This window comes from Micromonospora sp. MGP-C2, assembly GCF_057766525.1.
Map to the genome: position 1 here is coordinate 4203225 of NZ_JBYMEN010000002.1, position 57671 is coordinate 4260895.

At 70.5% G+C, this 57671-nt stretch carries 47 protein-coding genes and 1 pseudogene (2 of these 48 cut by a window edge); 27 read left to right on the top strand and 21 right to left on the bottom strand.

Annotated elements, in window-relative coordinates:
• Both AC3CF1_RS19245 and AC3CF1_RS19250 read left to right on the top strand, forming a co-directional pair.
• Nucleotides 1-142, top strand: the final stretch of a protein-coding gene (locus AC3CF1_RS19245; RefSeq protein ID WP_488450973.1) for a metallophosphoesterase. It extends 1106 nt beyond the left edge of the window; 142 of the gene's 1248 nt are visible here — the last part of the coding sequence; its start codon lies beyond the left edge, outside the window; it ends in the stop codon at nucleotides 140-142.
• 61 nt (nucleotides 143-203) lie between these two features.
• Nucleotides 204-3392 carry a UvrD-helicase domain-containing protein gene (locus tag AC3CF1_RS19250; RefSeq protein ID WP_488450974.1) on the top strand — a complete coding sequence of 1063 codons (3189 nt, stop codon included), beginning with the start codon at nucleotides 204-206 and terminating at the stop codon, nucleotides 3390-3392.
• 78 nt (nucleotides 3393-3470) lie between these two features.
• Here the strand turns inward: AC3CF1_RS19250 and AC3CF1_RS19255 are convergent, their stop codons facing one another.
• Entirely contained in the window at nucleotides 3471-4112 is a 642-nt protein-coding gene (locus AC3CF1_RS19255; protein WP_488450975.1) for a prepilin peptidase, read from the bottom strand.
• Nucleotides 4113-4122: 10 nt separating this feature from the next.
• Nucleotides 4123-5127 carry an EamA family transporter gene (locus AC3CF1_RS19260; protein WP_354983256.1) on the bottom strand — a complete coding sequence of 335 codons (1005 nt, stop codon included), beginning with the start codon at nucleotides 5125-5127 and terminating at the stop codon, nucleotides 4123-4125.
• A 393-nt stretch (nucleotides 5128-5520) separates the two neighbouring features.
• Here AC3CF1_RS19260 and AC3CF1_RS19265 point away from each other — a divergent pair, with 393 nt between their 5' ends.
• The 3 genes from AC3CF1_RS19265 to AC3CF1_RS19275 all read left to right on the top strand — a co-directional run bounded on the left by AC3CF1_RS19265 (nucleotide 5521) and on the right by AC3CF1_RS19275 (nucleotide 8266).
• A complete protein-coding gene (locus AC3CF1_RS19265; RefSeq protein ID WP_354983340.1) occupies nucleotides 5521-6066 on the top strand; it encodes an LppU/SCO3897 family protein in 546 nt (181 codons plus the stop codon).
• A gap of 374 nt (nucleotides 6067-6440) precedes the next feature.
• Nucleotides 6441-6887, top strand: a complete 447-nt coding sequence (locus AC3CF1_RS19270) for an LppU/SCO3897 family protein (protein WP_354983339.1) — start codon at nucleotides 6441-6443, stop codon at nucleotides 6885-6887.
• Nucleotides 6888-7024: 137 nt separating this feature from the next.
• Nucleotides 7025-8266: an ATP-binding protein gene (locus tag AC3CF1_RS19275; protein WP_099849437.1), complete on the top strand. Its 1242-nt coding sequence runs from the start codon at nucleotides 7025-7027 to the stop codon at nucleotides 8264-8266.
• A 21-nt stretch (nucleotides 8267-8287) separates the two neighbouring features.
• Here AC3CF1_RS19275 and AC3CF1_RS19280 read toward each other — a convergent pair whose 3' ends face one another.
• Nucleotides 8288-8836 carry a GNAT family N-acetyltransferase gene (locus AC3CF1_RS19280; RefSeq protein WP_099849439.1) on the bottom strand — a complete coding sequence of 183 codons (549 nt, stop codon included), beginning with the start codon at nucleotides 8834-8836 and terminating at the stop codon, nucleotides 8288-8290.
• 133 nt (nucleotides 8837-8969) lie between these two features.
• Here AC3CF1_RS19280 and AC3CF1_RS19285 point away from each other — a divergent pair, with 133 nt between their 5' ends.
• Together AC3CF1_RS19285 and AC3CF1_RS19290 are read left to right on the top strand one after the other, a co-directional pair.
• Nucleotides 8970-9515, top strand: a complete 546-nt coding sequence (locus tag AC3CF1_RS19285) for a DoxX family protein (protein ID WP_355160620.1) — start codon at nucleotides 8970-8972, stop codon at nucleotides 9513-9515.
• Between the two features lie 215 nt (nucleotides 9516-9730).
• A complete protein-coding gene (locus AC3CF1_RS19290; RefSeq protein ID WP_354983254.1) occupies nucleotides 9731-11176 on the top strand; it encodes a glycosyltransferase 87 family protein in 1446 nt (481 codons plus the stop codon).
• Nucleotides 11177-11180: 4 nt separating this feature from the next.
• On the opposite strand, the gene AC3CF1_RS19295 is transcribed toward AC3CF1_RS19290, so the two are convergent.
• The 6 genes from AC3CF1_RS19295 to AC3CF1_RS19320 form a co-directional block, all read right to left on the bottom strand.
• Entirely contained in the window at nucleotides 11181-11609 is a 429-nt protein-coding gene (locus tag AC3CF1_RS19295) for a molybdenum cofactor biosynthesis protein MoaE (protein ID WP_088950761.1), read from the bottom strand.
• Nucleotides 11606-12862, bottom strand: coding sequence for a molybdopterin molybdotransferase MoeA (locus AC3CF1_RS19300; RefSeq protein ID WP_088950762.1), 1257 nt, complete (start codon nucleotides 12860-12862; stop codon nucleotides 11606-11608). Before AC3CF1_RS19300 ends, AC3CF1_RS19295 begins: the two co-directional genes overlap by 4 nt.
• 75 nt (nucleotides 12863-12937) lie before the next feature.
• Complete coding sequence (locus AC3CF1_RS19305) at nucleotides 12938-13408, bottom strand: MogA/MoaB family molybdenum cofactor biosynthesis protein (protein ID WP_488450976.1); 471 nt, start codon at nucleotides 13406-13408, stop codon at nucleotides 12938-12940.
• On the bottom strand, nucleotides 13405-13896 hold the full coding sequence (gene moaC / locus AC3CF1_RS19310) for a cyclic pyranopterin monophosphate synthase MoaC (protein ID WP_141911911.1): 492 nt from the start codon (nucleotides 13894-13896) through the stop codon (nucleotides 13405-13407). The genes AC3CF1_RS19305 and moaC overlap by 4 nt, the downstream gene beginning before the upstream one ends.
• Before the next feature lie 261 nt (nucleotides 13897-14157).
• Entirely contained in the window at nucleotides 14158-17241 is a 3084-nt protein-coding gene (locus tag AC3CF1_RS19315; protein WP_488450977.1) for an AfsR/SARP family transcriptional regulator, read from the bottom strand.
• 47 nt (nucleotides 17242-17288) lie between these two features.
• Nucleotides 17289-17804 (bottom strand): AfsR/SARP family transcriptional regulator, encoded by a 516-nt coding sequence (locus tag AC3CF1_RS19320; RefSeq protein WP_488450978.1) that lies wholly within the window; start codon nucleotides 17802-17804, stop codon nucleotides 17289-17291.
• A 552-nt stretch (nucleotides 17805-18356) separates the two neighbouring features.
• On the opposite strand from AC3CF1_RS19320, the gene AC3CF1_RS19325 reads away from it, so the two are divergent.
• The 5 genes from AC3CF1_RS19325 (at nucleotide 18357) to AC3CF1_RS19345 (ending at nucleotide 24134) form a co-directional block, all read left to right on the top strand.
• Nucleotides 18357-20888, top strand: coding sequence for a putative bifunctional diguanylate cyclase/phosphodiesterase (locus AC3CF1_RS19325; RefSeq protein ID WP_488450979.1), 2532 nt, complete (start codon nucleotides 18357-18359; stop codon nucleotides 20886-20888).
• A 49-nt stretch (nucleotides 20889-20937) separates the two neighbouring features.
• Complete coding sequence (locus AC3CF1_RS19330; protein WP_354983249.1) at nucleotides 20938-22281, top strand: glycosyltransferase family 87 protein; 1344 nt, start codon at nucleotides 20938-20940, stop codon at nucleotides 22279-22281.
• Between the two features lie 41 nt (nucleotides 22282-22322).
• Entirely contained in the window at nucleotides 22323-22955 is a 633-nt protein-coding gene (locus AC3CF1_RS19335; RefSeq protein ID WP_141911918.1) for a phosphoribosyltransferase, read from the top strand.
• Between the two features lie 22 nt (nucleotides 22956-22977).
• Nucleotides 22978-23349 (top strand): TFIIB-type zinc ribbon-containing protein, encoded by a 372-nt coding sequence (locus tag AC3CF1_RS19340; protein ID WP_088950768.1) that lies wholly within the window; start codon nucleotides 22978-22980, stop codon nucleotides 23347-23349.
• A 107-nt stretch (nucleotides 23350-23456) separates the two neighbouring features.
• On the top strand, nucleotides 23457-24134 hold the full coding sequence (locus AC3CF1_RS19345) for a maleylpyruvate isomerase N-terminal domain-containing protein (RefSeq protein WP_355160325.1): 678 nt from the start codon (nucleotides 23457-23459) through the stop codon (nucleotides 24132-24134).
• 23 nt (nucleotides 24135-24157) lie between these two features.
• On the opposite strand, the gene dnaB is transcribed toward AC3CF1_RS19345, so the two are convergent.
• The gene (gene dnaB, locus AC3CF1_RS19350; protein WP_488450980.1) at nucleotides 24158-26980 is read right to left on the bottom strand and encodes a replicative DNA helicase; all 2823 of its coding nucleotides are present in this window, start codon (nucleotides 26978-26980) and stop codon (nucleotides 24158-24160) included.
• 397 nt (nucleotides 26981-27377) lie between these two features.
• On the opposite strand from dnaB, the gene AC3CF1_RS19355 reads away from it, so the two are divergent.
• Nucleotides 27378-28910 (top strand): hypothetical protein, encoded by a 1533-nt coding sequence (locus AC3CF1_RS19355; RefSeq protein ID WP_488450981.1) that lies wholly within the window; start codon nucleotides 27378-27380, stop codon nucleotides 28908-28910.
• 157 nt (nucleotides 28911-29067) lie between these two features.
• On the opposite strand, the gene rplI is transcribed toward AC3CF1_RS19355, so the two are convergent.
• The 4 genes from rplI to rpsF all read right to left on the bottom strand — a co-directional run bounded on the left by rplI (nucleotide 29068) and on the right by rpsF (nucleotide 30724).
• Nucleotides 29068-29514 carry a 50S ribosomal protein L9 gene (gene rplI, locus AC3CF1_RS19360; protein WP_088950772.1) on the bottom strand — a complete coding sequence of 149 codons (447 nt, stop codon included), beginning with the start codon at nucleotides 29512-29514 and terminating at the stop codon, nucleotides 29068-29070.
• Nucleotides 29515-29528: 14 nt separating this feature from the next.
• Nucleotides 29529-29750, bottom strand: coding sequence for a 30S ribosomal protein S18 (rpsR, locus tag AC3CF1_RS19365; protein ID WP_030487688.1), 222 nt, complete (start codon nucleotides 29748-29750; stop codon nucleotides 29529-29531).
• A 60-nt stretch (nucleotides 29751-29810) separates the two neighbouring features.
• A complete protein-coding gene (locus AC3CF1_RS19370) occupies nucleotides 29811-30353 on the bottom strand; it encodes a single-stranded DNA-binding protein (protein ID WP_172862133.1) in 543 nt (180 codons plus the stop codon).
• An 80-nt stretch (nucleotides 30354-30433) separates the two neighbouring features.
• Entirely contained in the window at nucleotides 30434-30724 is a 291-nt protein-coding gene (rpsF, locus tag AC3CF1_RS19375; protein WP_036391391.1) for a 30S ribosomal protein S6, read from the bottom strand.
• Nucleotides 30725-31359: 635 nt separating this feature from the next.
• Between rpsF and AC3CF1_RS19380 the strand changes: the two genes are divergently transcribed.
• Both AC3CF1_RS19380 and AC3CF1_RS19385 read left to right on the top strand, forming a co-directional pair.
• On the top strand, nucleotides 31360-32151 hold the full coding sequence (locus tag AC3CF1_RS19380; protein ID WP_099849454.1) for a deoxyribonuclease IV: 792 nt from the start codon (nucleotides 31360-31362) through the stop codon (nucleotides 32149-32151).
• The gene (locus AC3CF1_RS19385) at nucleotides 32148-34592 is read left to right on the top strand and encodes a hypothetical protein (protein WP_488450982.1); all 2445 of its coding nucleotides are present in this window, start codon (nucleotides 32148-32150) and stop codon (nucleotides 34590-34592) included. The genes AC3CF1_RS19380 and AC3CF1_RS19385 overlap by 4 nt, the downstream gene beginning before the upstream one ends.
• On the opposite strand, the gene AC3CF1_RS19390 is transcribed toward AC3CF1_RS19385, so the two are convergent.
• The 3 genes from AC3CF1_RS19390 to AC3CF1_RS19400 all read right to left on the bottom strand — a co-directional run bounded on the left by AC3CF1_RS19390 (nucleotide 34549) and on the right by AC3CF1_RS19400 (nucleotide 39716).
• Nucleotides 34549-36099: a glycosyltransferase family 87 protein gene (locus AC3CF1_RS19390; protein ID WP_354983243.1), complete on the bottom strand. Its 1551-nt coding sequence runs from the start codon at nucleotides 36097-36099 to the stop codon at nucleotides 34549-34551. The two genes, AC3CF1_RS19385 and AC3CF1_RS19390, sit on opposite strands and share 44 nt — an antisense overlap.
• Nucleotides 36100-36225: 126 nt before the next feature.
• Nucleotides 36226-39069 carry a transglycosylase domain-containing protein gene (locus tag AC3CF1_RS19395; RefSeq protein ID WP_488450983.1) on the bottom strand — a complete coding sequence of 948 codons (2844 nt, stop codon included), beginning with the start codon at nucleotides 39067-39069 and terminating at the stop codon, nucleotides 36226-36228.
• Between the two features lie 197 nt (nucleotides 39070-39266).
• Nucleotides 39267-39716, bottom strand: coding sequence for a DUF5318 domain-containing protein (locus AC3CF1_RS19400; RefSeq protein ID WP_354982219.1), 450 nt, complete (start codon nucleotides 39714-39716; stop codon nucleotides 39267-39269).
• Between the two features lie 175 nt (nucleotides 39717-39891).
• On the opposite strand from AC3CF1_RS19400, the gene AC3CF1_RS19405 reads away from it, so the two are divergent.
• Together AC3CF1_RS19405 and AC3CF1_RS19410 are read left to right on the top strand one after the other, a co-directional pair.
• Nucleotides 39892-40530 carry a PadR family transcriptional regulator gene (locus AC3CF1_RS19405; RefSeq protein WP_088950778.1) on the top strand — a complete coding sequence of 213 codons (639 nt, stop codon included), beginning with the start codon at nucleotides 39892-39894 and terminating at the stop codon, nucleotides 40528-40530.
• Between the two features lie 23 nt (nucleotides 40531-40553).
• Nucleotides 40554-41633 carry an inositol-3-phosphate synthase gene (locus AC3CF1_RS19410; RefSeq protein ID WP_088950779.1) on the top strand — a complete coding sequence of 360 codons (1080 nt, stop codon included), beginning with the start codon at nucleotides 40554-40556 and terminating at the stop codon, nucleotides 41631-41633.
• Nucleotides 41634-41725: 92 nt separating this feature from the next.
• On the opposite strand, the gene AC3CF1_RS19415 is transcribed toward AC3CF1_RS19410, so the two are convergent.
• Together AC3CF1_RS19415 and AC3CF1_RS19420 are read right to left on the bottom strand one after the other, a co-directional pair.
• Nucleotides 41726-42688: a hypothetical protein gene (locus tag AC3CF1_RS19415; protein ID WP_488450984.1), complete on the bottom strand. Its 963-nt coding sequence runs from the start codon at nucleotides 42686-42688 to the stop codon at nucleotides 41726-41728.
• Nucleotides 42689-42800: 112 nt separating this feature from the next.
• Nucleotides 42801-43280 (bottom strand): methylated-DNA--[protein]-cysteine S-methyltransferase, encoded by a 480-nt coding sequence (locus tag AC3CF1_RS19420; RefSeq protein ID WP_354982217.1) that lies wholly within the window; start codon nucleotides 43278-43280, stop codon nucleotides 42801-42803.
• 183 nt (nucleotides 43281-43463) lie between these two features.
• Between AC3CF1_RS19420 and AC3CF1_RS19425 the strand changes: the two genes are divergently transcribed.
• Complete coding sequence (locus tag AC3CF1_RS19425) at nucleotides 43464-43970, top strand: NfeD family protein (RefSeq protein WP_141913045.1); 507 nt, start codon at nucleotides 43464-43466, stop codon at nucleotides 43968-43970.
• Between the two features lie 27 nt (nucleotides 43971-43997).
• On the top strand, nucleotides 43998-45530 hold the full coding sequence (locus AC3CF1_RS19430; RefSeq protein WP_210791759.1) for a flotillin family protein: 1533 nt from the start codon (nucleotides 43998-44000) through the stop codon (nucleotides 45528-45530).
• 74 nt (nucleotides 45531-45604) lie between these two features.
• Here the strand turns inward: AC3CF1_RS19430 and AC3CF1_RS19435 are convergent, their stop codons facing one another.
• Nucleotides 45605-47065: a CCA tRNA nucleotidyltransferase gene (locus tag AC3CF1_RS19435; RefSeq protein WP_488450985.1), complete on the bottom strand. Its 1461-nt coding sequence runs from the start codon at nucleotides 47063-47065 to the stop codon at nucleotides 45605-45607.
• A 126-nt stretch (nucleotides 47066-47191) separates the two neighbouring features.
• Between AC3CF1_RS19435 and murJ the strand changes: the two genes are divergently transcribed.
• From murJ to AC3CF1_RS19470, 7 genes and pseudogenes are all read left to right on the top strand, one after another.
• Nucleotides 47192-48949 carry a murein biosynthesis integral membrane protein MurJ gene (gene murJ / locus AC3CF1_RS19440; RefSeq protein ID WP_354982216.1) on the top strand — a complete coding sequence of 586 codons (1758 nt, stop codon included), beginning with the start codon at nucleotides 47192-47194 and terminating at the stop codon, nucleotides 48947-48949.
• A 446-nt stretch (nucleotides 48950-49395) separates the two neighbouring features.
• Nucleotides 49396-51010: pseudogene (locus tag AC3CF1_RS19445) on the top strand (protein kinase family protein).
• A gap of 43 nt (nucleotides 51011-51053) precedes the next feature.
• A complete protein-coding gene (sigM, locus tag AC3CF1_RS19450; protein ID WP_210927755.1) occupies nucleotides 51054-51770 on the top strand; it encodes an RNA polymerase sigma factor SigM in 717 nt (238 codons plus the stop codon).
• The gene (locus AC3CF1_RS19455) at nucleotides 51767-52780 is read left to right on the top strand and encodes a hypothetical protein (RefSeq protein ID WP_488450986.1); all 1014 of its coding nucleotides are present in this window, start codon (nucleotides 51767-51769) and stop codon (nucleotides 52778-52780) included. Before sigM ends, AC3CF1_RS19455 begins: the two co-directional genes overlap by 4 nt.
• Nucleotides 52781-52963: 183 nt before the next feature.
• Nucleotides 52964-53914, top strand: a complete 951-nt coding sequence (trxB, locus tag AC3CF1_RS19460; protein WP_179781506.1) for a thioredoxin-disulfide reductase — start codon at nucleotides 52964-52966, stop codon at nucleotides 53912-53914.
• Between the two features lie 31 nt (nucleotides 53915-53945).
• The gene (trxA, locus tag AC3CF1_RS19465; RefSeq protein WP_088950790.1) at nucleotides 53946-54269 is read left to right on the top strand and encodes a thioredoxin; all 324 of its coding nucleotides are present in this window, start codon (nucleotides 53946-53948) and stop codon (nucleotides 54267-54269) included.
• A gap of 172 nt (nucleotides 54270-54441) precedes the next feature.
• Nucleotides 54442-55605 carry an N-acetylmuramoyl-L-alanine amidase gene (locus tag AC3CF1_RS19470; protein WP_088950791.1) on the top strand — a complete coding sequence of 388 codons (1164 nt, stop codon included), beginning with the start codon at nucleotides 54442-54444 and terminating at the stop codon, nucleotides 55603-55605.
• A 40-nt stretch (nucleotides 55606-55645) separates the two neighbouring features.
• Here AC3CF1_RS19470 and AC3CF1_RS19475 read toward each other — a convergent pair whose 3' ends face one another.
• Nucleotides 55646-56311 (bottom strand): GNAT family N-acetyltransferase, encoded by a 666-nt coding sequence (locus tag AC3CF1_RS19475; protein WP_355159431.1) that lies wholly within the window; start codon nucleotides 56309-56311, stop codon nucleotides 55646-55648.
• A 293-nt stretch (nucleotides 56312-56604) separates the two neighbouring features.
• On the opposite strand from AC3CF1_RS19475, the gene AC3CF1_RS19480 reads away from it, so the two are divergent.
• Nucleotides 56605-57671, top strand: the 5' portion of a protein-coding gene (locus AC3CF1_RS19480; protein ID WP_488450987.1) for an aminotransferase-like domain-containing protein. 247 nt of this gene lie beyond the right edge of the window; only the first 1067 of its 1314 coding nucleotides appear in the window; its start codon is at nucleotides 56605-56607; the stop codon falls past the right edge of the window.

Here is a 57671-nt window from a genome sequence, read left to right on the forward strand (position 1 = left end):
GCTGGAGCAGCCGGTGGTCAGCGGGCTCGGCGAGGTCGACGGGACCAAGGTCTACGTGACCAACGGCGCCGGTTTCTGGGGGCCACCCGTCCGGGTCGGTGCCGAGCCGCAGATCAGTCTGGTCGAGTTGCGCTCGGCATAGCGGACGTCACGTCCGCGCGTGGCGGCGGGCGGCCGGCGCGGCGGGCGTGACAGGATGCGGCGTGCCTCCGTTCAGCGCCGTACCCCCCGGTGGCCTCCCGCCATTCGTCGCGGACCTGCACATCCACTCGAAATACTCGCGCGCGTGCAGCCGCGACCTCACGCTGCCGAATCTCGCGTGGTGGGCCCGGCGTAAGGGCATCGGTCTGCTCGGCACCGGCGACTTCACCCACCCCGCCTGGTACGACCACCTGCGGGAGACCCTGCGCCCGGCGGAGCCGGGTTTGTACCGGCTGGACGCCGAGGCGGAACGGGACATCGCCCGCCGGCTGCCGCCGCGGCTCGCCGGGACGGCGGAGGCGGACCCGGTCCGGTTCATGCTGAGCGTGGAGATCTCCACCATCTACAAGCGGGACGACCGGACCCGCAAGGTGCACCACCTGATCTACCTGCCGGACCTGGACGCGGTGGCGCGGTTCAACACCGCGCTCGGCCGGATCGGCAACCTCGGCTCGGACGGCCGGCCGATCCTCGGCCTGGACTCCCGCGACCTGCTGGAGATCACCCTGGAGGCCAGCCCGGACGGCTACCTGGTGCCGGCGCACATCTGGACGCCGTGGTTCTCCGCGCTGGGCTCGAAGTCTGGCTTCGACGCGATCGCGGACTGCTACGCCGACCTGGCCGAGCACATCTTCGCCGTGGAGACCGGTCTCTCCTCCGACCCGGCGATGAACTGGCGGGTCGGCAGCCTGGACGGCTACCAACTGGTGTCCAACTCGGACGCGCACTCCCCGCCGGCCCTGGGCCGGGAGGCGACGGTGCTGACCGCCGAGCGGGACTACTTCGCCGTCCGGGAGGCGCTGCGGACCGGCGACGGCCTGGCCGGCACGATCGAGTTCTTCCCGGAGGAGGGCAAGTACCACGCGGACGGGCACCGGCTGTGTGGGGTCAACTGGTCCCCGGAGCGCACTCGCGCGGCTGGCGGGCGCTGCCCCGAGTGCGGCAAGCCGCTCACCGTGGGCGTCCTCAGCCGCATCGAGGAGCTGGCCGACCGACCGCAGGGGCACCGGCCGGCGCACGCCCGGGACGTCACCCACCTGGTGCCGCTGGCCGAGATCCTCGGCGAGATCAACAAGGTGGGTGCCCGGTCGAAGAAGGTCGAGGGGCGGTTCAACGAGCTTCTCGCCGCGCTCGGCCCTGAGCTGGAGATCCTGACCACCACGCCACTGAGCGACATCGCGCAGGCGGGTGGCGAGCTGCTCGCGGAGGGCATCGGACGGTTGCGGCGCGGCGACGTCCGCCGGGTGCCGGGTTACGACGGCGAGTACGGGGTGATCACCCTCTTCGACCCGGCCGAGCTGGGCGCCCACGCGGGCACGGCACAGGAGACGCTGTTCGACGTACCCGTGCCGGCGCAGCGGCGACCCGCGGAGCCGGCGGCCAACGCCACGGCCAGGCGCCCGGCGGCGGCCAGGGCGGAGCCGAAGCGCAAGCCGGCCCCGGCGCCGCCGATCGCGTCGCCGCCGTCTCCCCACGAACCGTTCGAGCCGATGCTCTCCGGCATGGAGGAGGTCGGCACCGGCCTGCTGGACCGGCTGGACGCGATGCAGCGGGTGGCCGCCTCCGCACCCGGTGGTCCGCTGCTCATCGTGGCTGGTCCGGGCACCGGCAAGACCCGGACGCTCACCCACCGGATCGCGTATCTCTGCGCGGAGCTGAACGTCTTCCCCGAGCACTGCCTGGCGATCACGTTCACCCGCCGGGCAGCCGAGGAGCTGCGGCACCGCCTCGACGCCCTGCTCGGCCCGGTCGCCGAGGACGTCACCGTCGGTACGTTCCACGCGCTGGGGTTGACCATCCTGCGGGAGAACGCGGACGCGGCCGGCCTGCCGGTCGACTTCCGCATCGCCGACGACGCCGAGCGCGCGGCCGCCCGCGCGGAGGCGGGCGACGACAACGCCAGCTACGCGGCGCTGCTGCGCAAGCAGGACCTGGTCGACCTGGACGAGCTGGTGAGCCTGCCGGTGGAGTTGCTGCGGGCCGATCGGAAGCTGGTCGCGCGCTACCGGGACCGCTGGCAGTGGATCTTCGTCGACGAGTACCAGGACGTGGACGCGACGCAGTACGAGCTGCTGCGGCTGCTCAGCCCGGCGGACGGCAACCTGTGCGCGATTGGCGACCCAGATCAGGCGATCTACTCGTTCCGGGGCGCCGACGTCGGCTACTTCCTGCGCTTCTCCGCGGACTTCACGGACGCGCGGTTGGTGCGGCTCAACCGCAACTACCGCTCGTCGGCGCCGATCCTGGCCGCCGCCGTGCAGGCCATCGCACCGTCCTCGCTGGTTCGTGGCCGGCGTCTGGACCCGGCCCGGCTCGACCCGGAGGCCCCGCTGGTCGGGCGCTACCCGGCGGCGTCGGTGGCCGAGGAGGCCGACTTCGTGGTCCGTACCGTCGACGAACTGGTCGGCGGGCTGTCCCACCGCTCGCTGGACTCGGGCCGGATCGACGGCCGGTCCACCTCGTTGTCCTTCTCCGACATCGCCGTGCTGTACCGCACCGACGCGCAGGCCGCGCCGGTCGTCGACGCCCTGACCCGGGCCAACATCCCGGTGCAGAAGCGGTCACACGACCGGCTGCGGGACCGGCCCGGGGTGGCGGCCATCGCCCGCGAGCTGCGGCACGCCGACGGGCTGGCGGGCTCGCTGGCCGCCCGGGTGCGGCTGGCCGGCCAGGTGGTCGCGGAGCGGTTCGCCGTGCCCACCCTGGACGGCGCCGCCAGCACGGTCCGTCCGGATGACGTCCGCTCGGCCGTGGACCTGCTGACCCCGCTGGCCCGGCGCTGCGGCGACGACCTGGAGACGTTCCTGTCGCAACTGGCCACCGGAGCGGAGGTGGACGCGCTCGATCCGCGCGCGGAGGCGGTCACGCTGCTCACCCTGCACGCCGCGAAGGGCCTGGAATTCCCGGTGGTCTTCCTGGTCGGCGTCGAGGACGGGTTGCTGCCGCTGCGCTGGCCGGGCTCCACGCCCGACGAGGACGCGGTCGCAGAGGAGCGGCGGCTCTTCTTCGTCGGCCTGACCCGCGCCCAGGACCGGCTGTACGTCACGCACGCGGCCCGGCGGACCCGGCACGGTGTGGAGCGGGACTGCGCCCCGTCGCCGTTCCTCGGCGTCATCGACCCCGGCCTGTTCGAGCGGTTCGGTGAGGCAGAGCCGCGCCGTCCGAAGGACCGCCAGCTCCGGTTGATCTGACGATCGCCACGCCGTCCCGGCCACGGTGCCGGCGATCTGTCCGGTGGGGCGCCGGGGCATCACCCTGAGGAACGCCGGTCAGCCGACGAGCACGCCGAGCCACGCGCCAGCGAGCAGAGCCGGCCCGAGTGGCAGCAGCGTGTCCCGGCGTACCCGTTGCGCCGCGAGCAGACCGAGCACCAGAGCACCGTGCAGCACATGCGCCAGGATCAGCCCGGTGAGCAGGGCGTCCCGGCCCAGGCAGCCAAGCGGCAGGCCGAGGACGGCAGCGAGTTTCACGTCTCCGAAGCCCAGCCGGGAGCCGGGGAGCAGGGCCAGCAGCACGTGCGCCGCCCCGGCGACGACCGAGCCGGCCAGCGCGCCGAGCAGCCGGTCCGGGTCGTCGGCCAGCACCGCCACGCCGGTCAGGCCGGCGAGGGCCAGCAGCCCGGCGGCGAGGACGAGCGGGTTGGGCAGCCGCAGGCAGGCCAGGTCGACCGCGGCCAGCACCAGCCCCACCGCCGCCAACGCGAGGAACACCGGCAGCGCCGGGTCGTCACCCCGAGCGACGGCGAGGCTGCCGTACACGACGGCCGCCACCGTCGGGCCGAGCAGGACCCAGGCACCGCGCACAGGTCGCGGCCGGGCCGGCGGGGTCGCGAAACGCCGGGCCAGCGGGGGTACGACGAGACCGACCAGCCCGCCGAGCAACGCCACCCCCACCAGTGCAGCGGTCGGCATGAGCCGGACGTTAGCTGTGGTCGCCCGTCGGCGCGGTCCCCGATCGCGCTTCCGCGCTCACCCGACGGGGGCGTTCGGTGCTCACCACCAGGGCCACCCCGGCGACGATGACCGCACCACCGAGCAGCACCTGCGGGGTGATCGGCTCGGCGACCAGCAGCGCGCCGAGGGCCACCGCGACCGCCGGGTTGACGTAGGCGTAGGTGGACACCAGCGAGATGGGCGCGTTGTGCAGCAGCCAGACGTAGGCGGTGAACGCCACCAGCGAGCCGGCCACCATGAGGTAGCCCAACGCCAGCCAGGATCGGGTGCTGACCGCGGCCGGGTGGAAGTCCCCCAACTCGCCCCGACCGGCGGCGACGACGGCCAACACCAGCGCGCCGGCCACCATCTCGTACACCGTGGCCACGAAGGGGTCGGCCGGCATCCGGATCCGTCCGGACAGGAACGACCCGACCGACCATGAGGTGGCCGCTGCCACCACGGTCAACGCCCCCACCAGCGGTACGGCGTCCGAGCTGCCGGCGGGCAGCACCAGCAGGACCAGACCGGCGAAACCCACTGTGACCCCGGCGAACGTCCAGAGCGGCGGCCGGTCGGAGTTGGCGGAGCGCAACAGCACCACGAGCAGCGGGACGGTCGCGACCAGCAGCGCGGCGATGCCGGAGGGCACCGCCACCCCGGGCGGTCCGGATTCGGCGAGCACCACCAGTCCGTTGCCGCCGGCGAGCAGGAGCACCCCGACCAGCGCGGCGGAGCCGAGTTGCCGGCGGTCCACCCGCAGTGCGCCGGGTCCTCGGCGGAGCCGCAGCACCGCCGCCAGGATCAGCCCGGCCACGGCGAACCGCAGTGCGGCCGACAGCAGCGGCGGCAGCGTCTCCACTGTGATGCGGATGGCCAGATACGTGGAACCCCAGAGCAGGTAGACCACGATCAACGCGGTCCAGATCAGGGTCGGCGTGGCGCCGGCGCGGCGGCCGGCGAGGGCTGCGGCGCTCGGTGGAGGTGAGCTCATCAGTGGACCACGCTACGGTGACCTCGGAGTCGGCGTCCCGCATTGGTGGCCGGCCTCTCACCACTCGTGCAGGAGGGCGGCATGACGAACTACGGACCACCGGGTGGCGGCAACCCGGGACCGTGGCGTGGACAACGACCCGACGAGACGCCCGGACGGCCGGTGCAGCAGCCATACCCGCCAGCAGCCGAGCCCTACCCGCCGGCGGTCCCGTCCTACCCGCACGCACCCCAGGGGCATCCCGGGCCGTACAACGGCCCACCCGCCGCGCCCTACGGTGGCGGAGCGCAGCCGCCCTACGGCCGTGAGCAGGGTGCCCCCTACGGCGGGGCCGAGACGCCCCACGGTCGCGAACCCGGTGCGCCCTACGGCGGCTCGTACGGGTCGACAGGGGTGAACGCAACGTACGGCGGGCAGCCGTACCGGCCGGAGGGCGATCCGTACGGCGGCGATCCCTACGGTGGCGATCCCGCTCCGGCACCGCGCCGGCGCGGTCGAGGGCCGCTGATCGCGGTGCTGGCCGTCGTACTGCTGCTGGTGGTGGCCGGCGGTGCGTTCTGGTTCCTGCGCGGGCAGGGCGACGACGCGGCACCGGTGGCCGCGCCGTCCGGTTCGGCCGTCGCCGGTGAGCCCAGCGCGGGCACGGACGCTGCCGAGCCGGCGCCGAGTGCCGCAGCGCCGGAGTCGTCGGCCGATCCCCGCTTCGCCAAGGTCGGCCAGTGCGTCCGTAACGAGGGCGCCGCAGGCGGCAAGCCCAAGTTGGTGATCAGCGGTTGCGCCGCGAAGTCGTACGAGGTGCTGAGCCGGATCGACGGCGCCACCAGCGGCGAGCGGGACGCCGAGGCCAAGTGCGGCAAGGTCGAGGGCTATACGAACTGGTACTTCTTCGACAGCGAGCTGGACACTCTCGACTTCGTCCTCTGCCTCAAGCAACGCTGAGACCACCCGGGGATGACATGACGACCTACGGACCAGCGGGCTCCGGTCAGCCGGACGACCCTTACCAACGCCCACCCACCGGGTCCGGCGGCTCGCCACCGGTCGATCCGACAGTGCCCCAGTGGGGCCCGCCGCCGCCCGCCGAGGATCCGACCCGGCAGGAGTGGGGCCCGGCGCCGAGCGGTGGGGAGCCGCCCACCGCGCCGATGTGGGCACCGCCGACCGCCAACCCGGAGCCGCCGACCGCGCCGATGTGGGCGCCCCCGCCCACTTCCGGCCCGGGCTATCCACCGCCCGGTCCGTTCCCGCCCGCCGGTCCGTTGCCGGGTCAGCAGCCCGCGCCATGGGGTCAACCGGCTCCCGGCGGCTACGGGATGCCGCCCGCCGCGCCGGTGAAGAAGACCGGCGGCAGGGTCGCCCTCATCGTCACGCTGGTGGTGCTGCTCGTGCTCTGCCCGTGCCTCGGCCTGGCCGGTTGGGCGGTCTGGAAGATCGCCGACGCCAGCGACGACGTCACGCCCAGGCCGTCGAGCGCGCCGGTCTTTCCGCCCGCCCTGCCCAGCGACGCACCGCCGTCGGCGGCACCGACCCCGGCCCGGGAGTTCGCCAGGGGCGACTGTGTGGTGAACGAGGGCACCGAGGAAAACGCGGAGCTGCGCAAGGTGCCGTGCGGTCCGGACACCTACCAGGTGCTGCTGCGGATTCCGGCGACCACCGACGGGGACCGGTGCGAGACGCTCGCGCCGCAGGCGACCGCGAACTACGTGCACGACAACTCGGTCGACCTGTTCGACTACGTGCTCTGTCTGAAGAAGCGGTAGCTCACGATTGCCGAAACTAGGGCTGTCTAGCGTCCAAGCTAGACAGCCCTAGTTTTGTCTCGACGGTGTCGACACGCCGGTAGCCCCATCTATCCATGTCTAGCCCCGCAGCTAGATGGCCCGATACTCTCCGATGCGTGGATCCGGTCCGCAACCCGTACGCGCCGGGCGCCGGCCAGCGCCCGCCCGAACTCGCCGGGCGGGGGCGGGAGCTGGACGTCTTCGACATCGTGCTGGAACGCATCGCACGAGGGCGCCCCGAACGCAGCCTGATGCTCACCGGGCTGCGTGGCGTCGGCAAGACGGTCCTGCTCAACACGCTCCGGTCGCAGGCGATCAACCGCCTCTGGGGCAGCGGCAAGATCGAGGCACGTCCGGACCAGTCGTTGCGTCGCCCGGTCGCCGCCGCGCTGCACATGGCGGTCCGGGAGCTCGCCCCCCGACACCGCGCGCCAGATCGGATCGACGCGTTCCTCGGCGTCCTCAAGGCCTTCGCCCAACGATCCGCCCCGACCGGCCGGGCCGGTGCCGCCCCTAAACTGCGCGACCGGTGGCAACCCGGCATCGACGTGCCGGCGGCCAGCGGCCGGGCCGACTCCGGCGACATCGAGATCGACCTGGTCGAGTTGCTCAGCGACGCCGCCGCGGTGGCCAGTGACGTGGGCACCGGCATCGCCATCTTCATCGACGAGATGCAGGATCTCGGCCCGGAGGACGTGTCGGCGCTCTGCGCCGCCTGTCACGAGCTGTCCCAGCTCGGAGCGCCACTGATCGTCGTCGGCGCCGGCCTGCCGCACCTGCCGGCGGTGCTCAGCGCCGCCAAGTCCTACTCCGAACGGTTGTTCCGCTACCAGCGCATCGACCGGCTCGACCGGATCGCCGCCGACCAGGCGCTCTGCGCGCCCGCCGAACGTGAGGAGGTCGAGTACGAGCAGAAGGCACTCGACCTGCTCTACGAGAAGTCCGGCGGCTATCCCTACTTCGTCCAGGCGTACGGCAAGGCGACCTGGGATCACGCCCCGCGCTCGCCGATCACCGCCGCCGACGTACGGGTCGCCGCGCCCGAGGCGGAGGCCGAGCTGGCGGTCGGGTTCTTCGGCTCCCGGTTCGAACGGGCCACCCCCGCCGAACGCGAGTACATGCGGGCGATGGCCACGATGTCCGCGGTCGAGGGCGAGTCCGGAGCGGTGGTCCGCGACGACATGGATGCGGCCGTGCCCACCGCCGAGATCGCCCGCGCCCTCGGTCGCAAGCCCGCCAGCCTCTCGCCGGCGCGGGACGCGCTGATCAAGAAGGGGCTCATCTACTCCGGTGAGCGGGGCACTGTCGCCTTCACCGTGCCGCACTTCGGCAGGTACCTGCGCACCCAACCGGCCTGACCGCCGACCGGGGCGACAGGGTCAGACCTTCGACCAGGGCGTCGGAAAGAGCACTTCGCCGCGGGGAGGAGGGCCCTCCTCGCTGGTGGACGGCGGCAGCACCAACGCCTGCCAGGGCTCACCGAGACCAGCCCACGGGCCTGTCAGGCCCAGCTCCGTTGCCGGGCTGAAGCCGAACCGGCGGTAGAAGGCCGGGTCACCGAGGACCACGACCAGCCGCTCGCCCAGCTCGGTGGAGGCGTCCAGTGCGGCCTGCACGACCGCCGTGCCGTGCCCGACGCGCTGCCGGTGCGGTGCGACCGCCACCGGGCCGAGGGCCAGCACGGGCACGTCCGAGCCTCGCTCGGGCCGCACACGCACCCGGGTGAGCAGCGCGTACCCGACCACCTCGCCGCCGTACTCGGCGACCATGGCCAGCTGCGGCAGCCAGGCGGGGGTGCCGCGCAACTCGTCGACCAGGATCACCTCCGGCGGCGTTGCCACGTCGGGGCGGGCGAAGGCGGCGGCCAGCACTCGGCGTACCGGGCCGGCGTCGGCCGGGTCCTCGGGGCGTAGCCGCAGCGTGGTCACCCGCGCGACGTTACCCTCCGCAGCCGGTCCATCCGTGACGGTCGCTCGAATCGGCGTGGCGCACGTGTACGAGCACCGATCCGATCCGGCCGTTGGCGGGGTAGCAAACGTCGCGAAGGGGTATGACTGATCCATGACGCCCGTACGCTCCCTCGCCCGAGTCATGCTGAGCGGCATTTTCGTGGTCAGCGGTTACCGCAACCTCCGTTCCCCGGAGCGGCTGGCCAAGAAGGCCGAGCCAGTGACCGACCGGGTGGCCCCGGCAATGCAGAAGTTGAACCCCCGTCTCCCCACCGACACCGTGCAGCTGATCCGCCTCAACTCGGCGGTGCAGCTCGGTGCCGGGTTGATGCTCGCCACCGGACGGCTCACCCGGCCCGCCGCGCTGGTCCTCGCCGGCACGATTGTGCCGACGACCATCGCCGGGCATCCCTTCTGGAACGACGAGGACCCGGTCACCCGTGACACGAACAAGGTCCACTTCCTGAAGAACCTCGGTCTCCTCGGGGGTCTGCTGCTGGCCGCGGCCGACACCGAGGGCAAGCCGGGTCTGCGTTGGCGCACCGGCCACCGCATCGGCCACTCTCGACGTTCCATGCAGCGCGCCGTCCGTACGGCCCGGCGCGAGGCCCGGATCGCCGTCCGATCCGCCTCCACCGCACGTCGACTCCCCGGCTGACCTGCGTCGATCCGTCTCCGTGCCACCCCCACCCCCCGCTAAGGCCGCGAATTACCTGAACCACCCGGTAGGCGTTAACGCGGTGGAAATGTCAAAAACATGTGTGGGATCGGACACGGTCGCATAACGCGGGAGGCACTGACGTGAGGCGCCGTTCTAGGCTCCGTGCAGGACCTGGACGGGTAGGACGACCTTGGTATGGGGGTGGCCACGCCATGCCGACGGCTGTCGGTAGACGGGCGGACCGCCTCGCCCCAATCCAACGCGTGACGCGTGGGATCGATCGCAGGAACGTCGTACGGGGCGCCATCGTGGCCGCCGTCGCCTACGCCGCATGGCTTGCCATCGGCACCTTCGGGCGGCCGTACAACTTCTTCGACATGAAGATCTATCACGGTGCCGTGGTGTGGTGGGCGAGCGGTCATGAGCTCTATGAGTTCATCGCGCCCGGAACCACACTCGGTTTCACCTACCCGCCCTTCGCCGGCCTGGTCATGCTGCCGATGGCGCAGCTCCCGATCGGCATGGCCGGCATGGTCAACGCCGCCGCCAGCATCGCCGCGTTGGCGCTGGTGCTGGCCGGGTTGCTCCGCCCCATCGTGGATCGGCTGGCGTGGCCACTGTGGTTCGTCGTGGCCCTGGCGGTGCCGCTCGCGGTCGCCATCGAGCCGGCCCGGGAGACCCTCGGCTACGGCCAGGTCAACATCCTGCTGTTCGCGTTGATCATGGCGGACCTGATCGGCCTGCGCTGGCGCTCCCGCCGGGGCACCCACTACTCCGCGACCGACGGTCCCCTGCTGCGCTTCCTCTACGGCGGCGCCTGGGCTGGCGCGGGCATCGGCCTGGCCACCGCGGTCAAGCTCACCCCGGCACTGTTCATCGCCTACCTGCTGATCACCCGCCAGTGGCGGGTGGCAGCCACCGCCATCGGCACCACGATCGGCGTGACGGTGGCGAGCTTCGCGATCGTCGGTGACGAGTCGCGGGCGTACTTCGGCAGTGTGCTCTGGCAGACCGAACGGGTCGGCGCGGCGGACATGACACCCAACCAGTCCCTCGCCGGTCTGCTCGCCCGGCTGTACGACTCGATCGAAACCCCCGGGCTGCTCTGGTTCGCCTTCTCGGTGCTGATCCTGGCGCTGGGCCTGTCCCGGGCGGCGAGTTCCCGTGCCGACGGTGATGAGCTGACCGCGTTCACGCTGGTCGGTCTGACCGCGAACGTGATCAGCCCGATCTCCTGGACCCACCACCTGGTCTGGGTGATCCCGGCGATCATCGTGCTGGCCGACGCCGCCGTGCGCCGCCGGGAGGCCAGTCGGGGGATGCCGCAGCGCACCGGCCAGGGGACGGTGTTCGGCGGGCTGCCCGGGCTCAACGGGCTCCGCCCACCGATCTGGTATCCCACTCTGACCGGGCTCCGTCACGGGGTCGCCGCGATCGGGCTCTATCTGCTCTTCCTGATCTCCCCGATCTGGCCGTACGAGCACCAGCTACCGGAGATGTCGCACTACCAGGACGGCCTTTTCGGAGCGCTGATGGAAAACTCGCTCGCGGTCGCGCTGATCGTGCTCGTCGCCGCGCTGCCCTGGCGGCCCGGTGCGGAGCCGGCGTTCTACGGCGACCGGATCACCAGGGCCGTGCTGGTCAACGGCCGCCGCTGAACGGTCAGGGGCAGTTGACCCATTCATCGGTGCCATCGGTGAAGACCTGCCGCTTCCAGATGGGCAGGCGCGCCTTGACCTCGTCGACCAGCCGGGCGCAGGCCGCGAAGGCCGCCGCCCGGTGTGCGGTGCTCACCGCGGCGACCAGCGCCACGTCACCGATCGCCAGCGGGCCGACCCGGTGCGAGACCGCCACCGCGTAGACGTCGGGCTCCGCGGCGATCTCGGCGGCCACCTCGCGCAGCACCTGCGCGGCGCTCGGGTGCCCCTCGTACTCCAGGCTCGTGACCTGACGCCCATGGTCGTGGTCGCGGACCACGCCCTGGAAGGAGACCACGGCGCCGGCCCGACGGTCGGCGACCGCCGCCTCGTGGGTGGCGAGGTCGAGCGGCTGGTCGGTGACCTCGCCGAAAGTGATCGCCGGTGCGGTCATGAAACACGCTCCCCAGGAAGCAACGGCAGTGGCACGATGGGCACCCGGTCACCCGGCTCGCCGCTGGTGCCGGGCCTGATGACGGCGAACCCGTCCGCGCCGGCCAGGCCACGCAGCATCGCCGAACCGACGTGTCGCACCGGAGTCGCGGTGCCGGCGGCCCGATCCAGTCGGACCAGCGCCAGGTGGGTGTGGTCACCGCGACCAGGCACCGCCTCGGCCAGGGTGACCTGCGGCAACACCGGCATCGAGCGGCCCTGCAGACCGGCGAGCAGCGGCGCCACCAGCGACACCAGCGCGACGATGGCGGACTGCGGGTTGCCCGGCAGCCCCGCCACGAAGCGGATCCGCCCGTCGTGCCCGGCCAGCCGGGCCAGGAGCATCGGGAAACCCGGCCGGACCGCGACCGTGTTGACCACGTAGTCGGCGCCCAGCGCCTCCAGGGTCGGGTGCAGGTGGTCGACCGGGCCGTTCATCGTGCCCCCGGTGGTGCACACCAGGTCGGCGCCGGCCAACGCCGAGCGCAGGGCCGCCACGTGCGCGGGCAGCGTGTCGGCCACCGGGCCGACCACGTCGGACGGGCGGATCTGGCAGCCGTACCGCCGCAGCCACCCGGGCACCGCCGGGCCCAGCGCGTCCCGGACACGACCGGCTGCCGGCGGGCCGGCGGTCAGCAACTCGTCACCGAAGACGAGCAGCGCGGCGCGCGGCGCGCGCCGGACCCGCAGTGTGTCGTGCCCACAGGAGGCCGCCAGGCCGATCACCGCCGGGTCGACCGGCGTGCCGACCGGCAACAGCTCCTCATCGGCGTACGCCTCCTCGCCGGGTTGCCGCCACTCGGGCGTCTCCCGGGGAGTGCCGCGGACCAGACCGTCGACGGTCGTGGACTCCTCCACGCGCAGCACGGCGCTGGCACCCTCGGGCACCATGGCACCGGTAGCGATCTCGACGGTCGTGCCGTCCTCGGTGAGCGGCGCGGGAGTGCTGCCCGCCAGCACCCGGCCGACGACCCGCCACGGGCCGGTGCCGCGCACCGCCCAGCCGTCCACGCTGGAGGTCGGGAAGGCGGGCAGGTCGGTGCGGGTGGTCAACGGCTCAGCAAGGGTGGACCCGTCGATGTCGGCCAACGGTCGGGCGACGGCGGGCAGCGCGGCGGCCAGACCGACCGCGTAGACCCGCGACCGCGCTTCCTCCCAGCCGGCTGGAGGAGGTGCGACGACCCGATCCGCGGTGGGTGCGGTTTCCGTGCTCACCGACCGAGCCTATCGGCACGGACCGACACCCGTCGGGGCCTGGCGTGGACCGGTCGGTGGGCGCAGCCGCGAACCTCAGTGGTCGCCGCCGCGCAACTGGTCGACGGTGTGCCCGAGGATCGGCCCGAGCACGGCCAGGCCGTCCCGGGCGCCGCCGGTCGAGCCGGGCAGGTTGACCACGAGCATCCGACCAGCCACCCCGGCCAGACCCCGGGACAACACCGACGTGGGCACCCGGTCACGGCTGTGCGCACGGATCGCCTCGGCGATGCCCGGGATCTCGTAGTCGAGTAGACCCCGGGTCACATCCGGTGTGCGATCCGACGGGGTCACCCCGGTGCCACCACTGGTCACCACCACATCGACACCGTCGCCGCGGGCGGCCTGCAAGGCGGCACCAACCGGCTCCCCGTCGGGCACCACCACCGGCTCGTCGACCTCGCACCCCAGCTCGCGCAGGCCGGCGACGAGCAGTGGACCGCTGGTGTCGGCGTAGACACCAGCCGCGGCCCGGTTGGACGCGACGATCACCCGCGCCCGGATCACGGCCGGTCCTCCGGCCGGACCCACTCGCCGGTCTTGCCGCCCTCCTTGCGCAGCACCCGGACTGCCTCCACCGAGGCCGCCGGGTCGACCGCCTTGACCATGTCGATCAGAGCGAGGCCGGCGACGGCAACCGCCGTCAGCGCCTCCATCTCCACCCCCGTGCGGTCCGCCGTGCGGGCGGTGGCCGTGATCTCCACGGTGTCGGCGGTCAACTGCAGGTCGACAGTGACGCCGTGCAGGGCGATCGGGTGGCACAGCGGGATCAGATCGGGAGTGCGTTTCGCCCCCATGATCCCGGCCAGCCGACCGACCGCCAACGCGTCACCCTTGGGCAACCCGTCACGATGCAGCAGGTCGATGACCTCGGGCGTGGTCCGCAGACGGCCGGCCGCGACGGCGAGCCGGCCCGTCACCGCCTTGGCGGAGACATCGACCATGCGGGCCGCGCCAGCACGATCGACGTGGCTGAGCTGTGCGGGTTCGGTCACGGTCGTGAGCCTATCGGTGCGGTACGACGGCGTTCGGAAGGAGCGGCGTCGCGCTGACCGCCGCGCCGGGTGCTGACGGCGCACCGGTCGGACGCCGCTCCTCCCTCGCCGACCCGCCGCCGAGGTCGCTGGGGGGACCTGGCAGCGGGTACGTGTCGACGACCCGGTTCTGCCCAGGGGCAGAACCTCCCCCGTTCGTCGATACGGCCGAGAAGCTACCGGGTGTGGCGATAAGAAATCGATAAACGCTGTTCGGGCAGGTCAGCGCTCTGCGGCCGGGGTCGCGTCAGCCAACTCGGCGAGACGGCCTTCGACCTCGAAGCGCTCCGGAACGCCCATCCGCCGGAAGATCGCCAGCGCCCGCTCCCAGTGCCTCCGGGCCTCGACCGGGTCGACGCGGACGAAGTGTTCAGCAAGCCCGGCCAGAGCGCGTCCCTGCTCATACGGGTCAGAGACGCGTTCGGCAAGCTGCAAGCCCTGGCGGTGAGCCTCAAGGGATGCCGGCCCATCCCCGCTCGCCAACAGGGTCGCGCCAAGATCGTTAAGGGCGATGCACTGTGCATGCCGCTCGCCCGACTCAACGGCCAACTCGAAGGCATCCAGGTGCTGTCGTCTGGCAAGGTTCAGCTTGTTGAGTCCGCGATACGCGACTCCCAGGACGTTGCGGGCCTCGGCCTCGCCGTACCGGTGACCGGTGCGGCGGAACAATGACAGCGAGGAATTCAGCAACGCCGCGCTCTGCCTGTACTGCCCGAGGCGAACGCGCACCGCCGCGAGATGGCTCAGGGCATTTGCCAGGTGGTAGTAATCCTGATTGAGCCGTGCCTGGAACAGGTGCTGTCGGTGAATCTTGAGCGCCTCGTCCCATCGGCCCAGCAATGCCAGCGCGATACCCAGATTCGGCAGGGCCAACGGCACGCGTTTGTCGTAGAGGCGGCGCTCGGCCAGGCTCTGCCGTCCCATCGCGACAGCCAGCTCAAGGTCCCCGCTGAGCAGGTGGACGACGATCAGATTCGAACGAAGTCGGGCCAACTGCCGCCAGTCGCCAGACTCACGGCAGAGCGATATGGCCGCGCCGAGATGAGTTGACGCAAGACGGTGAGAGCCTGTCTTCACCAGGGCTGATGCGAGATAGTTGTGCATCGAGACGATGGCGGGTTGGTGTTGGAGCGCTATCGCCGAGGCGAGACCCGCGCGATGGATGGCAAGAATATCGTCGAAATGTCCCCGCACGTGAAGAAAGCGCCACAGGGCCCGGGCGAGCTTCCACACCTGGTGGTGGAGTCCGTGCTCCACACCGAGGCCCACCAACATGCCTAGATTCGTGCGCTCCCGCTCAAGCCAGTCAACCCCGGACACAGTCTCTGGGCCGATGAGGTCGGGACGCGGCGGCGGACCGGCACCGACCTCTTTACGGACGTCAACGGACTGGTGCAGCTCCGAGGCGGCCTGCAAAGTGGCGTGCAGAGCGAAGTCCAGTAGACGCGTCACGGCCGCCATCATGGCTTCGGGCGTCTCCGAAACCAGGCACTGTGCTCGCGAGTACTGCCGCAGGAGGTCATGAAGTCGGTACCGACCTCCCTCAACCTCGTCGACCAGGTGCAGGTCCATCAGATCATCGAGCAGCCTGGCGACGACATCGAGCGGAAGGTCGAGCAGGGCCGCGACCATCTCCACGCTGTGCTCACCGCGATGAAGACTCAACATCCGGAAGGCCCGTTGGGCGGGGACAGGCAAGGGCCCGTACGACGTGGCGAAGGCCCGTGCCAGCGTCCGGTCACCGACTTTGAGCCGATTCAACGCTGGAGAATCGGCCGTCAGGAGAGCCGCCAGATCCGCGACCTTGCGTGCGGGTCGATGGGCAAGACGTGACCCAGCGAGCCGGATCGCCAACGGGAGGTGCCCGCAGCGACGGACGACCTCTGCGGCCGCCGCCGGCTCCTGGCCGATTCGCTCGACGCCGGCAGTCTGCGCAAGCAGTTTCAGCCCTTCGTCGAGAGTCATCAGGGGCAACGACTCCGGTGGGCCGACGTCCAGGTCAGCCAATCGTCGACGAGAAGTCACCAGGACGACCGTGCCCGGCGACGCGGGCAGGAGAGGGAGGACCTGGTCACTGCCCCCCGCGTTGTCGAACACGACGACCGATCTCCGGCTTTCGAGTTCGCGGCGCCACAGCTCCGCCTTGGCGTCGAACTCGACCGGTATGCGCTCCGCCGGAACTCCCAACTGTCGGAGCAGTGTGACCAGTGCCGCCGACGGCCCGATTCGAGTCGTCTCGCTATCCCCGCACAGGTCGATGAACAAGCGTGCGTCCGGGTATCGCTTCGACAGACGGCGAGCTAGATGGATGGCCAGGGTCGTCTTTCCGCTGCCTGCCATGCCGTCGATCAGATGCACCGCCGAGATTCGATCCTCGACTCGGCGGGTCTCTGCCAGCAGCCGCGACACCACCTCCTCGCGACCAACGAAGTCGGTCACCGCTCGAGGAAGGTGATCAACAGGCGCACGCCGATGCCGTTCATCGGTCGGGGCGGGCGCGTCTGCAGCGAGCCAACGCGCTGAGGTCGGACGGGGTGAGACGCTGATCGCCGACTCGCCTGCTGAAGCCTCGGTGATGATCTTTGAGTGCAGGCCTTGGATGTCTGGTCCCGGTTCGACGCCCAACTCCTTGGTGAACGTCGTCCGAACCGCGTCATACACGACGAGAGCTCCTGCGTGATCGCCGCGCTCGTACAACGCCCGCATGAGGAGGGCATACGCCGGTTCCCGGAGGGGATGACGAACAATGACCTCCCGCAGCAGCGGTATCACCGAGTGGTTTCGCCCTGACCTCAGCTGGACGTCGGCGAGAAGCTCCACGGTCAACAGCCGTTCCTCTTCGGCGACGACGGTTCGGGAGGTGAGGACGGGCCCGAGCGTGACGCCGGCGAGCATCGGACCCCGCCACCGAGCCAATGCGCGCTCCAGCAGCTCGCGAGCACGGTCCAGACGGCCGGCCGTCAGCGCTTCCCGACCCGCGTTCCGTTCCAGCTCGAAGCAGAAGACGTCGACCCATTCCGGGTCCACAACGAGTCGATAGCCGTTGCCTTGGCGTTCGATGGCACCGTTACCGAGCGGGATGGACTCGAAGGCTCGGCGCAGATTGGCGGCGTAGGTTCGTACGTTCGCCACTGCGGAGCGTGGTGGGCCGTCTGGCCACAGCTCGTCGACCAGGTCGTTTACGGTCACCACTTGCCCGGGTCGGACGGCAAGCATCGCGAAGACAGCCTGCTGTTTAGGTGTCCCCAGGTGCAGCTTGCGACCGAGCAGGTGAACCGCAGGGCCGCCCAGAAGTTGAATCTCCACCCGTCCCCCTGCTCCAGCGGGGTATTCAGCCGATCACGCCACGAAGCTTACGGGCACGGACGTAACGCCGACGTCATCAAGCACCTGATGCGTACACTCCTGCAGTCGCGGACTGCGACGGGATCGACGAGTGCAATGCGAATGTTGCATAAACCATCCCTTTCCACTGGTCCACCGCCTGCCAGTCGCTCTTCGGCTGATCCCTGAGAACCCTGCGCGGCGAGGTTCTGCGCCCCCCGGTACTGGTTTCCGAAATGGATGAGGTCGATTCCGTCCGGGTCGAGTTGCAGACGGTAGCCATTCCGCTGCCGATTCAGAAGAGCCTTGCCCGATTCTGTGGATTCGAACGTACGTCGGAGGTTGGCAGCGTAGCCACGCACGTTTGGCACGGCCGAACGTGGGGGCGCCACTGGCCACAACTCGTCGGTCAGTTGGTCGACCGAGACGATCCGGCCGGCGTGGAGAGCCAGCATCGCAAGCACGGTCTGCTGCTTCAGCGTCCCGGGATGCAACTTGACGTTGGCAAGCCGCACCTCGTGCCCATCCAACACCTTGATCTCCAACGATCCCCCGATCCAGGATCTCTGTGTGGTCGAAGGATCATTCGGAAGAAAGGTTAGCGGCGACGGATTCGACGTCGAAGCCTTTAGCGTCAACCCCGGAACGGCGACATTACGGTCTGTAGCGCAAAATTCATCCCGCAGGACCTACGCTGAGCCGTACTCCGGATGAGGTCGATGAGTTTGCGAGTTCAGACTGGGGGATGAAGGCGGCAGGGACGCGGACCCAAGCGCCAGCTTCCGTCGATGACCCGCAACGTGCCACCTGCAGAATGAACAGCGCGACCGCGCTCCGCACAGGAGTCGTGGACACAACGTTACAAAACCCTCTATCTTGGCTTATGTTGCGCATACCGACATTTATTGCTGCTAACCGCATCGACTTCACCTTAGGCTCTCGCCACGAAATACCGCCCGGGACACAGCACGAAGTCCCGGGGTACGAGAGTGGAGGGAGCGTGCAATGCGCGGTAGCGACTGGCACTGACATTCCAGAGATACACAGCGGTAGGCTCCTGTCGTCAACATGTAACTGTCGGCAACGACAGGAGCCTCATGAGCCGGGTTTCATCCGAGGACACCACGAGCGCAGACCGGCGACTTTTGTTGCTCGTCGGCTTCATCGTCGTACTGGCTATCGGTCCGACGCTCATCGCCATCGCCGATCTACTGGCCCATCCGCCCGTCTCGGTGGGCGATGGGGCGACGATCGTCGCGCTGACGTGCATGACGGCCCTTGGCACGATCATCAAGGCGCCGATCCGCATTCGCTCGACCACGCACGCAATCACCTGGATCGAGGCGGCGATCGTGATCGGGCTCGCGGTGGCTCCGCCTGCCTGGGTGTTGCTGGCAACCGGGGTGGGCGTCGGTATCGCGTCAGCGATCATGAAGCTTCCCTCCATCAAGACCGCTTTCGGCGTCAGCAAGAACATCGTCGTCGCCGGTGGAGCGAGCGCCACCGCCCTGGCGGTCCACTGGCAATGGCCGCCCGTGGGGATGATGGACCTCATCGCCCTGTTGGGAGCCATCTACCTGGTCGCCGCACTCCTGGACGACCTGCTAGCCATCCCGGTGATCGCGCTGGCGACCGGCACCCGGATTTCCCGTCAGTTCCTCAACAACCTTGACCTCCGGCTCGCCGGTTTCGGCGTGCGCTTCGTCGTCGCCCTCTGCACGCTGTTCATCCTCTGGGCGGACCCCCGGCTGCTCCTCGCCGTTCCGCCCCTGGTCCTGAGCCTGCACCTGGCCTACTCCGCGCGCATCCGCGGCCGCACCGAGCAGCAGGCGTGGCAGCGGCTCGCCCGCACCACCGACGCGCTCAACGTGGTCGACCTCGACGCCGTCCTCACGACCGCCGTCACCCAGGCCGCCGAGCTGTTCTCCGCCGACGAGGTCGAGATCGAGCTGCACCTCGGCGGTCGCACCGTCCGCGGCGGCACCGGCGGCATCACCTTCGACGGCCCGACCGGCACGCCCACCGACGTGGACGGCACCATCGTCCCCACACCGCTGGAAGGACACGACCGCACCGTCGACATCGGCATACTTCGACTGCGTTTCCGCGGTCCGGTGCAACTCTCCGAGCGGGAGCAGTACACCCTGCGCACCTTCGCCTCCGCGCTCTGCACCGCCGTTCGTAACGCCCAGGCGTACGCCGAGCTGGCCAGGGTCGCCGACGAGCACGCGTACGCCGCCGCGCACGACGCGCTGACCGGCCTGGCCAACCGCCGGCACCTCCTCGACGAGGGCACCGAGCAGTTGAGCACCCGGCACGCCGACGGGGTGACCGCGCTGGTGCTGATCGACCTCAACCACTTCAAGGAGGTCAACGACACGCTGGGGCACGCCGCCGGCGACCAGGTGCTGGTGCAGGTCGCCGACCGGTTGCGCGGTGCGGCCCAGGCGAGTGACCTGGTGGCCCGCCTCGGCGGCGACGAGTTCGCCGTACTCCTGCGAGGTCTGCCGGCCCCGGCGGTCGCCGCGCACCGCGCCGAGACCCTGCTCACCGCCCTGCACGAGCCGTTCGAGCTGGACGGCATGCGGATCAGCGTCGAGGCCAGCGGCGGAATCTCCGTCGCCCCGTCCAGCGGTGGCATGGCCGAGCTGCTGCGCCGCGCCGACGTCGCCATGTACCAGGCCAAACGGGCCGGGCAGCGGATCGCCACGTACGCCCCGACCCGGGACACCGCCGACCTTGGCCGCCTCACCCTCGGTGGCGACCTGCCCCGGGCGGTCGCCGACCACGAATTCGTCGTCAACTTCCAACCGATCGTCGACCTGGGCACCGGCGAGGTCACCAGTGCCGAGGCGCTGGCCCGCTGGCACCACCCCACCCACGGCATGATCGACCCGCTGCGTTTCCTGGAGGCCGTGGAGCGTTCGGGCCTGCTGCCGGCCTTCGCCGAGGCGATCCTCGACCAGGCGCTGATCGCGGCGGCCAACTGGCGCGACGCCGGCTTCGACGTCCCCGTCGCGGTCAACGTGTCCCCGCGCAGCCTGCTCGACGCGCGGTTCCCGGGCTCGGTGCTGGCCCGCCTGCGCGCCCACGACCTGCCGCCGGACCGACTGGTGCTGGAGCTGACCGAGACGCTGACCCTCAGCCAGCTCGACGTCGTCGACCGGGTGCTCAGCCGGCTTCGCGACGAGGGTGTCCGGCTGGCGCTGGACGACTTCGGCACCGGCTACTCGTCACTCTCGCTACTCTCCCGCATCCCCGTGCACGAGCTGAAGATCGACCGGAGCTTCGTGACGACGATGGAGAGCTCGGCGGAGGCCGCCGCCGTCATCCGCTCCACCCTCGACCTGGGCCGCAGCCTCAACCTGGACGTCGTAGCCGAGGGCGTGGAGAGCGAACCGCAGCGGCGGGCCCTGTGGGAGTTGGGCTGCGTCGCCGGCCAGGGCCACCTGTTCGCCCGGCCGATGCCGGCCGGCACCCTGCTCGCGGCGATGCAGCGCGGTTCGGGCGGCCGACCCGGCACCCTGGCCGCGCCACTGCACGACGCCGGCGCCGTGATCCGGCTGAGCCAGAACCGCCGCCAGGCCGGCCGTTCCCGCCCCGACCGCCTCCCGCACCTGCCCGCCTGACCCAGCATCGGCCAGGTGCCGACGCAGGCCGGTCTGCCAGACTGGCGCCGTGATCGCCGACGACCCGACCGCCCGCCGCCGTCGCTGGCACTGGCGAACGCTCGACGCCGCTGGCGGCGGACTCGCCCTCGACCTGGGCCTCTACGCCGCCTCGGCCGCCTTCGCCGCGATCACCGCGGTCACGTCGACCCTGCTGCCGCACCGGGCGTGGGGCGCCGTCGCCGCCGTCGGATACCTGGTCGCGACGCTGGTGGCGCTCGTCCAACTCCTGCTGCGTCGGCGCTCCCCAACCTCACCCCTGGTCGGGCTGCCGGCCCGCTGGGCGGTCACCGGTCTCGCCTGGGCGGGCACCGCACTGCTGCCCCTGCTCTGGCAGAGCATCGACCGGGCCGGCGGACGCACCGACCGGGCCCAGGAGGAGGTGCTGGTCGTGGAACAGGCCGGCACCCGCCTCCTGGAGCACGGCACGCCGTACCTCGGGCCCGACGCGATAGCCGCCCTGCCACCCGGCGAACAACTCATGGGCTACACCCCGTACCAGCCCGGCATGGCGATGTTCGGCCTGCCCAGAGCCCTGGCCGACACCTGGTGGACCGACTCCCGGGTCTGGTTCGCGGTGGGCACCGCACTCGCGCTCGCCCTGGCCGTGGCCGCCCTGCGCAGAACACCGATCGCCACCGACCAGGTCGACACCCGCCACCGCCGGGACGCCGCGTTGCTGCGCGGCGTGCAGGCCGCCACCGTACTGCCGATCTGCGCACTCACCCTCGCCACCGGCGGCGACGACCTACCCGTACTCGCGCTCTGCCTGCTGGCCCTCGCACTCGCCGCCACCGACCGACCCGGCCGGGCCGGCCTCGCCGTCGGGCTGGCCGGCGCACTGAAGCTGTTCGCCTGGCCGGTCGCCCTGGTTTTGATCGTCTGGGGTCTGACCCGGCGCGCCGGCACCCGGGTCGCTGCCGGCGCGATCGGCCTGCCCGTCGCCGCCCTCCTGCCCGCCATGCTGGTCGACCGGGACGCGCTGACCGAGAACGTGCTGCGCTTCCCCCTCGGCCACGGCCTGGTCACCAGCCCCGCACAGTCCCCTTTCCCCGGCTACCTGATCGCCACCGCACTGCCCGCCGGCCGGCTTATCGCCGCCGCACTGCTGGTCGCGGCGGGAGTGGCCATCGCCGTCCGACTCGCCCGCCGCCCGCCCCGCACCGCCGTCGCCGCCGCGCTCATCTGCGGGTACGGGCTGCTCGTCGCCATCGCCCTGATGCCCTCGACCCGCTTCGGCTACCTGCTCTACCCGCTCGCCCTGCTCACCTGGGCACCTGCCCTGCACCGCCCCGTCGACACACCGCCGACCCCGGTCCCCGACCACCTGCCCGGTCGGGCCACTTCCGCGTAACTGGCGGGCGGAACGACTCCTCAGGGCGTAGACCTGAAGACATGACGACGTACCGCGACCGGGCCGACGCCGGCCGGGTGCTCTCCGACCGGCTCACCGCGCTCATCGGCGAACCCGACGTCGTCGTCCTCGGCCTCGTCCGCGGCGGCGTGCCCGTCGCCCGGGTCGTCGCCGAACGACTCGGCGCACCACTGGACGTGCTGGTCGTCCGCAAGCTCGGCATGCCGTGGGCCCGGGAGGTCGCCTTCGGCGCGCTCGGGCCGGGAGGCGTCCAGGTGCTCAACGACGCGGTCGCCAGCCGACTCAGCAGCGACGACATCGCCGAGGTCAGCCGTCGAGAACAGGCCGAACTCGAACGCCGGGAACGCCTCTACCGGGGCGGTCGCGCACAGTTGGACCTCACCGGGCGCACCGCGGTGATCGTCGACGACGGCCTGGCCACCGGCGCGACCGCCCGCGCCGCCGTGGAGGTCGTCCGCCAACTCGGGGCACACCGCGTCGTGGTCGCGGTCCCGGTCGGCGCGCAGGAAGCCTACGAACTACTCGCCGCCGAGGCCGACCAGGTCATCTGCGCCCAACGCCCAGCGGATTTCGGCGCGGTGAGCGTCTACTACGACGACTTCCACGAGGTGTCCGACGAGGAAGTCACCGAGGCGCTCACAGCAACTGCCTAGGTCCACCAGGTACCGTCGGGCGATGAGTAGTCTCACCTGTCCCAAGTGTCACGGAGAAATGCGCCAATACGAGCGCAGCGGTGTCGTCATCGACCAGTGCGGGGAATGCCGAGGCATCTTCCTGGACCGCGGCGAGCTGGAGAAGCTGTTCGAGGCGGAGGCCAACTGGAGCCGCCAACAGAGCGCCGGTGCGCCGCCGCAGCCTGCCCAGCAGCCGGCCGGCTACCCGCCCCCGCCGCCCCCGCCCGGTTACGGTGCCGTCCCGCCGCCCCCGCCCGCCCACGGCTATCCGCCGCAGCCGGCGTACGGCCACCAGCAGCAACAGCACCACGGCTACCACGGGCACTACCGGCAGAAGAAGCGCAAGGGCTTCCTCGACGACATGTTCGGCTGAGCCCAGAGCCGACATTCCGCCCGGGTCGATCGACGTGTCGGCCCGGGCACACCGCCCACCCCATCGATGGTTGGCGGGGCGCGATCGTCCATGCCAGGGTGATTCGCATGACCGTGATCCGACCGGACGAGGCGCTGGCCCAGGCGTACGACGGGATCACCGCTGCCGTCGACGGCCTGGACGACGCCGGCCTGCAACGAGCCACCCGCTGCCAGGGTTGGCTCATCGCCGACCTGCTGCTGCACGTGCTCGGCGACGCCCAACGGGCACTGGTCGCACTGGCCAGCCCCGTCGACGGCCCCGCCGACGTCGACGACGTGAGCTACTGGCGCGACTTTCCCGGCGGTGACGACAACGCCACCCGGCACGCCTGGTGGGTCCGCCGATCGGCCGCCGCCTTCGACCGTCCCACCGGGATCGTCCGGCTCTGGCAGGAGACCGCCCCGGCGGCGGTCCGCGCCGCCGCGTCAGCCGACCCCGAGGGGTACGTGACCACGCAGGGGCACGTGCTGCGCGTACCGGATTTCCTCGCGACCCTGACCACCGAGGCCGTCGTGCATCACCTGGACCTGACCGTGGACCTGCCCGGCGCGCCCCCGCCCAGCCCACTGGCGGTACGAGTCGCGGTGGCGACCATGGACGGTCTGCTCAGTGACGACACCGTCCGCCCCACCGCCTGGGACGACCACGACTTCCTGCTGAAGGCCACCGGGCGCGTGCCCCTCACCGAACGGGACCGGCTGGAGTTGGGCGAGTCGGCGGGCTGGTTTCCACTGCTCGGCTGACCGACGGCGGGTCGTCGCACCGGTCAGCCGATGGCCATGTCCACGAAACGGGACAGGTGCAGCTGCGCTGCCACCGTCACGGTGTCGGTTGGTCCATTTCGATGCTTGGCAACAATGAAATCCGCCTCGCCCGCTCGCGGCGACTCCTTGTCGTAGTAGTCGTCACGGTGCAAAAGGATTACAACGTCAGCATCCTGTTCAATTGATCCACTTTCCCGCAAATCAGACAACTGCGGTCGCTTGTCCGTGCGCTGCTCGGGGCCACGGTTCAGCTGACTGACCGCGATGACCGGGCACTCGACCTCCTTGGCCAACAGCTTCAGGCCACGGGACAGGTCCGCGACCTCCTGCTGGCGGCTCTCGGTGCGCTTCGGCGACGTCATCAGCTGGAGATAGTCGACCACGATCATCTTGAGGTCGTGCCGCTGCTTGAGCCGTCGAGCCTTGGCGCGGATCTCCATCAGGTTCATGCTCGGCGTGTCGTCGACGAAGAGCGGCGCCTCGCTGATCTCGCCCATGCATCGGGCCAGCTTGGTCCAGTCGTCGTCGGAGAGCTGCCCGCTGCGCAACACGTGCAGCGGCACCCGCGCCTCGGCGGAGAGCAGTCGCATGACGATCTCGACCTTGCTCATTTCCAGCGAGAAGATCGCGGCGGCCTGGTTGGCGCGAATCGCGGCATGCCGGGCAAAGTCCATGCTGGCCGTGCTGTTGTGGGTAGGGATCATCGCCCGGCTGGCCAGGTACAGGTGTTCGTCGTTGTCGACGGTCACACACCGCACCGGAACGCTGGGGACCGGCCGGACGTCGACGACGAACCGCGAGGTCGTTCGCACGTCGGAGGTGGTGCGGCGGCGTGCGGCGTGTGCATCCCGCTTGCGCCCGAGCCGGAATATGACGTCCGGCGTGGAGAAGTTCAACGTGTACGCGATCGACGACTCGCTGGTGCGGCCGCGCACCGGCTTCGCGTTGACCGTGCAGCGGTAGCCGAGGCTGACGATGAGTTCGCGCACGTCATCAGCCAGCCGCTTCGAGGTCGACGTGTACTGGAGGTTGCCGGAGGGCGCGACAGTCCCATCGGTGTCCATCAGCCCAGCGAGCAACGCCCTGCGCTGGTCCTCCGAGGCGCGCAGATAGACGCCCGGGATGTGCTTGTTCCCCGCTACCCCGACCTGACGCAACAGCCCGAGGAAGGAACCGTTCCGGTGACGGCAGTCGGCACACTTCCTGGTCGCTGGATTCTCACGCAACGCCCTGGTGGAAACACCACAGTCCACGCAGAAACCGTTCTGAGGAGCAGCGGACGTGGGCTGCAGCAGAATGGTGTAGACCATCGGCCCGCTGGGCCGCACAACGAAGCCGTCAGCCTCGACGTGCGTGACCATCTCCGGATCTGCCGTGGTGAAGCGGCTGGCGTCGCTGTGCCCGTCACCGAGCCACGCCCCCAAGGTGTAGGGCGGGACCAGCAGCTCACGGTCCGGGAGTTGGATGGGAGCGCAGTTCCGTACGGCATGGTTGAGCCGCCGCTGGGCGGTGTCAGTACGCAGCGTAGCGGCGATCTCGGCAGTGGTGACGACGCCGTCGTGGTCGGCCCGGCTGCCGGCATTGACCTCCCGCTCGGCTCGTTCGAGGAGCGCGCTCAGAAGCGGCCCGGCCGGATAGCCGGGCGCAGTCCAGTTCTGCGGCTTGCCGTTGCGGACGGTGGGACGGCTGATCCGGCCAACCGACCCGACCTCGTGGGCGACGGTGTGCAGGACATGCCGGAACTCCGGCCCCACCTGCTCAATCGTGTCGAAGAGCGTGATCGGCTGATTCCGTTGGGCGCTCAGCCGCTCGTGTGCCGCACGTACGTTGGCGAGTGACGACTCGGGCCAGTGTCGCCTTCGCCGCGCCGGCCCCTGCCGCCGACCAGCCCGGCTGGTGGTCTTCCACAGGTGCTCCGCGTCGGCCACGATGACCGTGCCGTCGGAGAACTCCACCTCGTAGCAGGGGCGGTCGTGCATGACGTCGAAGGCGTGTGTGACCGTGGTGGGTCTGCCGTCTGCCGCCAGAAGTTGATCGCCCGCCTTGACCTCGCCCATCGTGGTCCAGCCGTCAGGCGTGGGTAGCGGGGTGTCAAGCGCGAGCGCCTTCCCGAGACCCGGCCTGCCTGCCACGATGATCAATTGGCCGGCGTGCAGGCCGTTGAGCAGTCGATCCAGGTCGCTGAAGCCGGTCGGCACGCCGGTCATCATGCCGCCGGTCGCCCCCACCGCCTCGATCTCGTCCAGCGTGGGCTGCAACATGTCGGCCAGGATCGCGAAGTCCTCGCTGACCCGGCGTTCGGTGACGTCGTAGACGGCCTGCTGGGCGAGGTCCACGACGTCGTCCACGTCGCGGCTGCCGCCGCTGGCGGTGCCGTAGCCCAACTGCACGATCTTGGTGCCGGCCTCGACCAGACGGCGCAGCACCGCCCGTTCGCTGACGATCCGCGCGTAGTAGGCCGCGTTCGCGGCGGTGGGCACGCTGGCGATGAGGGTGTGCAGGTAGGGCGCGCCACCGATGCGGACGAGATCGCCGGAGTCGGCGAGCGCCGCCGCGACGGTGATCGAGTCGGCCGGCTCACCCCGGCCGTAGATGTCCAGGATGATGTCGAAGATGGTGGCGTGCACCGGCCGGTAGAAGTCGTTGGTCTTGAGGATCTCGACGACGTCGGCGATGGCGTCCTTGGAGAGCAGCATGCCGCCGAGGACGCACTGCTCGGCGGCAACGTCCTGGGGCGGAGTCTTGTCGAAATGGCCGTCCCGCGGCGCAGGTGGCTGGCCTCCGCCGGAGCGTGACTCTGCCCGCATGTCGTCGGTGACCGACACGGGTCCCCCCTCCACTGCGCCGGATCTGATTCCAGCTCTACCGCTGGGGTGCGACACTTCCGTCCGACCGGGCCGGTCGATCGGGGGCCATCGCGCCGGCGGTCGAGGGCCAACCATACGGACCCCGAGGTCAGAGACTCAACAACGCCGGTGGACGAGCCTTGGGACAACCTGTGGATGCCGGGGGACAGCATGTGCGCGGCGTGTGCACAGCCTGTGGAAAACTGTTGGGGAATTCTTCGCCATAACTCGTTGACCTGCGGAAACATGCTCCCCAGCCTGTGGAGGAAGATATTTCGGTCGGGCCTGTGACACGATCGTCCCGTACTATCTCCAGCGAACGGCTACACCTGGACAGCGGATTCCGCTTTCGGTTCAGAAGGGTCACACTCCGGCCGTGAGTTACCGGGACTGGGGACGCGGGGATGGCAGCCCGCGCGAGCGCCAGCCGACCGCCTCGTGGGGCGAACGCGCGGCGTCCGTTCCGGTCGATCCGTACGACGAGGATGGGCGATACCGCACCTCCAGTCGGCGGCGTGCACTGGACCGGGGCCAGGACGAGCCCGTCGACGCCTACCTGCCCCGGTGGGCGTTGGAGTCGGGTGTCCGGCACGCTGACGGCGGCGGGCGTCACGCTGCACCGGACGAGGACGAACGCGAGCGGCCCACCTCCGCTGCCGGCCGACGCTCGGCCGAGGCGCCGAGCGGCCGAGGTCGGCGCAGCGAGGCGGGTTGGCGCGAACAGGCGGCGATCGGTGCCGGCCCGGACTCCGACCACACTCGGGAGTGGACGCTCGACCGCCCGCAGGACCAGGGGTACGCCGGCCGTCGACGCGCCGACGCCGGGGAGGACGAGCCGGTCTCCGGTGCGATCCAGGACCGTCGCCCCCGCCGCGCCCCCGCCGGCCGTCCTCAGGTGATCTGGTCGGGCGGGGATCTGGAGTCCGCCCCGAGCGAGCCCGCCCCTGAACCGGACGTGAGCCGCCCCACCCGGCGTAGCCGCCGTGCGGCGGAGGATTCCTGGTCCCGTCCGGCGGCCGACCCGTGGGTGCGCGGGTCCGACCGGGTGGCTGAGCCCGAGCCGTCGTACCCGCCCGCTGTGGATCCCTGGGATGCCTCGGGCGTGCACGCGTGGCCGCCGGCCGCCGGGGCGGACGTCACGGATCTGAGCGGGCAGTGGTCGGCTGTGGAGAGCGTCGGTGGCTGGCAGCGGTCCGACCGCACCGGCCAGTGGGAGCGGTCCGCGATCGAGGACGACCAGTGGGACCGTACGCTGCCGCCGCGCTCGGACCGGTCCGTGGCCGCGGAGGGTTGGCCGGCACGGGACGACGGGTTCTGGCCCGGCACGCGGCTGGCCGATGACGACCCCCGGTGGATGGATCCGGCGACGTCGGCGCCCAGGTCCCCGGTGGTGGGTTACACCGCTCCGCGACCGCGCAGTGCGCCGGTGCCGCGTGGCGGAGCACCACGGCGTCGGCCGGACCGGCCTGCGGTCGGGGCGGCGTCGGTGCGTCAGCGGGTCGAGTCGGCGGCCAGCGGTGCCTTCTCGCGGCGCCTGGAGGACGATCTGCTCGACCCGGATCCGGGCGGGCCCTTCCGGCCATTGCTGTTCACTGCGGCCTGTTACCTGGTGCCGGCGATGCTGATCTTCGTTTGGTTGTTGACGTTGGACAGCCAGGCGCCGGCTGGTTGTGTGACGGACATCAGCGGGGGTGGCTGCGAATCGGCCCGGTCGCGCGCGTTGGAGTCGCTGCTCGCGGGCTCGCCGCGCTTCGGTCTGGCGCTGGTGAGCAGTCTGGTGGTGGCAGCGCTGCTGCGTCGGGTGGGTACGACGTGGCGCTCGGCGACCATCGCGCTCGCCGCGGCGGTGGTGGGCGGCGGCCTCTCCACGGTGTTGATCAGCGCGGTGACCGGCCAGCCGATCGGGTGACCTGCCCTGCGAGGGAGGGCGGCACCAACCGGGCGTCCGCCTGACCTGCCCGGCAGGTCAGGGGGCACCGACCGGGGCCTCGTCGGGCTCAGATGACGTACGCACGAAGGCCCGCACCGATCGCTCGGTGCGGGCCTTCGTGGTGGTGTTGCGGACGTCAGCCCTGAACGACGTTCAGGTTGAACGACGCGGTCACCTCGGGGTGCAGCTTGATCTTCACCGGGTAGGTGCCGGTCGACTTGATGTGACCGGGCACCTCCAGCCGACGCCGGTCGAGGACCGGGCCGCTGGCCGCCTTGACGGCGTCGACGATCTCGGCCGGAGTGACCGAGCCGAAGAGCCGTCCGCCGTCGCCGGCGCGGACCTTCATGTTGACCTTGAGACCCTCGAGCTGAGCCTTGACCTCGTTGGCGTGGTCGAGGTCGCGGATCTCGCGGGCCCCACGGGCCCGCTTGATGACCGTGACCTGCTTTTCCGCGCCCTTGGTCCAGGCGATCGCGAAGCCCTGCGGCAGCAGGTAGTTACGGCCGAAGCCGTCCTTAACCTCGACGATGTCGCCCGGGGCACCGAGGCCGGACACTTCCTGAGTCAGGATGATCTTCATATCGGTGCCTCCTCTCAGCGGGTGGTGGCCGTGTACGGCAGGAGCGCCATCTCACGGGCGTTCTTGACCGCACGGGCGATCTGCCGCTGCTGCTGCGAGGTCACGCCGGTCACCCGACGAGCGCGGATCTTGCCGCGATCGGAGATGAACTTGCGCAGCAGCGCGGTGTCCTTGTAATCGATGTAGGCGATCCCGTCCTTGTCGAGCGGGTTCACCTTCTTCTTGGGCTTGCGCAGTGCCGCAGCCTTGGCCGTTGCACGTGCTCCTGGTTTGCGATCGCGAGCGCTAGGCGCCGATTAGAACGGTGGCTCCTCGTCAAAATTGGTGCCCGAACCGGCACGCGCGGGAGAGGGAGAGGGAGCAGCCGAAGCCCAGGGGTCGTCGAAGTTGCCTCCGCCGCCACCCTGGTTGCCACCGCCACCGCCGCCACCGAAGCCGCCGCCACCGCCGCCGGAGCGGGACATCTTCTGCACCTTCGCCGTGGCGTAGCGCAGCGACGGGCCGATCTCGTCGACCTCAAGCTCGATGACAGTGCGCTTCTCACCCTCGCGGGTCTCGTACGACCGCTGACGCAGCCGGCCCGACACGATCACCCGAGCGCCGCGCTGCAGCGACTCGGCGACGTGCTCGGCGGCCTGCCGCCAGACGGTGCATGCGAGGAACAGCGGCTCGCCGTCCTTCCATTCGTTCGACGCCTTGTCCATGAAACGGGGCGTCGAAGCGACTCGGAACTTGGCGACCGCAGCCCCGGAGGGGGTGAACCGCAACTCGGGGTCATCGGTCAGATTGCCGATGACCGTGATGGTGGTGTCTCCTGCCATGACCATCTCCTCGCGCACTCAGCGTCTCGTCGTACAGGCTCGCAGAGCCGTACGACAGAGTCGCGGAGGCTGATCCGGACGAACCGGGGTTGGATGCTCTAGCGCATTTCCGGTCGGATGACCTTGGTGCGCAGCACGGACTCGTTGAGCCGGAGCTGACGGTCCAGCTCGGCCACCGCAGCAGGCGTGGCCTGCAGGTCGATGACGGCGTAGATGCCTTCGGCCTTTTTGTTGATCTCGTACGCGAGGCGCCGGCGGCCCCACACGTCGGTCTTCTCAACCGAGCCACCCGCGGTCCGAATCACGTTCAGGTACGTGTCGAGCGACGGTGCGACGGTGCGCTCCTCGAGGCTGGAGTCGAGGATGACCATTAGTTCGTAGTGACGCAAGACGTGCTCACCTCCTGTGGGCTAAGCGGCCACGGTCCTTCCGTGGCAGGAGGTCTTGTGTCGCTGCCCGCACATGCCAGGGGAACCCGACCGGACGCGGACAACCTGACCAGGATACCCGGTCCGAACGATCATGCCCGGGGTGGTCGGGTCAGCGCCCGGACAGACCGACGGGGGCCCCCATTCGACCGTCATCCGGCCGATGGTGGACCCCCGTCTACGAGGCCGCGGGGCGTCTGGTCCGCATTCCTTGGGTGGGACCTGGGGAGGAACGACCACACCGATGAGGTTGGACCGAAGACGCCCCGCGGAGCTTTATCGTGTTGTTACCTGACGATACAACGGCACTCGTACCTTGTCGGAGGAAAAAGCACAAATTGCCGAGATTCTTCATCGGTGGGCGATCGCTGTGCGAAGGGTCCCCTCCGCCACGCCGGGCCGCACGGCGGAGGTGACCTCGCTGTCGGCCGTCGACCTCCGGTCGCCATCTGCGGGCTTGCGTCGCTGGCGGCACCGGGTGCTGGTCGCCGGTTCAATTCCATCAACGATCGTCGGTCCGTCCGGTGACGCGACCGCACGCGACACCGCCCCGGCCGTCACCCCGCCAGTCGGGGTCGCGACGTAGGCTCGCTCGCATGCGTATCGGAGCCCACGTCGATTCGACCGACCCGCTGGCGGAGGCGGCCGCCCGGTCCGCCGACACCGTGCAGTTCTTCCTCGCCGACCCACAGGGATGGAAGGCACCCAAGCCCCGGGAGGACGCCGAGCAGCTGCGCACGGCCGAGGTTGACCTGTACGTGCACGCGCCGTACGTCATCAACGTGGCCACCCTCAACAACCGCATCCGGATTCCCAGCCGAAAGCTGCTGCTCGGGCACGCCAACGCGGCCACCGCCATCGGCGCCAAAGGCCTGATCGTCCACGGTGGACACGTCAACGCCGGGGACGATCTGGCCGTCGGCTTCGACAACTGGCGCAAGACCTTCGCGTACGCGGCCGACTCCGGCGGCTTCGGCGTGCCGGTCCTGATCGAGAACACGGCCGGCGGCGACAACGCGTGCGCCCGGCGACTCGACGCGCTCGCCCGACTCTGGGACGCCATCGGCGACTACGAGGTCGGCTTCTGCCTGGACACCTGCCACGCGTACGCGGGCGGCGAGGATCTGCTCGGCCTCGTCGACCGGGTCAAGGCGATCACCGGAAGGATCGACCTGGTGCACGCCAACAACTCCAAGGGCGCGTTCAATTCGGGCCAGGACCGCCACGACAACCTGGGCGGGGGCACGATCGACCCGGAGCTGGTCGTCGCGGTGATCCGGGCCGCCGGGGCCCCGGTGGTCGTCGAGACACCGGGCGGCGTGGAGGGCCAGACAGCGGACATCGGTTTCCTCCGCCAGCAGCTCGGGACGGCGAGCCCGGCAGCATGACGACCGGACAGCCCGGGACCGGGAAGGCCCGGCCCACCCCCACCGGCACGGACGCCGAGACCCGATCCGCCTCCGCCTCGGGCACCCCGGCCCAGCCGGCTCGCACCTCCGACGCCTCCGGCAAGGCTTCCGCGCCGACCGCCGAGACCACCGCGCCGAGCGCGGGGGCCGTCGCCGACCAGCCGCGGTCGAGCGACGGCGGCACGACCGGAGCCACCACGAGCGGCGACCCGCAGCCCTCGAAGGGTGGCGGCGCCAAGGAGGAAACCGCCGGGGACGCCGCCACCGGTGAGGGCGACGGCCGGAAGGGCAGCGCGGCCACGGGCGGCACCGAGGGTGGCACCGCAACCAGCGACGGCAGCGCCAAGGACGGCACCGCCAAGGACGGCAGCCCGGCCAAGGACGGCACCGCCAAGGCCGACAGCACGACCAAGGACGGCGATACCGCCAAGGCCGACAGCACCGCCAAGGCCGACAGCACGACCAACGCGGGCAAAGACGGCGCCCCGGCCAAGGACGGCACGGACGGCGGCTCGGAAGACGTCCCGGTCAAGGGCACAGGAGCGGGCAAGGGCAGGTGGTGGAGTAGGGGCAGGCGAGCGGGCAGGACCGGCGGCCAGGCAAAGCCCGACGGTGACACCAAGACCGATGAGGCCAAGCCGGACGACCCCGATCGTTGGGAGGCGTTCGCCTCCGCTCCGGAGCCGCGGCCTTCCATCGTCACCCGGGCGGGCGGAGCCGTCGGCCGGTTCCTGATCCACGAGTGGACCCTGGCCACCCTCGGCGCGTTGGCACTGGCTGTGCTGATGACGTGGCCGACGTTGCGCTATCCCCGCTACACGCTCCCGCAGGACTACTGGGACCCGAGCCTGCAGGCCTGGCAGATGGCCTGGTCCGGGCACATCCTGCTGGCTGAACCGGCGCGCCTGTGGCAGTCCAACACGTTCTTCCCCGAGCTGTGGAGTTTCGCGTTCTCCGACACCCTGCTCGGGTACGCCCCCGCCGGGATGCTCGGCAGCGGCCCCGAGGACGCTGTGCTGCGCTACAACATCATGTTCGTGCTGGCGCACGCGCTCGCCACGCTCGGGGCGTACGCGCTGGCCCGGCAGCTCGGGGCTGGCCGAATCGGCGCCGCCGTCGCCGGCGTCAGTTACGCGTACGCGCCGTGGCTGCTGGCCCAGGCCGGGCACCTGCACGTGCTCTCCAACGGCGGGATTCCGTTGGCGCTGGCGATGTTGGCCCGCGGGCACGGCTGGTCACTGCGGCACGGTTACCGGCCCGAGCGCCGACACGACGGATGGGTCTACGCCGGTTGGCTGGTGGCGGCCTGGCAGCTCAGCCTCGGTTTCGGTATCGGGTTGCCGTTCGCGTACTTCCTGGCCTGCGCGGTGATCGTCACCGCCGTCCTCTACTACGCGCGGCGGCTGCGCACCGGCCAGGCCGCGCCCTTCGGTCGCCGGTTGTTCCTCGCGGACCTGCTCGGCGGGTTGTTCTTCGCCGGTGTGGGTCTGCTGATGGCGTTCCCGTTCTTCAAGGTGACCGAGCTGCACCCGTACGCCGAGCGGACCATCGACGACATCAGCATCTTCTCGCCGCCGGCGTCGGGTTTCGTGACGGCACCGGCTGAGTCGCGGATCTGGGGTGGGTTGCACGAGGGGGCACGCGCGGCGCTGCCGTGGCACCCGGAGATGACCCTGCTGCCCGGGTTCGTGCTCTACGCGCTGGCCGCGGGTGGGCTGTTCTTCTCGGTCTGGCGGCTGCGGCACCGACTGCTGCTGCTCGCCGGAGTGCTGGGGACGATGGCCTTCGCGATGGGCACCCGTTTCTTCGACGGCACCTTCACCTACGTGCCGCTCTTCGAGCACCTGCCGGGCTGGAACGGACTGCGTACCCCCGGTCGGTTGATGTTGTGGACCACGCTACTGCTGGGTCTGCTCGCGGCGGGCGCGGTCACCGCGCTCACCGACCGGGTCCGTGAGTTGACCGCGCAGCGGATCCCGTCGTGGCCGGGGCCGTGGCTGCGGACGGCCACCCTGCTGCCGCTGCTGCTGGTCGCCGTCGAGGGCCTGAACACCACGCCGCATCCGGTGGTGCCGACCCAGCCGGCAGCGATGCGTTCCGCCGAGGGGCCGCTGCTGGTGCTGCCGAGCAACCAGAGCCTGGACCAGCACGTGATGCTGTGGTCGACGAGCGGTTTCCCCGACGTGGTCAATGGCGGCAGCGGCTTCACTCCGCGCCAGCTCGACGACGTCCGTCGGGTGAGCCAGTCGTTCCCCGACCAGACCAGCGTCGACTACCTGCGCACGCTCGGGGTCCGCTCCGTGGTTTTGCTGCGCGGGCAGGTGGTGGGCACTCCGTGGGAGATCACCATCGACGCGCCGGTGGAATCGCTGGGCATCAGCCGACAGGAGATCGACGGAGCCGTGGTCTACCGACTCTGAACCGCCGGGTCAGGCGGCGGCCCGACCGCGTGGCCGCCGCCCGCAAGCGCTGCCAGCGGTCCCGCCATGACACATCCTGTGCGCCGTCGAGGACACCACCGTCTGGGTCGTCCGGATAGGTCGCCCGGACCGCATCCCGCTCGGGGTGCAGGATCTCCTGGACGACCAGCACGCAGAGCACCACCACGGTGGCCAGCCGGAACGTCGAGGCCAGCACGAACACCCCCTCCGGAAAGACCGGACGGCTGGTCGCCGCCCCGAGCAGCTCTCCGTAGAAGGCGACGAAGTAGCAGACCTCGGCGATCTGCCAGGCCAGGAAGGCACCCCACTTGGGTCGGGCCAGCACCACCAGCGGCAGCAGCCACAGCACGAACTGCTGAGACCAGACCTTGCTGAAGATGAGGAACGCGGCGACCACCAGGAAGGCGACCTGCGCCAGCCGCGGGCGACGCGGTGCCCGCAGCGTCAGCGCGGCCACACCGAGACAGGCCAACCCGAACAGCGCATACGAGATGGTGTTGAGGGCGGGGATGTTGGCGTTCAGCCACTCGAACGGCCCGAGTTGGCCGGGGTCGTTGCCGACCTTGCCGTCCAGGTAGCGGCCGATGTACCAGAGCGTGCCCCAGTCGATGGGCCGGGTGGTGTTCAGCTCGAAGAACCGGTCCCAGTTCTCCGGGTATGCCCGGGCGGTCGGCAGGTTCACCAGCACCAAAGCCGCGATCGCCGTGCCGGTGGTGATGAGCGCGGCGCGGATCCGGGCGGCCCGCAGCGCCAGGACGAGGAGCGGCCCGAGCAGGAACAGCGGCCACAGCTTCGCCGCACCGGCGAGCCCCAGCAGCACGCCGGCCACGGCTGGTCGTTTCCGAGCCCAGGCCAGCAGACCGAAGGCGGCCAGCCCGATGGCGAGCAGGTCCCAGTTGACGGTGGCCGTGAGCAGCAGCGCCGGGGCCAGCGCGAACAACGCGGCGTCCCAGGGTCGTCGGCGGCGCAGGGCCAGGATCACCGCCACGGTGGCCACCGCGAGGGCGCCCAGCACCAACGCGTTGAGGTTGTAGAACCACTGGGCCTGGTTGATGCTCGGGTCGTCCTCGCCGATCGCGTGCACCGGCAGGCCCAGCGCCCCCATGAAGTAGCCGGTCAGCACCGGGTACTCGACCGGGTGGTCACGGTAGGGCACCTTGCCCTCGTTGAGCCCTTCGGCGTAGTAGAGGGCGAGGACGTCGGTGTAGCAGAACCGGGTGTACTGGACGTTGTTCTGCCAGGCGCCGTCCTGGCAGGGGGACTTCTGCACCCAGTGCAGCGCGAGCGTGAGACACGCCAGCGCCAGCACGATCCGGACCGCGGTCCAGAAGCGACGTTCCTGGCCTGCCGGCCGGTCCAGTGCGGTCGCGTGGTCGCCCAGCGGGCCGCCGATCGCGCTGGACATGCCGCGGACGAACCCGTCGGAGCGGGACGGGTGGTCGGTGGTACCGGCGTCGTCGATGCCGGGCGTCGACTGGGTGCTCATGAAGAGGCATCCTGCCGTACGACGGGGGTGTCCGTCCCGTCCCGGCGCGGAGATCCGGGTATGAAAACGCCGCCGCCGGCCGGGACAGGTCGTCCGGCCGGCGGCGGCGTCATGAAGCGGTGCGGGTCAGTTTCGCTCGGGTGGTAGGCCGGGCAGTAGTCCGCCACCGCCGCCACCGCCGCCACCGGGGTTGCCGCCCGGGTTGCCTCCGGGGTTGCCGCCCGGGTTACCCCCGGGGTTGCCGCCCGGGGTGCCGCCGACACGCGGGCAGAACGGGTCGGTCAGCGGATCACAGGTCGGGCCGCCCGGCAGACCCGGGATGGTCGGCAGCGCCACCGGCTCCTTGCCGTTGCCCTTGGTGACGTCACCCTCGCCGGTGACGCTGGGCAGGGAAATCTCCTCCAGGCCCTTGAGTGCGGTGTTCATGAACTTCTCCCAGATCGGGCCGGGGAGCGTCGAACCACCAATGTCCTTGCCGCCGGTGAGCTTGATCTGCGGCTTGCTCGGGTCCCGACTGCCCACCCACACCGCTGTGGCGTTCTGCGGGGTGTAGCCGACCGTCCAGGCGTGCGAGTTGTCCTTGTCGTCGTACTCCCAGGTGCCGGTCTTGGCGGCGGCCTGGCGGCCGTTCTCCAGGGAGATGTTGTTGGGGCGAGGGATCTGCTTCAGAACGCCGGTGACCTCGTCGGTGATCTTCTTGGGGATCCGCTGCTCCGGCTTGATGCGCTCGCTGCCGACGACCTTCCACTTGCCGCTGTCCTTGTCCTGCTGCTCCACCTTCAGGACAAAGTGGGCCTTGATGTACTTGCCGTCGTTGGCGAACGTGGCCATGGCGTTGGCGTGATCGAACACGGTGATCGGGTACTTGCCGAAACCGGTGTAGTTGTCGAACGGTTTCGGCCCCTTCTTCGACAGGTCGAAGGCCTGCGGCGGGTCGACGCCCCACATGGTGGTCACGCCGGCCTTCCGGGCCATGTCGACGACCTTGTCGGCGCCGATCGTGTCGGCGACCCAGTAGAAGGGCACGTTGTACGACTGGACCGTCGACTCTTCGAGGGTGCAGTACTTGCCGCACTTGAGGTTGGTGCGGCCGGCGTTACCGATCGTGTCCCGGGAGCCCTTGGGCTTGTAGGGCGTGGGGTCCCAGTGCGACTTGACCGAGATGCCCGCCTCGATCGCGGCGGCCAGGGTGTACACCTTCATCGACGAGCCCGGCTGGTGTCCACCGGTCAGGTCACCGTTCTTGTCGGTGTTCTTGCCGGCGTAGTCGAAGTCGGCGCCGCTGTCACCGCCGTAGTAGGCGAGCACGCGACCCTTCGACGGGTCGATCGACACCACCGCCGCCATCAGGTTCTTCGGCTGGTCGTTGAGCTCGGAACCCTTCTTGGACTGCATGGCGGTGTTCTCAGCGGCGGTCTGCAGCTTGTGGTCGATGGTGGTGGTGATCCGGTAGCCGCCGTCGCGCAGCGCGTCCACGCAGCTCGTCTTGCCCTCCGCGCCGGTGTCGGAGCAGAGGCCCATCGCGTCCATCTCCTGGCGGACGTAGTTGATGACGTTGCCGCGCGGGCTGTCGACACCGAACCCGTTCCCGCCCTTCTTCGGCGCCTGCACCTTCGGATACTCGGTCGGCGAAGCGGGCTGCCCGGGGGCGTCCAGCCAGCCCTCCTTCTTCATGCCGGCGATCACGTAGTCCCACCGTGACCTGGCGTCCGTCGGGTTGACCGCGGGGTCGAACCCCCCGTGGGTCTCGCTCGGCTGCGGCTGCTTGATGACCGCCGCCAGCACCGCACCCTCGCCCACGGTCAGGTCCTTCGCCGAATGGCCGAAGTACGTCAGTGCCGCGGCCTCGATGCCGTAGGCACCGCGCCCGAAGTAGATCACGTTGAGGTAGTGCTGCATGATCTGCGGCTTGTCGTACTTCTCGTTCAGCTTGGAGGCGAGGATTGCCTCCTTCACCTTCCGGCCGTACGTGTCGTCCTGGAGGTTCTCGAACGCGTTGCGCGCGTACTGCTGGGTGATCGTCGAGGCGCCCTGCTTGTCACCGCCGGAGACGTTGTTCCACGCGGCTCGGACGATGCCCTTGTAGTCGACGCCGGAGTGCCGGTAGAAGTTGCGGTCCTCGGCCGCCGCCACCGCGTGCTGCACGTGCAACGGGATCTGGTTGATGGTGACGAAGCTGCGGTTCTCGCTGCCCAGCTTGGCCAACTGGGTCTTGCCGTCCTTGGCGTACACAGTGGTGGACAGGGGCAGCGGCATCTCGTCGGGCATGACCACGTTGGTCGAGTAGTAGGTGAACCCGACCACACCGGCACCGGCGAGCATGATGAAGACCGCGACACCGGCGATCAGCAGGTTCATCCGCTTGCGCTTCTTCGCCCGTCGGGCGGCGCCCGGGTCACCCGCACCACGGCCGCCCCGGCCCGGACCGTTCGGTCCACCAGGACCGCCCGGCCCACCGGAGACCGGCGAGACGCTCGCCCGGGCGACGGCGGCACGGCCACCAACCGACGCGGAACCGACACTGGCCCGGCCCGCCGGGGCGGCACCGACGGCGGCGGCGCCGACCACGGCTCGGCCTGCCGGGGCGCCCGGCGCAGGGGACACGGGCACCGAGGCCCGGCCCGCACCGGCGCGTCCGGCGGCCACACCCGGTGCCGGCGACACCGGCACCGACGCCCGCCCAGCGCGGCCGGGGGTTGCCGAACCCACCGAGGCGGAACCGGCCGCAGCAGCGCCGCGCGGCGGCACCGAGGCCGATCCGCCCACCGTGGCCCGCCCACCGGCGGCCCGTGGGGTCACCGAAGCGCGGCCCGGGGTCGCCGTGCCACCCTCCGGGGCCGACCAGCCATTCCCGCGGGAGTCACCGCCGGGGCGGCGGTACGCGTTGTCCGCGACCGGCCCGGGGTCGCCCTCGGGGCCCGAGTGCTGGGCCCGTCCACGCGCAGAACTGGGATCGCCGTACGAGTTCATTCCTCACACCCTGCCGGTCGCGGTGGGGCGCGACTGCGCCGCCACCGGGTTGCCGTGAGTTGCTTCACCCGGGAGACCGGCACGGGGGTGCCGTTTCACCGGGGGACTTGCCGCATTAATAGGGCTAATCGGACCAACGAGCGGTTGACCGTCCCGGGTTTCGTCTACGGCCCCGGGGCCGGTCCAACCAGCTGTGATCACCGTTGCGCCTCTCGCCTCCGCCGACCCGCACCTTCGGCGGCCGCCACGTCCTGCTCGCCGGCGCCGTCGCTGTCGCCGGCCAGACCGTCCCGGCCGAGCAGGTACTGCTCGACCAGATGGTTCCAGTCACAACCGAGGCACACCTCCACCACGAAGACCTGGAACTCACGCAGCGTCATCGCCAGGACAGGCAACTCGGTCAGTGTCCGGGCCTGCCCGGCGGACTGCTTGAGCTCGTCACCGTAAATGTAGTGGACGAGAGTCAAGTTCTCGCTGCGACAGATCGGGCAGCGCCGGTCGGTCGGCTCACCGTGGAACCGGGCGGCGTTCTTCAGGTACGGCGATGCGTCGCACACGTCGTACGTGCCAACCCGGCCGGCCAGGAGCTCACGCAGCACTGCTCGCTTCTGAAGCGAGTAGTCGACGACCTGGCGCTGCGTACGCATGCGAAGAAGGGTACGCGGTCCGGCCCGAGCAGGCGACCACGCTCACAATCCGTGACGACACCGTCTCGGAGCGGGGGTTTGCCCTGGCACGCGTGACCCGCTAACGTGCGATGTATCGGTCCGATACATCGCGGCGGTTACCGCTCCACGCCGGAGGGTAAAGAGAGGGTGGCCAGTGCTTGAGTTCGCCATCCTCGGCCTCCTGCAGGAGTCTCCGATGCACGGCTATGAGCTGCGCAAGGAGCTGACCGCCAAACTCGGCGCGATCCGGGCGGCGATCAGCTACGGCTCGCTCTATCCCACGCTACGCAGGCTGCAGGCGGCGGGATGGATCACCGAAGCTGATGAGACGCCCGCCACTGCCGAGGAGGTCCCCGCGCTGACCAGCCGACGAGGTCGGGTGGTCTACAAAATCACCGCGGAGGGCAAGGAACGCTTCGCCCAGCTGATCGCACAGGCCGGGCCCGAGACGTACGACGACACGGGCTTCGGGGTGCACTTCGCGTTCTTCGCCCGGACCGACCAGGCGACCCGCCTGCGCATTCTGGAGGGTCGCCGCCGCAAGATCGAGGAGCGTCGCGAAGGGCTTCGCGACGTGCTGGGCCGGGCGGCCGAGCGCCTCGACGCTTACACGCTGGAACTGCAGCGCCACGGCCTTGATGCCTGTGAGCGCGAGGTCCGCTGGCTGGAGGAGCTCATCGCCAACGAGCGCTCCGGCCGAGCCCCGACGGTCCCGAACATCGGGACAGCCGGCGGCCGACGAGAAGACAACAGCCCGCCTCCGCCTGGAGAGACCAGGAATGAGCGGCCGTGACAGAAAAGAAGGAGGCAGACGCTATGGGCTCCGTCCGCGTCGCCATCGTCGGTGTGGGTAACTGCGCCTCGTCCCTGGTTCAGGGCGTCGAGTACTACCGGAACGCCAACCCGAACGACCGCGTCCCGGGTCTCATGCACGTCGCCTTCGGCGACTACCACGTCAACGCTGTGGAGTTCGTCGCGGCGTTCGACGTGGACGCCAAGAAGGTGGGCATGGACCTCGCGGAGGCGATCGTCGCCAGCGAGAACAACACCATCAAGCTCTGCGACGTGCCGCCGACCGGCATCAGCGTGCAGCGCGGTCCGACCTTCGACGGTCTGGGCGAGTACTACCGCGAGATCGTCGAGGAGTCCGACGCCACCCCCGTCGACGTGGCGCAGGCTCTGCGTGACGCGCAGGTCGACGTCGTCGTCTGCTACCTCCCGGTCGGCTCCGAGCAGGCCGCCAAGTTCTACGCCCAGGCCGCGATCGACGCCGGCTGCGCGTTCGTCAACGCCCTGCCGGTCTTCATCGCCTCCGACCCGGAGTGGGCCCAGAAGTTCACCGATGCTGGCCTGCCGATCGTCGGTGACGACATCAAGAGCCAGGTCGGCGCCACCATCGTGCACCGCGCACTCGCGAAGCTCTTCGAGGACCGCGGCGTCGAGCTGCTGCGCACGTACCAGCTCAACTTCGGCGGCAACATGGACTTCATGAACATGCTGGAGCGCAAGCGGCTGGTCTCGAAGAAGATCTCGAAGACCCAGTCGGTCACCTCGCAGATCCCGCACGAGATGAGCAAGAGCGACGTGCACATCGGCCCGTCGGACCACGTGCCGTGGCTGGACGACCGCAAGTGGGCGTACATCCGCCTGGAGGGTCGCTCGTTCGGTGACACCCCGCTCAACGCCGAGCTCAAGCTCGAGGTGTGGGACTCTCCGAACTCGGCCGGCGTCATCATCGACGCCGTCCGGGCCGCGAAGATCGCGCTGGACCGGAAGATCGGCGGCCCGATCCTGTCGGCCTCGTCGTACTTCATGAAGTCCCCGCCGGTGCAGTACGCCGACCACGACGCCCACCAGGCCGTCGAGGAGTTCATCGCCGGCGAGGTCGCGCGCTGACCCGCTGAAGCAGCAGTACGGCCGAGGGCCGGGTCCTTTCGGACCCGGCCCTCGCCCCGTTCACTACATCGCCGTGGGGTACGACGACCAGCTCACTTCCAGCTCGGCGTCCCCTGCTTGGCCGCCACGGCCCGCTTCGCCCGGCGCTGCTCCGGCGACTCGGCGCCACGCGCCGTCGCGCCAGCGGAGAACGGCAGGATATCCTCGTTGACCGCACCGACGCCGATCACGAACGCCACCACGTCGATAATGATGTGGGTGGTCCGGGCAGCGTAGACGGAGATGACGTCAGTGAGAGGCGACTCGGAGTCCGGGTCATAGCCGACACCCGACATGAACGAGTTCGAGATCACCTGGTTGGTCAGGTAGTTGATCGTCGAGAAGTTCGCCGGGCGCGGGCTGCGGTACGGGAAGATCTGCACGAAGCCCGACGCGACTGCGGTCGTCACGGTGAGGTTGCCGAAGAGGGCGTCGCTGAAGAAGGCGAAGTCGCTCAGGTCGACGTGGATGGTCTGGCCGTCGCGCAGCCGCCCCGAGCCGTCCAGGGTGGTCGACGAGGCGTTGAGGATCCGGGTGCGCGACCCGGCCGAACGGGTGTCGATGACCCGCTGCGGCGTGATCGGCACGATGTTGTTCGAGTTGCCGGTCGTGTGCACGTACTCCAGGTGCGTGCTGCCGCCGTACTCGGCGACCACCTGGAGGTTGCTGTCGCTGTCCATACCGATCGAGCCGCCGGGCGAGTCGGGGTGCAGGACATCGCCGATCGGCGTCAGCTGCAGCGCCGGCCGGGCCAGCACCGTACGACCGTCGGGGGCGGTGGTCTTGCTCGTGCTCGTCAGCTGCAGGGTGACACCAGTCCCGTTGCTGACCAACGCCGTGGTGTGGGTGCCGGCAAGGTTGCCGGTGCCCAGGATCAGCGGGTCGCCGGGCGCGGCCTGAGCGGGCGTGGCTGCAGCGGCACCCACCACGGTGGTTCCGGCGACGCCAGCCGCGACGGCGCCGGCACGGCGCAGCAGCCGGCGCCGGTCGACAGTCTTGTCCTGCTTCTCGGTCATTGTTCCCCCGCAAGAGTCGGTCGAGTGATCCCCGATCATCACGCCTACGGTCGGCCGTCCACATCGACCGATCGGCCGACAAACCACGATCTGGTTCGATTCGGCGGACCGGTCAGGACCACGCCCGCTGCAGGGCCACCCGGGCTTCCAACTCCAGCAGGTGCACCTTGCGCGGCAGACCGCCCCCGAAGCCGACGAGCCGCCCACCGGCACCGACGATGCGGTGACACGGCACGATGACGGGGATCGGGTTCCGGTTGCAGGCCACCCCCACCGCCCGGGCCGCCCCGGAGTCGCCGACCCGACGGGCCACCTCGCCGTAGGTGAGCGTCTCGCCGTAGGGGATCAGGGTCATCTCCCGCCACACCGCCCGCTCGAAATCCGAACCACGGGGGATGGTCACCGGCACGGTGAACGCGGTCAGCTCGCCAGCGAAGTACGCCCGCAGCTCGGCGACGGCCTGCCGGGACACCTCCTGGTCAGGATCGTCCGCCGCCGCGTCGACCCGGCCGAAGTGCGCACCGCAGACGCTCGCACCGTCGCTTGCCACGGAGAACTCACCGATCGGTGAGTCGAGCACGGTCCAGCGCATGAGCCCATTGTCCCCGACCCGCGCCGGTGGCCGCCTACCCCGGCACCACTGATCCGCGTACGCCACGTCGGGTCGGTGGGTGCCGCCGCGAACCGCCGCCCGCCGGGCCGGCCGGGAGATCGTTTCCGCGTCCCGCTGGGCCGTCGGCCGTTGCGCGGCATCGATACCGTGCAGGTCGTGGCAATGGGGACGCTCATCTTTCTGATCATCGGCGGGGCGGGCATCGGTGTGCTCGCGCTCGCCCTGCTCGGCACCGAGCTGTTCCAGTTCGGGCACGCCGACGTCGACGGGCCGATCTCGGTCGAGACGGTCGCCGGCTTCGCCGGGGCGTTCGGGTTCGGCGCGGCCATCGTCAACGAACTGCTCGGTGCGCGTACCCCCGGCATGGTCGTCGGCGCGGCGGTCGGCGGCGTGCTCGCGGCCGTGCCCACCGCCTGGTTGGCGTCCCGACTCAGCCGGGCGGCGCGGAACATGCGCACCGACCCCACCCCCACCCGCGACGACCTGGTCGGTGCGCTCGGCCTGGTCGTCACCCCGGTGCCGGTTGACGGCTACGGCGAGGTACGAATTCGTCTCGCCGGTCAACCGGTCAAGCTCAGCGCCCGTGCGGACCAGCCGATACCGGTCGGCGCCCAGGTCTTCGTGGTGCAGGCGCTCAGCGAGACCAGCGTGCAGGTCGAAACCTACTGACTTTCCTCGTAGACAGGACTCCTTTATATGGCCCTGCTAATCGCCATCGGTGGCGCGGTCCTCCTCGTGCTCATCCTGGTGCTCTTCGTGCTCTCCCGGATCAAGGTGGCCGGACCGAACGAGGCGTTCATCGTCACCGGTCGCAAGGGTCGCACCACCCAGACCGCCGACGGCGGGCGCTCGACCGACAACTCCGGGCAGAAGGTCGTGCTCGGTGCCTCGGTCTTCGTGCTGCCGGTGGTGCAGAAGCTCCAGTCGCTCGACCTGTCCAGCCGACGGATCGACGTCGGCATCCGGGGGGCGGTGAGCAAGCAGGGCATCCGCGCCGACCTGCACGGCGTGGCGATCGTCAAGGTCGGCGGCACCGAGGACGCGATCCGGGCCGCTGCCCAGCGGTTCCTGCACCAACAGGACGAGATCGACAACTTCACCCGGGAGGTGCTCGCCGGAGCGCTGCGCTCGATCGTCGGCCGGCTCACCGTCGAGGAGGTCATCCGGGACCGGGCGGCGTTCGCCAGCGCGGTGGCCGAGGAGGCCGAGCACTCGATGACCAACCAGGGCCTCGTGCTGGACACCTTCCAACTCCAGGACATCCTAGCCGAAGGGTCCTATCTGCAGGACCTGGGCCGGCCCGAGGCCGCCCGGGTGCTCAAGGACGCGGCCATCGCCGAGGCACGGGCCCGGCAGCAGGCCGAGCAGGAGCGGCTGCTCGCCGAAGAGGCCATCGCGGAGGCGAACCGGAACCTGTCTCTCAAGCAGGCCGGCATCCAGGCCGAGATCGACGCGGCGAAGGCGAAGTCCGCCGCCGCCGGCCCGCTGGCCCAGGCCGAACGGGACCAGGCGATCCTCTCCGAGCAGCAGAAGGTCGCCGAGCGCAACGCCGAACTCAAGCAGCGCCAACTGGACACCGAGGTGCGCAAGCCCGCCGACGCGGCCCGGTACAAGGTGGAGCAGGAGGCCGAGGCGTCCCGCGCCGCGGCGGTGCTGCACGCGGACGCACAGCGGCAGTCGGTCATCGCGGCCGCGCAGGCCTCCGCCGAACAGGCGCGGCTCACCGGTGAGGGCGAGCGGGCCCGGCGTGCCGCGCTCGCCGAGGCGAACGCGATCGAGGGCGCCAAGGAAGGTGAGGCCGAGCAGCGTCGGCGCTCCGCCATCGCCGAGGCCGTGGAGCGGGAGGGTCAGGCCGAGGCCGCGGCCATCCTGGCCAAGGGTGAGGCCGAGGCGGACGCGATGGCGCGCAAGGCCGAGGCTTTCGCCGCCTACGGCGAGGCGGCGGTGCTGGACCTGCTGGTCAAGGTGCTGCCGCAGGTGGTCGAGGCGGCCAGCGCGCCGATCGGGGCGATCGACAAGATGACCGTCATCTCCACCGACGGCGCGTCGTCGCTGACGAAGTCGGTGGCCGGCAACGTGGCCCAGGGGCTTCAGCTCGGCAGCGACCTGACCGGGATCGACCTGGCCGGTCTGCTGTCCCGGCTCGGCTCGGCGTCTGCGGCCGGCAACGGCACCCCCGCCGGCAAGAGCGCCCCGGCCGTGGACGGGACCGCCGTCGAGACCCGCTGACGACGTACGCAGACGGGCGCCGCTCCCGGTTCGGGGGCGGCGCCCGTCAGTTCCACTCGGGTTCGGTGCGAGGGCTACTCGACGAGGCCCTCGGCGCGGGCCCAGCGCAGCAGCTCGACCTCCGCGGCGTCACGGTCCAGAGGGCCGTGCTCAAGGCGTTGTTCCTTGAGGTGCTTCCAGGCCCGCCCGACCACCGGCCCCGGGGGTACGCCGAGCAACTCCATGATCGCGTTGCCGTCCAGGTCGGGACGGACCCGGGCCAGGTCCTCCTCGACCGCGATCCGGGCGATCCGATCCTCCAGCGCGTCGTAGTCGGCGGCGAGCTGGGCCGCCTTGCGCCGGTTGCGGGTCGTGCAGTCCGAGCGGGTCAGCTTGTGCAGCCGGGGCAGCAGGTCACCGGAGTCGGCGACATACCGGCGCACCGCCGAGTCCGTCCACTCGCCCCGCCCGTACCCGTAGAAGCGCAGGTGCAGCGCGACCAGCGCGGTCACCTTGGCGATGACCTCCTTCGGGTAGCGCATCGCCTTCATCCGGGCCTTGGTCAGCCGTGCGCCGACCACCTCGTGATGGTGGAAGCTGACCCGACCGTCGGGGGCCGCAGCCTTCGTCGCCGGCTTGCCCACGTCATGCATGAGGGCGGCCATCCGCAGGATGAAGTCGCAGCCCTCCTCCTCGTAGGAGACCGCGTTCTCGACGACCGTCAGGGTGTGCTCGTAGACGTCCTTGTGCTGCGCGTGCTCGTCGATCTCCAGCTTCAACCCGGTCAGCTCAGGCAGGAACCGTTCGGCCAGCCCGGTGTCGACCAGCAGCCGCAGCCCGGTGATCGGGTCGGCACCGCAGAGCAGCTTCGTGAACTCGTCGCGGATCCGCTCGGCGGTGATCCGGTCCAGGTCGGCGGACATCTCGCTCATCGCCCGGTGCACGTCCGGGTGCACGGCGAAACGCAACTGGGCGGCGAACCGGGCGGCCCGCAGCATCCGCAACGGGTCGTCGCCGAACGACTCCCCAGGGGTGCTCGGGGTACGGATCATCCTGGCCGAGATGTCGTCCAACCCGCCGTGCGGGTCGGTGAACCGGTGCTCCGGCAGGCTGACCGCCATCGCGTTGATGGTGAAGTCGCGCCGCTTCAGGTCCTCGTCGAGGCTGGTGCCGTAGACCACCACCGGGTTGCGGCTGACCTGGTCGTACGACTCCGCGCGGAACGTGGTGATCTCCAGCCGGAGGCCGTCGCGCTGGGCGCCGATGGTGCCGAACTCCCGACCGGTCTCCCAGATCGACTCGGCCCAGCCCTTGAGGACCCGCAGCGTCTCGTCGGGGTGCGCGTCGGTGCAGAAGTCGAGGTCGTCCCCGAGTCGGCCGAGCAGGGCATCCCGCACCGAACCGCCCACCAGGTGCAACTCGTGACCGGCGCGGACGAAGCGGCGGCCCAACTCGTCGGCGACCGGGGAAACCCGGAGCAGTTCGGCGACGGCGTTGCGCTGCGCGGCGGTGAGTTCGCGGCGGTCGGCGGCGTGAGGAGCGGAAGCTTCGGACATGGGATCGCCAGCTTATCGGGCCAGGGTGTGATCCGATCCGCCGGGCGCGGGTAACGGGTGGGGGTTGACTATGGTCTGTGGCGTGCGGGTCGGTGTCCGGCTCGACGTACCCCTGGGAGGCTGGAGATGAGCGGCGGGCTCTACCGCAGCGCCAACGCCACGCCGGACGGCGGGCCCGGGGCCGGCGGACGTCCGGGCGACGGCGCCACCTTCATCTCCGCCGAGCCGCTGAACCAGCCGGCCCTGGAGTCGACCGCGCCACCACAGGAGCAGGTGGGCGAGGCGAGCGCGGCGACGAACAGCGCGGTGATGGCCGTCGGCAGCCTGGTCAGCCGCGGCACCGGCTTCCTCCGCAACCTGGTGATCGGCGCGGCCCTCGGCGGTGCGCTGGTCGGCGACGCGTACACGACCGCCCAGATCCTGCCCGGCATGGTCTACGAGTTCCTGCTCGGCGGCGTCCTCACCAGCGTGCTGATCCCGGTGCTGGTGCGCCGACGCAAGATCGACCCGGATGGCGGGCAGGCGTACGCGCAGCGGCTGCTCACCCTCGCGGTGCTCGCCCTCGGCGCGGCGGCCCTCCTGGCAGTGGCCCTGGCCTGGCCGTTGACCTGGTTGTACGGCAGCAGTGAGTCGACCGAGGCGTATTCCGGACTGGTCCGGCACCTGTCGTACCTGATGCTGCCGATGATCTTCTTCTCCGGCCTCTCCGCGTTGATCAGCGCGGTGCTCAACACCCGGGGTCACTTCGCCGCCCCGATGTGGGCGCCGATCCTGAACAACCTTGTCGTGATCGGCACCGCCGGCCTCTACATCGCGATCTTCGGCGCGAAGATCGTCCAGCCGGAGGACATGACGGCCGGTCGGATCATCCTGATCGGTGGGGGCACCCTGCTCGGCGTGGCCATCCAGGCGACCGGCCTGCTGCCGGCGCTGCGCAAGGTCGGCTTCCGCTGGAAGATGCGATTCGACTTCCGCGCACTCGGGCTGCGCGAGCTGGGCCGGCTCGGGGCGTGGATGATCTGCTACGTCGCGGTCAGCCAGGTCGGCCTGATCGTGCTGTTCAACCTGCTCAACCGGGCCGGTAAGGAGAACGCTGCCGGCCCGCTGATCTACAACAACGTCTTCCTGCTGCTGATGACGGCACACGGCATCATCGCCGTCTCGATCATCACCGCGCTGATGCCCCGGATGAGCGCGGCGGCGGCCGACGGCCGCTACGGCGACCTCGCCGCCGACCTGTCCCGGGGCACCCGGACGGTCACGGCGGTGCTCGCGCCAATTGCGGTCTGCTACGCCGTCCTGGCCACCCCGATCGCGTTCACGTTGTTCCGGGTCGGCGCCTTCACCGAGGACAACGCCACGGCCACCTCCGTTGTGTTGCTCGCTGCGGCGCTCGCGCTGGTCCCGTTCGCGGTCAGCCAACTCTTCACCTTCGCGTTCTACGCGCTGCCGGACACGCGCACCCCGGCGCTGATCAACATCCCGGTGGTGGCACTCCGGATCGGGGTGCAGATCGTGCTCTTCGTGGCCTTCTCGGCGAGCTTCGCCGGCGCCGGAATGATGATCGGTAATGCGGTGTCCTACCTGGCTGCTGCGATCGGCTCGGCCTGGCTGCTCCGACCGCGCGTCGGTCGGATCGGCCTCGGCGGCATCATGCGCACCGGCGGCCGGGTCGCGGTTGCGGCGCTCGGTTCCGCACTGGTCGGCCTGCTGGTGGTGAAGCTGCTGCCCGGTGACGACACGCCCAGCCGACTGGAAGCGGTGGTACAGCTCGTGATCGGTGGGGCGGTGATCGGCGGGACGTACCTGGGTCTGGCCATGCTGCTGCGGATCAGTGAGATCACCGAGGTGGTCGGCATGGTCCGCCGCCGCCTGGGTCGCTGACCGTCAGCACCCGATCACAAGAAGTTTCTGCACGCACGGACCGTGACCGCGGATCACCAGGCTGGGGATCCACCTGTGGATAACTCAGCGATTCGCCGGTCAACCACCGCATCGGCCTGTGGATAACCAACCGTACGGCCGAGCGTGCCGGGCCGATCGGTGGGAACATGCCAGTTGTAGGGAGGGGTCGCGCCAGCCCAGCCCCGGCGTCGGTCACTTGCGGTGAAGCCGTAGATTAGCTAGTACATGTGCCAGCAACGTGGCTGACAACGGTCGTAACCGGACGAGCTCTTCGACTGCCGGGAACCCGCCGGGTACGGCGGGAAGATGACATGTCGAGGAGACGGGCAACCCAGGTAAGGTCGCTCTCGACGGGTACGGCAGGGGCCGACGCTGCGCGTCGACACCGGTCGGCCGGTTCCTTCAACGGCAGAGCGGGAAGCCACATGCCCAGCAGTGCGGGTCCATCGATCGACACGATCACCGAGGGAGGACGGGTGACCCAGGTCGGCGAGGGTCAGGAGGCGGACGAAAGCGCTCCTCCGGTCATGACCTTCGGTGCTCCCACGGCCGGTGAAGTCCTCGCCGAGCGGTACGAGCTGGTTGAGCACATCAACAACGACAGCGCGGGTCGGCTGGTCTGGCGCGGGGTCGACGTCATCCTGCGTCGTCCCGTCGCGGTGGTGCTGCGCTACCCGGGCGGCGACTCCGCCACCGAAATGCTTCAGGCGGCCGTCGCGGCCAGCCGGGTCATCCACCCCAACCTGGTCGGCGTCTACGACGCGATCGACGAGGCCGACCGCGCGTACGTGGTGCGCGAGTGGGTCGACGGGCAGTCCCTGCGGGACCTGGCGGCCGACGGTCCACTGGACCCGGCCCGGGCCACCGCGATCGGCAACGCCGTCGCGAGTGCTCTCGCCGCGGTGCACGCCACCGGCATGGTGCACGGCAACGTCCACCCTGGCACCGTCATGATCAGTGACGAGGGCCGCGTGGTCCTGGCGGACGCCCGCACCGATGGCGACGACAGCCAGGAGAACGACATCCGGGCGGTCGGCGGTGTCCTCTACTTCGCCCTGACCGGTTACTGGCCGCACGCCGAGGCACCGCTGCGTGGCGCCACCGCCGGCCACGGCCGGGCCGCCATCCCGGACGCCGTTCGCGACGCCGGGGGCGCCATCGCGGCACCTCGCCAGGTCCGGGCGGGTGTTCCCGCATACCTGGACGACCTGACCATGGATCTGCTCGACGCCGAGATCGCGCCGCCGTCGTCCGATGTGCTCGCCGCCGAGCTGGCCCGACTGGACGTGCCGGCCGAGGAGGAGCACTACCTCGACAACAGTGGGCCACTGCGGTTCGCCGCCGACACCGAGGAAGAGCCCGTCGCCGCTGGCCGCCGCCGGTGGTCGCAAGGTCGCCGTGGGCATCGCCGGCCTGCTGGCGGTCGCCCTGGTCGGTCTGCTGATCGGGATCAGCACGCTGGGCGACGGCGACAAGGACCCGCAGGCCAACCAGCCTCCCGCTCCCACCTCCAGCGCCCCCGCCGGCGATGCCACCCCGGCCGCCGCCGCGGTCCGCAAGCTGGCCGTCAAGGGCGTCCGGATCATCGATCCGGACAGCCAGAAGCGCGACGAGCTGGGCGGCGCCGACAAAATCATCGACGGCGACGCGGACAAGGGCTGGGGCACCGACACGTACACGGCGGCCAAGTTCGGCAACCGGAAGTCCGGCATGGGGGTCTGGCTCGACCTCGGCGAGCCGCACAGCGTCAAGTCGGTGCAGGCGGTGCTCTCCGCGACCGGCGCGTCCGCCGAGCTCCTCACCGGCACCACCGCACCGCCGTCGTCCTCCAACGGCGACAAGCAGATGGTCCAGGCCTACAAGACCCCGGGCACCACCATCGGGCAGCCGTTCCAGGACCACGACGGCACCACCATGACGTTCAACGGGTTCGACGTCGACCAGAAATACCAGTACCTGCTGTTCTGGATCACCGAGTTGCCGGCCAGCGAGCGGGGCTTCCAGGTCGACGTCCAGGAGATCACGGTCCAGGGATCGTGAGCCCGGCACCTCCTCCGTGGCACTGCTTCCACCGGACGTGGTGATGGACGGGCACGCCACAGCTACCGATCTGGAGCTGTTGCGTGCCCATGTCGATGGCGACCGGCACGCTTTCGCCGAGTTGTTCCGCCGGCACCGCGACCGGCTCTGGGCGGTCGCCCTACGGACCCTCGGTGACCGCGAGGAGGCAGCCGACGCACTCCAGGACGCGCTGCTCTCCGCGCACCGGGCGGCGTCCCGGTTCCGCGGTGACTCCGCCGTCACCACCTGGCTGCACCGCATCGTGGTGAACGCCTGTCTGGACCGGATCCGTCGCCGGCAGGCACACCCGACAGTGCCGCTGCCGGACGGCAACCGTGCCGAGGACGGCTCGGGCACCGGCGGGATCGAGCCGGCCGCCGTGGCACAGGACCACGACACCGTGCTGGTCGTCCGCGAGGCACTCGCCGCGCTGCCCCTCGAACAACGCGCCGCGCTGGTGCTGGTCGACGTGCAGGGCTACCCGGTCGCCGAGGTCGCCCGCATCCTCGGCGTCGCCGAGGGGACGGTGAAGAGCCGGTGTGCCCGGGGCCGGGCCCGTCTGGCGGTGCTGCTCGGGCATCTCCGCCCTGCCGTGGCCGCAACGCCCTCGGCGCGATCGGACCCGGCCGGGATGGTCGGTGACGTGCCGGGCGTCACGCCGGGGAACCCAGGCCCGGCCGAGGGCGTCGGATCGGGGTCGAGCCGGTACCGGCGGGACGCCAACCAGGAGGACACGTGACGACCGAGGGGTTCCGGGAGGTCGACGACGACCTCCTCGCTGACTACCTCGGCGGGGCGTTGGACGGCACCCCGCAGCAGGAGGAGATCGCCCACCTGGTGTCCGCGGACCCGGCCTGGGCCGAGGCGTACGCACTGCTGGCTCCCGCGTTGACGGAGGTCAGTGCGAGCCTGACCCGCTTGGCCGAGCCGTCACCGGAGATGCCGCAGGCGATCGTCGACCGCCTCTCCGCCGCGCTGGCCGCCGCGGAGCCGATGTCGGACGACCCCTCCGCCGAGCAGACCGCGCCCGGGGTCGACCCGGCCGCCGACACCGGGTCGCCGCTGGTCGTACCGGTGCAGGGCGGGGCCGGTCGCCGGCCCACCGCCCCCGCCTCGTCCAGGTCGGGACGCCGGGCATCCACCGGCCCTGGTCGTCGCTGGCGTGAATGGGCCCGCCGTGGCGCACCGGTGGCCGCCGCCACGGTCGCCGTCGTCGCGGTCGCGCTGGGCCTCAACCAGCTGGCGAGCGTCTCGGACGGCACCAGTGGCACCAGCGCCCAGGACCGGCCGGCCAGCGCACCCGAGGATGCCGCGGCGGCCGGCGCGGTCCGCACCACAGGGCCCGCCCTTCGCAGCGGTACGGACTACACCCCGCAGATCCTCGGCAACGAGCCGGGTGTCGGCACCCTGAGCACACCGACTCCCAGCCGAGTGACCGGCAACACCCCTGGCACCCAGCCGGAGGTGGACGACGAGGAAGGCCGGCGTCCCGCCGGCGACGGGCTGACCCAGTTGGCCCGGCTGACCGACGAGGCCGCGCTGGCGACCTGCCTGGCCGACGTGGCGGCCGAGCACGGCAACGCTCCACTGACGGTCGAGGTGCTCGACTACGCGCGGTTCCAGGGCGAGCAGGCCCTGGTCATCCGCTTCACCGACGCGACCGGAGCTCGCTGGGCCTGGGTGAGCGGCCCGGAGTGCGGGGTGCCCGGGTCCGGCTCGGACAGCCGGTATTCGGCGCGGGTAGGGTGAATCCACGGTCAACGGCACGATGACCGCCCACGTGACCTGACCCACCGGATGCCCGGCTCGGGAATCCCCGGTTCGTACGATGACGTTCTGGAAGTCAGCTGCCGGCCCCACCCAGGCGTCGGCAACTCGGATCGGCATCGGTGCTCGCGCCGACGCCGAACACACACAACTCGGGAGACGGCAGTGGACGAGGTCCGCAACCTGATCATCATCGGCTCCGGGCCGGCCGGCTACACCGCGGCGGTCTACGCCGCACGCGCCAACCTGAAGCCGCTGATCATTGAGGGCGTGCAGTCGGGTGGTGCGCTGATGACCACGACCGAGGTGGAAAACTTCCCCGGCTTCGCTGACGGCATCCTCGGCCCCGAGCTGATGGACAACATGCGCAAGCAGGCTGAGCGGTTCGGCGCCGAGTTCCTCACCGACGACGTGACCCGTGTCGAGCTGGTGGACACCGGCGACGCCGGCTCCGGCGCGGTGAGCACCGTCTGGGTCGGCGAGACCGCCTACCGGGCCCGATCCATCATCCTCTCCACCGGTTCGGCCTGGCGTCCGCTGGGCGTGCCCGGCGAGCAGGAATACCTGGGCCACGGCGTCTCCTCCTGCGCCACCTGCGACGGCTTCTTCTTCCGCAACCAGCACATCGTGGTCGTCGGCGGCGGCGATTCGGCGATGGAGGAGGCCAGCTTCCTCACCCGCTTCGCCGAGTCGGTCACCATCATCCACCGGCGTGACTCGTTCCGGGCCAGCAAGATCATGGCCGACCGGGCGCTGAGCAACGAGAAGATCAAGGTCGAGTGGAACAGCACCGTCGAGGAGATCCTCGGCGATGACGGCAAGGTCACCGGCGTACGGGTCCGCAACGTGCACACCGGCGAGACCAAGGTGCTGGACGTGACCGGCGTGTTCGTGGCCATCGGCCACGACCCGCGCAGCGAGCTCTTCCGTGGTCAGGTCGAGATGGACGACGAGGGCTACGTCAAGGTCCAGGCCCCCGGCACCCGCACCAACGTGCCGGGTGTCTTCGCCGCCGGCGACGTCGTCGACCACACCTACCGCCAGGCGATCACCGCGGCCGGCACCGGTTGTGCCGCCGCGCTCGACGCCGAGCGGTTCATCGCGACGCTCAGCTGAAGCAACCGAACACATCTGAGGAGGGGCCATAGTGGGAAAGACCAAGGCGGTCACGGACGCGAGTTTCGTCGCCGACGTGCTGCAGGCTGACAAGCCGGTTCTGGTGGACTTCTGGGCCGAGTGGTGCGGCCCCTGCCGCAAGGTTTCGCCGCTGCTCGAGGAGATCGCCGGCGAGATGGGTGACCAGGTCACCATCGTCAAGCTCAACATCGACGAGAACCCGGAGACCGCGCGGGCCTACCGCGTGATGTCGGTGCCGACGCTCACCGTCTTCAAGAACGGCCAGCCGGTGCAGTCGATCGCGGGCGCCAAGCCGAAGGGTGAGCTGGTCAAGCTCATCGAATCGGCCCTCTGACCAGCAGAAACACCAACCGGACCCCGTACCCGCTCGCCGGGTGCGGGGTTTCGTTGTCTCCCGGGCCGCACCGGCGACGTTTTTCCTGGCCCCAGCCACCTCACCGCCCCGGAACGCATAGCCTCAAGCCTGGGCCGCCCGGCCAGCCAGCGTCGTGCAGAGGGGGTCGTGCGTGCGTCCGATCCGACCCGGTGACCGGGGACCCGCGGTCACGGAGATTCGTACCATCCTGATCGGCCTCGACCTGCTCGCCGCAGCCGGGCCGCACGCCGACGAGTTCGACCTGGACACCGAGCGGGCCGTCCGGGCGTTCCAGCAGTCCCGAGGGCTCAGCGTGGACGGCCGGGTCGGGGCGGAGACCTGGCGCGCCCTGGACGCCGCCCGCTGGCGGCTCGGCGCCCGCACCCTCTACCACGCGGTCCCCGAGCCGCTCACCGGCGAGGACGTCCGGTCACTGCAGGAGCGACTGCTGGAGATGGGGTACGACGTGGGCCGCGCGGACGCCATCTACGGCGTCCGGACGTCCCGCGCTGTGGCCCAGTTCCAGCGCGAGGTCGGTCTCACCCCCGACGGCTCCTGCGGCCCACACACCATGAACGCGCTGCGCCGGATCGGCCGCAAGGTGGTCGGTGGCCGCCCGCAGTGGCTACGCGAGTCTGACGCGATCCGGCAGTCCGGGCCGGCGCTGGTCGGCAAGACGGTGGTCATCGACCCGGGGCACGGTGGCACCGACCCCGGGATGGTGGTGCCCGACGGGCCGCTGCGCTGGACGGAGGCCGACCTGGTGCACGACCTCGCCAGCCGGTTGGAGGGGCGGCTCGCCGCGTCCGGGGTGCGGGTGCAGCTCACCCGGGGGCCGTCGCCCGACCGTTGTCTGCCGGACACCGACCGGGCCGAGCTGGCCAATTCACTCGGTGCCGACGTGTTCATCTCCCTGCACCTGGACGGCCACGCCAACCCGGATGCGGAGGGCGTCGCGACCTACCACTACGGCACCGACAACGGGGTGACCTCGGCGACCGGTGAGCGTCTGGCCGGGCTCGTGCAGCGGGAGATCGTCGCCCGGGCCGGCCTGCGGGACTGCCGCACCCACGCCAAGACGTGGGACCTGCTGCGACTGACCCGGATGCCCGCCGTCCGGGTCGAGGTCGGCTACCTCACGTCGCCCACGGACCGCGCCCAACTGGTCGACCCCCGGTTCCGGGACCGTGTGGTGGAGGCGATCGTGGCTGCCGTGCAGCGGATGTACTACCCGATCGAACGGGACGTTCCGACCGGCTCGCTGGACGTCAGCGAACTGCGGGCCGTCGTCGCCGCCGGCACCGTGGTCGACTGATCCTCCGCCCGAGTGCGGTCGCCGCGCGCGAGCCCGGCGGTCAGCCGTTGGTGGAACGGGTGGCCGAGGCGGGACGGACCGGGCGGAGCAGCGTCTCCGGGCTCATCGAGCCGAGCAACTTCTCCAGCGCGTACTCGACGTCGGACTTCCAGCTCAGCGCCGTACGCAGCTCAAGGCGCAGCCGGGGGAAACGCGGATGCGGACGTACGGTCTTGAACCCCACCGAGAGGAAGAAGTCGACCGGCGCCACGCAGCCACCCGAGGGGTCGTCCGCGTCGCCGAACTTGGCGTCGCCGAACGCCTCGATTGCCTTGATCCCCCGCTTGGTCAGGTCCCGGGCGACGCCCTGCACCAACATCCGGCCCAGGCCGCCACCGGCGAACGCGGCGACCACGTTGGCCGTCATCAGCAGTGCCGCGTCGGCGGAGACCGGCGAGGTCGGGAACGCCATCGAGCGGGGCACGTAGGCGGGTGGGGCGTACATCACGAAGCCGGCCGGCATGCCGTCGACGTACGCGAGCTTGCCGCAGGAGCCCCACTCCAGCAGCGTCTGGGAGACCCACGCCTCCTTCTCCAGGCCCGGATCGCCAGCGGCGCAGGCGCGCTCCGCGGAGACCGGATCGAGCTCCCAGTAGACGCACTGCCGGCACGGGCGCGGGAGGTCTTCCAACGTGTCGAGGGTCAGGCTGACCAGACGTCGCGACATATGGAGCATCCCCACAATAGGCTCGGTGGTGAGACCGGCATGGAACGACAGCGCCGCCTTCCTGCCCCCGACGAGCGATCGTACGCCGACGATCGGAGATGCGGGAGGGGACGCGCAGATGCCCACCCCACCGGGGAGGCCGGACACGGTCCGCCATGTGGTCGATCCGTCTCGGCACGGTCGCGGGGCGGCTTCGGCGGACTAGGATCGACAATCGGTGTCCCGCCGCCATGGTCAGCGGCTTGTGGGGTACCCGGGGCGGGAGCCACCCGAGCAGCGATCGAGGTGAGGTCATGACCGGCACGACACTCGACGACTACACCGACCGGTACGCCCGGCGGGTACGCGGGATGACCGCCTCGGAGATCCGAGCACTGTTCGCGGTCGCCAGCCGTCCGGAGGTCGTCTCGCTCGCTGGCGGCGCACCGTACATCGCCGCCCTTCCGCTGGACGCTGTCGGTGAGATGCTCGGCCGGCTCGGCTCGGAGCACGGCGTGACCACCCTCCAGTACGGCATCGGTCAGGGCACCCTCGAGCTGCGCGAGCGCATCTGCGAGGTGATGTCGCTCTCTGGGATCGACGCCGCGTGCGGCGCCTCTCCGGAGGACGTCGTCGTCACCGTGGGCGGGCAGCAGGCCCTGGACCTGGTGGCCCGGCTGTTCCTCGACCCCGGTGACGTGGTGCTGGCCGAGGGTCCGACGTACGTCGGTGCGCTCGGCGTCTTCCAGGCCGCCCAGGCGCAGGTCGTGCACGTACCGATGGATGAGGACGGGCTCGTCCCGGAGGCGCTGGAGGCGGCCATCGCCGACCTCGCCCGCGCCGGGCGTCGGGTGAAGTTCCTCTACACGATCCCCACCTACCAGAACCCGACCGGCGTGACGCTCAGCGAGGAACGCCGGGAACGGGTCCTCGACATCTGTGAGCGCGCCGGCCTGCTCGTCGTCGAGGACGACCCGTACGGTCAGTTGGGTTTCGAGGGTGAGGCCCCCGCGCCCCTGCGGGCCCGCCGCCGGGACGGGGTCTTCTACCTCAGCACCTTCTCCAAGACCTTCGCGCCCGGGCTGCGGGTCGGTTGGATCCTGGCGCCACACGCGGTCCGCGACAAGCTGGTCATCACCAGCGAGGCCCAGATCCTCTGCCCCAGCGGTTTCGCCCAGGCCGCCGTCTCCACCTACCTGGGCACGATGCCCTGGCGGCAGCAGCTCAAGGTCTACCGCGAGGTCTACCGGGAGCGCCGGGACGCCCTGCTCGACGCGATGACCGACCTGATGCCCGAGGGCACCAGCTGGACCACGCCGGCCGGCGGTCTCTTCGTGTGGGCCACCCTGCCCGAGGGGCTCGACTCCAAGGCCATGATGCC

Coding starts and splice junctions, on each gene's coding strand:
- AC3CF1_RS19410 (WP_088950779.1), top strand. CDS start 40,554: ATGGGCTCCGTCCGCGTCGCCATCGTCGGTGTGGGTAACTGCGCCTCG.
- AC3CF1_RS19340 (WP_088950768.1), top strand. CDS start 22,978: ATGAGTAGTCTCACCTGTCCCAAGTGTCACGGAGAAATGCGCCAATAC.
- AC3CF1_RS19395 (WP_488450983.1), bottom strand. CDS start 39,069: ATGAACTCGTACGGCGATCCCAGTTCTGCGCGTGGACGGGCCCAGCAC.
- AC3CF1_RS19425 (WP_141913045.1), top strand. CDS start 43,464: ATGGGGACGCTCATCTTTCTGATCATCGGCGGGGCGGGCATCGGTGTG.
- rplI (WP_088950772.1), bottom strand. CDS start 29,514: ATGAAGATCATCCTGACTCAGGAAGTGTCCGGCCTCGGTGCCCCGGGC.
- AC3CF1_RS19420 (WP_354982217.1), bottom strand. CDS start 43,280: ATGCGCTGGACCGTGCTCGACTCACCGATCGGTGAGTTCTCCGTGGCA.
- AC3CF1_RS19345 (WP_355160325.1), top strand. CDS start 23,457: ATGACCGTGATCCGACCGGACGAGGCGCTGGCCCAGGCGTACGACGGG.
- AC3CF1_RS19325 (WP_488450979.1), top strand. CDS start 18,357: ATGAGCCGGGTTTCATCCGAGGACACCACGAGCGCAGACCGGCGACTT.
- murJ (WP_354982216.1), top strand. CDS start 47,192: ATGAGCGGCGGGCTCTACCGCAGCGCCAACGCCACGCCGGACGGCGGG.
- AC3CF1_RS19390 (WP_354983243.1), bottom strand. CDS start 36,099: ATGAGCACCCAGTCGACGCCCGGCATCGACGACGCCGGTACCACCGAC.
- AC3CF1_RS19380 (WP_099849454.1), top strand. CDS start 31,360: ATGCGTATCGGAGCCCACGTCGATTCGACCGACCCGCTGGCGGAGGCG.
- AC3CF1_RS19290 (WP_354983254.1), top strand. CDS start 9,731: ATGCCGACGGCTGTCGGTAGACGGGCGGACCGCCTCGCCCCAATCCAA.
- AC3CF1_RS19430 (WP_210791759.1), top strand. CDS start 43,998: ATGGCCCTGCTAATCGCCATCGGTGGCGCGGTCCTCCTCGTGCTCATC.
- AC3CF1_RS19285 (WP_355160620.1), top strand. CDS start 8,970: ATGACGCCCGTACGCTCCCTCGCCCGAGTCATGCTGAGCGGCATTTTC.
- AC3CF1_RS19475 (WP_355159431.1), bottom strand. CDS start 56,311: ATGTCGCGACGTCTGGTCAGCCTGACCCTCGACACGTTGGAAGACCTC.
- AC3CF1_RS19270 (WP_354983339.1), top strand. CDS start 6,441: ATGCCGCCCGCCGCGCCGGTGAAGAAGACCGGCGGCAGGGTCGCCCTC.
- AC3CF1_RS19255 (WP_488450975.1), bottom strand. CDS start 4,112: ATGCCGACCGCTGCACTGGTGGGGGTGGCGTTGCTCGGCGGGCTGGTC.
- AC3CF1_RS19335 (WP_141911918.1), top strand. CDS start 22,323: ATGACGACGTACCGCGACCGGGCCGACGCCGGCCGGGTGCTCTCCGAC.
- AC3CF1_RS19415 (WP_488450984.1), bottom strand. CDS start 42,688: ATGACCGAGAAGCAGGACAAGACTGTCGACCGGCGCCGGCTGCTGCGC.
- AC3CF1_RS19260 (WP_354983256.1), bottom strand. CDS start 5,127: ATGAGCTCACCTCCACCGAGCGCCGCAGCCCTCGCCGGCCGCCGCGCC.
- AC3CF1_RS19400 (WP_354982219.1), bottom strand. CDS start 39,716: ATGCGTACGCAGCGCCAGGTCGTCGACTACTCGCTTCAGAAGCGAGCA.
- sigM (WP_210927755.1), top strand. CDS start 51,054: ATGGACGGGCACGCCACAGCTACCGATCTGGAGCTGTTGCGTGCCCAT.
- AC3CF1_RS19385 (WP_488450982.1), top strand. CDS start 32,148: ATGACGACCGGACAGCCCGGGACCGGGAAGGCCCGGCCCACCCCCACC.
- AC3CF1_RS19435 (WP_488450985.1), bottom strand. CDS start 47,065: ATGTCCGAAGCTTCCGCTCCTCACGCCGCCGACCGCCGCGAACTCACC.
- AC3CF1_RS19295 (WP_088950761.1), bottom strand. CDS start 11,609: ATGACCGCACCGGCGATCACTTTCGGCGAGGTCACCGACCAGCCGCTC.